This window comes from Acinetobacter sp. Brlt_5 (genome assembly GCF_051949055.1).
Classification (GTDB): Bacteria; Pseudomonadota; Gammaproteobacteria; order Pseudomonadales; family Moraxellaceae; genus Acinetobacter; species Acinetobacter indicus.
On the sequence record NZ_JAYJLP010000007.1, the window covers coordinates 1 to 57671 of the forward strand.

Below are 57671 nucleotides of genomic sequence, written 5' to 3' on the forward strand. Positions count from 1 at the left end.
CCGTTTACAATCTCTACAGACCTGAACACAGGGCAACATACGCTCACTGAACACGGACAGGACTTGGACATTGCAGAGCTTGGCTTGCTCTATGCTAGGTAAGTCTTCACTTGGCAAGATGATATTCCAGTCTTGTTAATAACAATGATCCAGGGAGTTTCAACATGACCAATACTAATCGTCCTGTGACTGAATTTAGCCATAAGACCTCAACAGAATTACCACAAGAACGAAGCCAGGGTTTAAATGTCGACCCGACCGATGTCAACGCACGTCCTGATTTGGACACCAATCGTGTCCCGGATATGAATGAAGCAGGCGATCATCCTGTGGGTACTAGTGTCGGTGTATTAGGGGGTGCGGCAACCGGTGCGGCCGTCGGTGCTGCAGCTGGACCGGTCGGTGCCGTAGTAGGCGGTATTGCCGGTGGTGTAGTGGGTGGATTGGCCGGTAATGAAATTGCCGATGCGATTGATCCGACTGCAGAAGATGTATACTGGCGTGATCAGTACCAGAACCGTCCATATTATAATGAAACCCGCAGTGTCTATGCCGATGTCGACTATGATCGTGATTATCGCGGCGCCTATCGACTGGGCTATGAAAACCGTCCTTTATATGAACAAAATGTCGATTTTGACCGGGCCGAGCCAGAACTGCGTACCAAATGGGAACAGATGAAAGGCGATTCCCGTCTGAACTGGGAAGAAGCAAAATTTGCAGCCAAAGATGCCTGGCAACGTGTCACCCGTTAAAGCATTCAAGACACTATCAGGCCAATAAAAAACATCTCCGCGGAGATGTTTTTTATTGTTCTCGCTTAGTGACTGGTCATTTCCAGCACCAGTTGATTAATTAAATCACCGGCTTCCATGTCACGAATCAGGCCCACGTTGGCACCGGCCCAGAATGCGCCAAATCCCTGTTCGCCTTGCTGGCTGGCTGCGGCATGTAACTGCTTGCCAATATCATAAGTATACGGATAGGTTGGTACCGGCGGACGGTTTGGCGTATCCACCAGACGGTGCCACTGATTGACCAGACCACGTGCCGGACGGCCGGAAATTGAATCGGTAATTTGGGTACAGCTCTGGCTAAATAAAGCCTTGCGATACGCCTCATTGGCATTGGAAGATTTACATTGCACAAAGGCGGTCCCGAGCTGTACCGCGACTGCGCCAAGGTTCATGACACGTTGTGCATGTTGACCATTCATAATTCCACCAGCCGCAACCACCGGAATCTGACAGTGCTGGGTCAGTAAAGTCACTAAATCTACCGTGCGGATACCGCCATCAATAGCGGCATTAAACAGGCCACGATGACCGCCAGCCTCTACGCCTTGGGCAATAATAATATCAATACCCGCCGCTTCAATGGCTTGTGCTTCGGCCAGATTGGTGGCAGAGACCATGGTGATAATTCCGGCCTGTTTTAGCGCCTGAATCTGATGCGCGTGCGGAATACCAAAATGAAAACTCACCGCCTGAGGACGGGTTTCCAGCACCAGATTCAGATAATCATCATTGCTTAAAAAACTAGGATACAGATTTTTGAGCTGGATCGGCAGCGCTACGCCATAATGGACAAAATGCGGACTTAAATAATCCAGCCAGACCTGAGCAGCAGCTTCATCCAGCGGCTCGGGTTGATGACAGAAGAAATTGACCTGAAAAGGGCAGTCGGTCAGGTCCTGGGTTTTTAAAATCTGTTCTCGGGCAGACGCCACTGAACTGGCCCCTAAACCCAGTGAACCCAAGCCGCCCTGGTTGGAAACTTCGGCAGCCAGTTCAGGTGTCGAAACACCGGCCATCGGCGCTAAAAAAATAGGATGTTTAATGCCGAGCTGTTCCAATATAGACATGCGATTTCTCCTTATTCTTCCTACACTTTGCCCAAGCTGAACAAAATTAGCAAATCATAATCATTATTTATTTTTTAAATAATCTGCCGGTTCTTACACAGCAGTTACATTCGTTGCGACAGGCTGGGTCGTGCTAACGCATCGGCTTGCTAGGCGCAACATTTTCGCTTTTTTATAATCAGCTTATCTCCTGATTTCTGCTGAAACGCATGTCTGAACGTATCCGTGAAAAACTGCAAATTTTAGCCGATGCTGCCAAATATGATGTGTCCTGCTCATCGAGTGGCAGTCGGCGCAAAAATAAAGACCAAGGGCTGGGCAATACCGGTAATGGCATCTGTCACAGCTATACCGAAGATGGGCGCTGTGTTTCGCTGCTTAAAATCCTGTTCTCCAATGTTTGCATTTATGACTGTGCCTATTGCGTGTCGCGGCGTTCCAATGATGTGAAACGCGCAGCCTTTACCGTACAGGAAGTGGTCGATCTGACCATAAATTTTTACCGGCGCAATTATATTGAAGGGCTGTTTTTAAGTTCCGGTATTTTTAAATCGGCCGATTACACCATGGAACGAATGCTACAGGTGGTGAAAAAGCTGCGGCTGGAAGAAAACTTTAATGGATATATTCATTTAAAAACCATCCCGGGCGCATCTCAGGAAATTATTACCGAAGCCGGTTTATATGTTGACCGGATGAGTATTAATCTGGAAATGCCGACCGAAGCCGGACTACAGCAGTTTGCCCCGGAAAAAAGTCATGCCGAAGTGCAGAAGGATTTGGGTATTGTCCGCGATCGCCTGATTCAACTGAAAGATGAATCGAAAATCATCAAATCGGTACCGAAGTTTGTTCCGGCCGGACAAACCACGCAGATGGTGGTGGGTGCACATAATGAAACCGACCAAGACATTATTATGATGGCCGATCGGCACTACAAAGAATTCAAGCTAAAACGGGTTTATTTTTCTGGTTATATTCCAATTAATACACAGGAAAAGGCCTTGCCCGCTGTCGGTTCAGCGCCGCCGTTGCTGCGTGAAAACCGGCTCTATCAAAGTGACTGGTTAATGCGTTTTTATGGTTTTGCTGCGCATGAACTGGTGGATGATCAACATCCCAATTTAGACCTGGATGTCGACCCGAAATTGGGCTGGGCACTGCGTCATCCAGAGGCTTTTCCGGTAGATATCAACCGTGCCGACTACCAGTTGATTTTACGGGTGCCGGGTATAGGCGTGCGTTCGGCGCAGAAAATTGTGCAGGCGCGCCGGTTTGGGCACATTCATATAGATCAGCTAAAACGCATGGGCGTGGCCTATAACCGTGCCCAGCATTTTATTCGCTGTGCCGACAGCCCGAAATTTAAAAAAGAGCCGCCAGCGCAGCAGATTCGCCAGCAGATTTTACAGTCGGGGCAATCCAAATATCAGCAGCAGCTCTCGCCACAACTGGGCTTTGCTTTTTAATGGCCACCTACTGCTTTGATGGCACGCTCACCGGCTTGCTTTGCTGTGTGTTTCGGGCATTTCGCTTTCAAGAGTTTGATGTACACATTACCGCCAATCCGCAGTCCCAGCATGGCCTGTTTGATGAGTTTATTGTCGTGTCTTCACAGGATGTGCAGGGGCAGCGGGTCTGGCAGGGCTTGAAACAGAAAATCCAGCCTGGCAGCTTGCGTCAGTTTTATCTGTGCTTTTTGTCGGAGCAGGAACAGGCCTTTCAGCATCTGTTTGATTTTTGCATTTATGTTTTTCAACACGGCCATGCGGTGGATGGTAATTATGGCCATCCGGCGGTGTTGGGCATGGCACAGTGGGCCAAGCAGGTGGGCCGGGAAAAACATCGCATGGAAGCTTTTGTACGCTTTAAAAAATGTCAGGATGGTCTGTTCTTAAGTCTGGTGCGGCCAGATTTTAATGTATTACCGCTGATCGAGCGGCATTTTAAGGCGCGTTACCAAGATCAGCGCTGGCTGATTTATGACGAACAGCGTGATTACGGCATTTATTATGATCTGGATGATGTGCATCAGGTTCAGATGAATGCCCGGCAGCTGGATCTCCAGCTGGACAGTGGCCACAGTCAGGCCTTTAGTATCGAGCTGGATGCTGAAGAATTTTTATATGACCAGCTGTGGAAAGATTATTTTCACAGCGTCAATATTCAGGCACGGCAGAACATGAAGCTGCATATTCAGTATGTACCGAAACGTTACTGGCGCTATATGAATGAAAAGTCGCTCTAACTTTCATCCCGGCCGGTTTCATCAGTATAATGCCCGGGTTGTATCGTGGAAAAGGTAAAAGCATGAAGGGGTATGTAGGGGCTGTTTTGCTCACAATAACAGGTTTGACAGCATGTGAACCACATGAGGCAGAGCAGGTACAGGTCCAGCCTGAACAGTACCAGGTGGCCAGTGCAGAGCAGCTACAGCAGCGCTTTAGTGCCTTAAACCGTCAACTGGAAGCCGATTTTCAGCAGTTTAAGCAGCTGGAAAGTATTGCCTTTGCCCAGCAGTTTCCTTTAGATGCCGATAATCTGATGACCTTGAACCAGCATCTGGTCAGCAGTACCGCCTTAAAGCCGACCAAAGCCGGCTATTGCGATATGATGAATGGCTATTTTGCCGAGATGTATCGTCTCGGACATTATAATCTGGAACTGCTTGATCAGATCCAGCTGCCCCAGGCTCAACAGGAAAATTTAAAGCAGAATTTTGCCAATGCCGACAATTTTTACGATTTTATTTTAAACCGCTATACCAGCTATCGTCAGGTGCAGCAAACCATGAATTATGGCTGTAACCTGAAAGCGGCTTTACAGTAAACACAGCCCTAAGGTAAAAAAACCGCCCGATTTGCTGGGCGGTTTTTTTATAAAGGTGTGACATGGAACAACGAGCCAATCCAGTGTGCGAATAGCATGGCCACCACGCCCCAGACCGTGACCCGCAAGCTGCCTCTGAGCATGGAGGTGCCGGCAAAATAGCTGGACAGGGCACCGAGTAAGGCCAGCGATAAGACACCTACAATCACAATGCTTCGGTCCAGATATTCCACCGGACTAAAGACAATGGTCAGTAAAGGCAACAGCGCCCCTAAAGAAAATGCAATCGCCGAGGATGCCGCCGCCTGTACCGCATTGGCGGCAGTATTTTCATGAATGCCGATTTCATCGCGGGCGTGGGCGGCTAGGGCATCTTTGGCGGTCAGCTGTACCGCCACTTCATGCGCTAGCTCAGGCGTCAGGCCGCGCAAGGTATAAATATGGGTCAGTTCTTTTAGTTCCAGATCGGGGTTTTTACGCAGTTCTCTGGATTCCATGTGCAGATCAGCCTGCTCGATATCTTCCTGGGATTTGACCGAAATATATTCGCCGGCAGCCATGGAACTAGCGCCTGAAATCAGGCCGGCAATACAGGTAATCAGCAGGGTCTGGCTGGAAGCACCACTGGCCGCCATCCCGATCACCAGACTGGTCACTGAGATAATCCCATCATTGGCCCCCAACACCGCAGCCCGTAACCAGCCCGTTCTTAAAATATAATGTTTTTCATGATGATGTGAATAACTCATAGCCCGCCTGATTTCTTATTGTATGCGGCTATCTTAACCCAGAGATGCAAAAAGCCCCAACTTTTGGGGCTTTTTTAACAGCGAGTCAGGAATTAACAGCCGGTCAGCTTTTCCGGTTGTGGGCGTTCTTCCGGGAAGAAGAATGGACGCAGTTTGACCCCAATGCCATTGCCAATAAAGGCAAATACCAGCCACAGCCAGCCATGTAAACTGCCAGAGGCAATACCACTGAAATAGGCGCCAATATTACAGCCATAAGCCAGGCGTGCGCCATAACCTAACAGCAAACCGCCAACAATCGCTGCCATCAGCGAGCGTTTTGGAATATTAAAGTTCGGTGCGAATTTACCGGCCAGACTGGCTGCCAGCAGGGCGCCGAGCATAATCCCGAAGTTCATCATCGAGGTAATATCAAACCATAACGACTCTGTCAGTGCTTTGGCATTGGCTGGTTGCTGCCAGTAGCTCCAGGAGGCTACATCAACACCCACAAAACTGGCCGATTTGGCGGCCCAGACGGCCAGCGCAGAGGTTACGCCCCAAGGACGTCCAGCCAACGCAAGAGTAGCGAAGTTCAGCAGGGTCAGGATGATACCGCCCCACACCAACGGCCACGGGCCACGTAAGAAGCGTTTCCAGCCCTGATACTGTGCAGCCGGTTCAACCTCCAGACTGCCATGACGTTTCTTTTCATACCATACGGTAACCAAGGCAATCAGGGCAAACAGCACAAAGTTCAGCAATAACGCCGGCATCACACCTAAGCTGGTGACCAGTGAAATAGGTGCCAGATGCGGCAGGTTAAACCACCAGTCTAAATGCGTGGTGGCAATCAGTGAGCCTAAGCAGAAGAATACCAGTGTTACCAGCATGCGTGCGCTACCACCACCCACGGTATACAGCGTACCAGAAGCACAGCCGCCGCCGAGCTGCATGCCAATACCAAAAATAAAGGCACCAATCATCACCGACATTGACACTGGGCTAACAAAACCATTGACCGGATTGCCAAACAGTTCACCTGCACCTAAGGCTGGGAAAAACAGCAGTACTGCCAGACCAAGCATGATCATTTGTGCACGCAGACCGCGACCACGACCTTGCTTGATAAACACCCGCCAGCTTGAGGTAAAACCAAAAGAAGCATGGTACAGGGTCATCCCCAGTGCACCACCAATCAGGAATAATAGTGCCTGGTTAATGCCCACCACCTGATAGGCGCCAATACAGCCAATAAACAATAACACCAGCGCGACCCAGATCGAGCGATTCGACCGGTCGGCTTTTGCAGCAATAATAGACATAGACAATAACAGGGAGAGAAATCAGAATCCTGAGTATTTTAGTGGAAATTTAAACTTTTAACCTGACAGAAACAGTCATTTAAGCTATTTTTAATTTGAAATTTCTAATTTCAAATATTAGTAAAATGAATAATAAAAAAGCTCCCGGAAGGGAGCTTTTAGCGAGAAAGTGAATTTTATTGCTGGGCTTCTTCACGCACGTTCGCAGCACCTTGTTCAACAGCACCGGCTGCGGTTGCAGTTGCATCTTTGGTGGCTTCCTTGGTTTCATCCCAAGCCTGACTGGTTGCCGCAGCGGCATTGTCCGCGGCCTGATCTAACTCTGCAGCAGCTTCATCCGTTGCAGCATCCATTTCAGCTGAAGCTTCTTCAGCAGCACCGGAAATATCATGACCTGCCTGTTCAGCAGCATTTTCCAGATGCTCGCCAGTGGTTGCACCTGTTTCAGGCGCCTGATCACGGTTACAGCCCACTAAAGCAACGGTAGCAGCAAGACCTAAAGCAACAAGTAATTTATTCATTGTCATATTCCTTTTAATTCTATTCTCAAGGCAAATATCCACAACAGCAGTGAATATTCAAAAATATAAACCAGTTCCGATCTGGCAATAGATAACAAATTGTTGATTAAATGTAAGAAAATGAAATACAAAAAAAGCCTATAGCGTAGTGCACGCTATAGGCTTGTGGTGTTCTAGAGTTAATTCAGCAGAATTATTGCCCCGAACGGATGATGTAATCAAAGGCAGACAACGATGCTTTCGCGCCTTCACCTGTGGCAATAATAATCTGCTTATATGGGACTGTAGTACAGTCACCAGCAGCAAATACACCTTTGACATTGGTTTCATTACGGTCGTTAATCACAATCTCGCCACGGTTGCTCAGTTCAACTTGGGTGTCTTTCAAGAAATCGGTATTTGGTAACAAACCGATCTGTACAAAGATCCCTGCCAGTTCAACCGTATGCTCTTCATCTGTTGCACGGTCTTTATATTTCAGCGCTGTCACTTGTGAACCATCACCCACGACTTCTGTTGAAAGTGCATTTTTGATGACAGTCGTGTTTGGCAAGCTGTTTAGCTTGTCTTGCAATACCTGGTCGGCACGTAATTTGGTATCAAATTCTACTAAGGTTACATGCTCAACAATACCGGCCAAGTCAATTGCGGCCTCTACACCCGAGTTACCCCCACCAATGACTGCAACACGTTTGCCTTTGAATAAAGGACCATCACAGTGCGGGCAATACGCCACACCACGGGTACGGTATTCTGCTTCACCTGGGACATTCATCTCTCTCCAGCGTGCACCGGTTGAAAGCACCACAGTTTTCGATTCCAGCTTGGCACCGTTTTCCAAGGTCACTTCAACTAAACCGTTGGCTGTTTCATCTGCACCTTTAATGTCAGATACACGTTGTAGGTTCATGATGTCGACACCGTATTCACGTACGTGTGCTTCCATTTCAGCGGCAAATTTTGGACCTTGGGTTTTCTTGATTGAAGTGAAGTTTTCAATGTCCATGGTGTCCATCACCTGACCGCCAAAACGTTCCGCCACGATACCGGTGTTAATGCCTTTACGTGCTGCATAAATCGCTGCAGTGTTCCCGGCAGGTCCACCACCAATCACCAGTACATCGAACGCAGCTTTGGCATTCAGCTTTTCTGCTTCTTTGGCTGCAGAGTTGGTGTCTAATTTGGCAATGATTTCTTCCAGTGTCATACGACCCTGACCGATGTGGTTACCGTCCTGGAATACCATCGGTACCGCCATGATCTTACGTTCTTCCACTTCATCCTGGAAGAATGCACCATCAATCATAGTGGCAGTAGTACCCGGGTTATAGATGGCTATCAGGTTCAATGCCTGCACCACGTCTGGACAGTTATGGCAGCTTAACGATACGAACACATCAAAGTCCGATTGGATGCCCAAGTCTTTAATAGAAGCCAGCACTTCATCAGACACTTTTGGTGCATAGCCCGAAGTTTGTAACAATGCCAGAATCAAAGAGGTGAACTCATGGCCCATTGGCAAACCTGCGAAGAATACACGCGGTTGCTCACCGGCTTTGGCGACACCAAAGCTTGGTGCACGTTTGTTGTTACCATCGAAGCGTGCAGTCACCTGATCAGACAGGGCGGCAATTTCAGTTACCAGTTCTTTGATTTTGTCTGATTTGTCAGAGCTATCTAAAGTGGCCACTAATTCGATTGGACCTTCAAGGCGTTCTAACAAGGCTTTTAATTGGGCTGTGGTATTTTGATCTAACATTGCTAACGTCTCCAGAGGAGTAAAATGTATTTGATAAAGACATGATAGGAGAAAATATTTAATTGGTGAAACGGTTTGTTTTTATCAAAACAATCGGTTTTTTAAATCAAATAATAAAAATCATGTATTTATGCAGAAGTTGCACATAAAAATGTATGGCTTTATCTTCTAAGATGTGGCTTGTCACTGGAATTTTCAAGAATTGACAATAAGAAAATCAAAGATTTGCTATTTGTGACTAAAACTAGGCATTATCCTGAGCAATGGCATTTAAAATTACAAAGGTGAGTATCAAGATGAGTTTAAGCCGAGGCATTTATCAGCATTATAAAGGGCAGTTGTATCAGGTGTTGCATGTGGCCACGCACAGTGAAACCGAGGAAAAGCTGGTGGTCTACCAGTGTTTATATGGTGATTATTCCATTTGGGTTCGACCACTGAGCATGTTTACCGAATCGATCAGTCTGGAAGATGATCGTGAATTACCGCGTTTTAAACTGGTTCAGGAAATGATGTGAGAGGTGAAATTGCTGCACCTCAATTCAAGGTCGCAACGAGACCTTGTTAAAGTGTAAATCGTACTCCAGATATTTTTGCACAAAAGCAGCTTTATCATGACTGCGTAGCAGATTGTTATAGATAAATTCTGGCACAGGATGATAAAGCTCTGCCAACCCATTGTTATAAAATATTTTTAAGTAGCGTGTTGAGGTATTGTATTTGCAGAAGGTTACAGTCAGGACAGTTTCCATTAGCCATTCCTCCTTTATTGTGTTTGGAATCGTTATAGTTTGACCATATGCCAAATGCAGAGCCGGATGTATTACTGATTTGTAAGAATTTTCAACTTTATCCGCGAAAGTCGAGTGTTGTGTGCCAACACTCCCGGTCAAAGCGCAGCGTATGGGGACAATCTGCACCACGGTTGCAGCAACACTAAACATTCACTGCAAAAAACTACACTCAGAAAAATCAGAATCTTCTAAGCTTAGCGGCATCTCTGTAATAAAAACAATCGACTGAGCCATTCTCATGCAACTTTTTCAGTGCAGTTATTGTCAGCATCCGATTTATTTCGACAATACCCAGTGTACCGTGTGCCAGCATCATTTAGGTTTTGATGCGCAATATATGCATATGCTGGCGTTGCAACCGGGTCAGCGGGCAGGGGAATTTGTTGAAGCGGTCACGCAAAAGGCTTACCGTTTTTGCCAGAATCATCAGCATCAGGTCTGTAACTGGATTATTCCGTTTGACAGTCCGGAGCAGTTTTGTCCGGCCTGCCGTTTAAACCGGATTATCCCGGATTTAAACCAGCCGCAATATTACTGCCGCTGGCAAAAAATCGAGTTGGCCAAGCATCGCCTGGTCTATGCCTTGCTGCGCTGGAATTTGCCTTTACTGAGCAAGCTGGAAAGTCCTGAACGTGGGCTGGTGTTCGACTTTAAGGCCAATCCGAATGATGATCGTGCTCCCAAAGTCATGACCGGCCATGCCAGCGGGGTGATTACTTTAAATATTGCCGAAGCCGATGATGTCGAGCGGATGATGGCCAAGCAGAATATGGCCGAAGTGTACCGGACTTTGCTGGGGCATTTCCGGCATGAAATTGGCCATTATTATTGGGATGTTCTGGTGGCGAACAGTGATTATCTGGCACGCTTTCGGCAACTTTTTGGGGATGAGCGCGCCTGTTATCAGCAGGCGGTGAAGGACTATTATCAGCACGGCGCACCAAGCAACTGGATGGATGCCTATATTAGTGCCTATGCCACCATGCATCCGTGGGAAGACTGGGCGGAAAGCTGGGCGCATTATTTACATATTGTTGATGTGCTGGAAACGGCAACTTCTTTTGGCATGAGTATTCATCCGCAAATTGTGCATGAAGAGCAGCATTTTATGTACTTCAAGCAACGTGAAAATCCGTATTTTTTGACCGACTTTAACGAGATTTTTCAGGCCTGGTTGCCAGTGGCTTTTGCAATGAATAGTGTGAATCGGAGTATGGGGCAGGAAGATTTTTATCCCTTTGTGATTAGTCCGAAGGTGATGGAAAAATTACAACTGATTCATCAGGTGATCCATGGTTTGCCGCCAGTTTCGGACAATCCAATTCCTGTAGATGGTTAATGCTTGATCCATCATCAAACCCTCATCTATCATAAAATCATCCCACCTTATAAACGGCGGCATTGTCCTGTTTTATCGCCCTGTACCGTGTTACGTCCACCCACCGGTGGTGTCGCGTTATTTTCACATTCCAGATTGCCATCGACCTGATTACGGCTAATATTCAGCGTACCCCGATTGTTTTTGAGCTGGATATTGCCATTTACACGGTTATTGTGCAGCTGGGTCAGCTTGCCGCGTTCCAGTTGAATATTGCCTTCAATGCGGTTATTGGTCGCCACCAGCTGTGCAAAACGGCCTTTGGATTCCAGATTGCCATCAATATGGCTGTTTCGGAGAATGGCTTTGGCACCATCGGCCAGCATGACATTGCCATCGACCTGCACATTAATTAAGGTGCATTGCTTGCCAACGAAAATATTGTCGGAAATCGAACGATCTTTTAAGCTGCCGCTACACTGCACATCAGCCCAGGCCGGCAGGGACAGGGTGGTGAATAAGGCTGCAATTAATAGGGTTTTCATCGGTCTATCCATAGCGCATTTTTCAGTAGCTTAATCAACGCAGATGAAAATAAAAAGAATCTACAGCAGCTAAAATTGAGTAAAAATGTAAGCGCATCAATAAAAAAACCACGCGATCAAGCGTGGTTTTTTTCAATCAGTTTAATCTAATACAGATTAGATTTTACCAACTAGGTCGATTGAAGGAGCAAGTGTTGCGTCGCCTTCTTTCCATTTTGCTGGGCAAACTTCACCTGGGTGAGCGTGAACGTATTGAGCAGCTTTTACTTTGCGAAGAAGTTCTTGCGCGTCACGGCCGATACCACCCGCGTTGATTTCGATGATCTGGATTTTGCCTTCTGGATCGATGACGAAAGTACCACGATCAGCAAGACCGTCAGCTTCAATTAATACTTCGAAGTTTTTAGACAGTGTCCAAGTTGGGTCGCCAACCATTACGTATTGGATTTTTTTGATTTCTTCTGAAGAATCGTGCCAAGCTTTGTGCGTGAAGTGAGTGTCAGTAGAAACTGCATAGATTTCAACGCCTAATTTTTGGAATTCAGCGTAGTTGTCAGCAAGGTCACCAAGCTCAGTTGGGCAAACGAAAGTGAAGTCAGCTGGGTAGAAGAATACAACTGACCATTTGCCTTTAAGATCAGCTTCAGTTACTTCAACGAATTGACCGTTGTGGTAGGCATTTGCTTTAAATGGTTTAACTTCAGTATTAATTAAGCTCATCATTGTCTCCATGATTGAGGTTTGTTTTGAATTTCAATTAGATTATAGAAATTTGCTTTATTGCTGAAATGGTATTTTTACATTACCACCATCGGAAAAACCGAATTGATGATTGTTTAAGCCATATTCAGGCGGTGTGTATTATTATGTAGCCGAAAAATATGATGACCACATGACAATTAAAAAGTACACCTTTTTCATTCCTCATCAAACATGATGTCAAGCTCGGTAAAATTCAAGGGTAAAGCAAAAATATTTTTTATTTTTAGGCAGACTGCTTGGAAATGTTCGTCATCGTCACAATCTAGAAGCCACCGTACTCAGTTTGCGGTCAGCGGATTCGCTGCAAAAGCAGACAGGCTGGAGGGTCTGTTCGTTCATTTCATGGGCGGATTCTTCCGCTGGCTGTCATTACAGCGTAAAATAGCCGATTGATATTTTTTTATTTAAATTAGGAATCTTGTTCTGTGCAGAGTCATTTAAATGTAGATCAACTCGTTATGGCGCGTGACCGTCATCGTTTAAATCGACTGCGTAAAGGAAAAGATGCAAATGAAAAACAATATTCTGAGCTATTTGAAAAATCCAATCTGAAAGTTCGGGAACGCCTGGGCCGTATTCCAAACATCAAACTGAATCAGGATTTGCCAGTCACCCAATACGCCGACAAGCTGGTTGAGGCAATTCAAAAACATCAGGTGATTATTGTGGCGGGGGAAACCGGTTCGGGGAAAACTACCCAGTTGCCGCAAATTGCCATGCTGGCCGGGCGCGGTTTAACCGGTCTGATTGGTCATACCCAGCCGCGTCGTCTGGCCGCGCGCAGTGTCTCGCAGCGGATTGCCGAAGAAGTCGGTGAAAAACTTGGTGAATCCATTTCCTTTAAAGTCCGTTTTAATGAACAGGGCTCGCAGGATTCGCTTGTCCGCTTAATGACCGATGGTATTTTACTGGCAGAGCTGGCCAATGACCGTTACTTAAGCAAATACGACACCATTATTATTGATGAAGCGCATGAACGTTCCCTGAATATTGACTTCATCATGGGTTATTTAAAGCAGCTGTTGCCACGGCGTAAAGATCTCAAAGTCATCATTACCTCAGCGACTTTGGACGTAAACCGTTTCAGCAATTACTTTAATGGCGCGCCGATTTTTGAAGTCGAAGGGCGCAGCTATCCGGTTGAGGTACGTTACCGTCCCATTTCCGAACTGAGCATTGGCGGCAGTGATGATGATGAGTTTGATGACTTTGAAGAAAACCTGCCGCGTGCAGTGGTGCAGGCGGTGGAAGAATGCTTTGCCGATGCACAGGAAAAAGGTCATCCTGAACATGCCGATATTCTGGTGTTTGCCAGCACCGAGCAGGAAATTCGTGAATTACAGGAAACCTTAATCAAGCATGGCCCGCGCCATACGGAAGTGTTGCCGCTATATGCACGTCTGGCCCTGGCCGAGCAGCAGAAAATCTTTAATCCATCGGGCGGTGGCCGACGGATTATTATTGCTACCAACGTCGCGGAAACGGCGTTAACTGTACCGAATATCCGCTATGTGATTGACAGTGGTTTTGCCCGGATTTCACGTTATAACTATCGTTCACGTGTACAGCGTCTGCCAATTGAAGCAGTTTCGCAAGCCGCAGCCAACCAGCGTAAAGGCCGTTGTGGCCGTATTGCACCGGGTGTCTGTATCCGTCTGTATTCGGAAGAAGATTTCTTAAGCCGTCCGGAATTTACCGAACCGGAAATTAAACGCACCAACTTAGCTTCGGTGATTTTGCAGATGCAAAGTCTGGGCCTCGGTTCGCTGGAAGATTTTGATTTTATCGAGCCCCCAGATCATCGACTGGTCAATGATGGTCGCAAGCTTTTGATTGAGCTTGGCGCAATGACGGAGAAGAAAGTGAATCCGTCTAAAGCGACTGACGAAAATAATAATCTCCCTCTGTCTAAAAGAGGGGTTGGGGGAGATTCCTTAACCAAAATTGGCCAGCAAATGGCAAAAATGCCGATTGATCCACGTCTGGCACGAATGATTCTGGGCGGGGCACATTTTGGTGCCTTAAATGAAATTCTGGTAATTGTGGCGGCACTGGCGGTGCAGGACCCACGGGAACGCCCGGCCGACAAACAGATGCAGGCCGATCAAAAACATGCCTTGTTCCGTGAAGCCGATTCCGATTTCCTGTTTTATCTCAAACTCTGGGATGCCTTGCTGGCCAATCGTGACTTGAGTGAAAACAAGCGCCGCAGTTTTGCCCGTAATCATTTCCTGAGCTGGTTGCGTTTACGTGAATGGAAGAAAACCCATGAGCAGCTGGTCGATCTGGCACAGGGGTTAAAACTGTCTTTCAATGAAAAGAAAGCCAGTTATGAAAATCTGCATCGGGCTTTATTAACCGGACTGTTATCGTTTATTGCCAATAAAACCGATGAACGTAATGTGTTTATGGCAGTGCGTCAGCAAAAAGCGCGGGTTTTCCCGGCCTCAACCTTGCATAAGACCAATACCCCGTGGGTGATGGCTTTTGAGATGGTGGAAACCTCGCAGGTGTATTTGCGGACCCTGGCCAAAATTGAGCCGGAGTGGATTCTGCTGGCGGCGCGTGATCTGTTAAAACATCATTATTTTGAACCGCACTGGTCGAAAAAAGCCGGAGTGGTCAATGCCTATGATCAGATTTCACTGTTTGGTTTAATCATTGAACCGAAACGTCAGGTGAATTATGAAAAGGTCGATCAGCCGGCGGCGCATGAGATTTTCCTGCGCGATGCCTTGACTACCGGTAACCTGGGAATTATGCCGCCGTTCTTAAAGCATAATTTACTCAAACTGGAAGAAGTGGAGCGGGTTGAAGACAAGCTGCGCCGCCGCGATCTGGTGGTAGATGAAGAAACCATCTATCAGTTCTATGCCGCAAAAGTGCCGACAGATGTGGCCAGCCGCCGTTCTTTTGAAGACTGGCGCGCGACCGTCGAGCCGAAAGAGCCACGTTATTTATTTGTTGATGATGATGCCTTGTGGCTGAATGATCGCCCGACCACGCAGCAATTCCCGGATTATCTGCGTAATGGCGAATTGCGTCTGGCGGCCAGCTACCGTTTTGATCCGAGCCATGATGAAGATGGTGCGACGGTAAAAATTCCGGTTCAGGCCCTGCCACAGGTCGATGAAAACATCTGGTCATGGGGGATTCCGGGCTGGCGTGAAGAGCTGATTGAAGCGCTACTGAAAGCCTTGCCGAAAGATAAACGCCGTAACCTGGTGCCAATTCCGGATACCGCGCGCAAACTGAGTGCACGAATTGATGCGACGCATCTGCGTGAGCATATTTTCAGCTTCCTGGCTTTTCAGCTACGCGGCGATCAGATCACTGAAAAAGACTTTAGCTTTGAACGGGTCGATCAGTATTTGCTGCCGTTTATTAAAGTGATTGATGAAAAAGGCCGAGTCATCGAACAGGGCCGTGACCTGAGCGAGCTGAAAGCCCGCTGCCGTACCGAAACCCATAGTCCGGTGAAGCAGCTGAAAGGTGAATTTAAAACCTTCCCGGACAACTTTGTGTTTGAAGCCTCGCAAAAAGTCACTGGCGTGGTGGTCAAGCAGTATCAGGCGCTGGTACCGACCAAAGACTTTGCTGCGCTGGAACAGAAAGATGAATCGGGTGTGGTGATTCAAACCTTTAATGATCAGGCAGAGGCAATTAAACAGCATCGGGCCGGGGTGATTCGCCTGATTCATATGCAGCTGGGCGATTTAATCCGCCAGCTGAAAAAACAGATTTCTAAACCGCTGGCGCTGGCTTATTCTCCGTTGGGCGATAAAGCACAGCTGGAACAGATGCTGGTCTATGCCACCTTGCAGATGTCAATTGATGACTTGCCAGTCAACGCTGAACAGTTCCAAACGCTGCTACTTGAGGTAAAAAAATCATTCCTCAGTCATGGACAGAAAGCGCTGTTCAGCTTTAATGAGATTTATATTCAATGGCAGGATATCCGCCGTAAACTGCTGATGCTGGATGAGTCGGTCTTTGCCAAAAATATGGATGATATTGAAGATCAGCTGGACCTCATGAACCTGGCCGATTTCGTGTATAACAAGCCAGCAGACGTCTGGAGCGAATATCCACGTTATCTGAAAGCGCTGGTGCTGCGTTTGGAACGTTTGCCGAATAACCTGCAACGTGATGATGCCGCCATTGTGCAGATTGACCCGTGGATGGACAAACTGTTCAAGTTTAAAAATGACAGCCGCTTGAAAGAATTGTACTTTATGGTGGAAGAATTGCGCATCTCGTTATTCTCGCAGCCAATGAAGACCAAGATGCCAATTTCGCCAAACCGGCTACAAAAAGTATGGGAAAAGCTGGGAATCGGTTAAGATAGAGAGAATTTCAAAAAGGAGTTTTACATGGGCATTCGCATTACCGGTACGGGCTTATTCCATCCTGAAGATGTCATTACCAATGAAGAGTTAGTTGAAAGTTTAAATGCTTATGTGGAACAGTATAACTCGGCCAATGCTGACAAAATTGCAGCGGGCGAGTTAGAAGCACGCCGTGGCTCAAGTGCAGAATTTATTGAAAAAGCCTCTGGCGTGAAACGTCGCTACGTGTCAGAGAAAACCGGTCTGCTTGATCCAAACCGTTTACGTCCACATTTAAAAGAACGCGCTGATGATGAAATCTCGCTTCAGGCCGAGTGGGGCGTAATTGCAGCCAAACAGGCAATGGAAAATGCCGGTGTCACGGCTGAAGACATTGATGTGGTGATTCTGGCCTGCTCGAATATGCAGCGTGCCTATCCGGCGGTGGCCATTGAAATTCAGACTGCACTCGGGATTCAGGGCTATGCCTATGACATGAACGTGGCCTGTTCAGCAGCAACCTTTGGTTTAAAACAGGCGTATGATGCCATTAAAAGCGGTGCGCGCCGTGTCTTGCTGGTGAATGTCGAAATTACATCGGCACACAATGATTTCCGTTCGCGTGACAGCCACTTTATTTTTGGCGATGTTGCCACTGCGTCAATTATTGAAGACACCGACAGCAAAACCGGTTTTGAAATTGTGGACACTCAGTTATTTACCCAGTTCTCGAACAACATCCGTAACAACTTCGGTTTCCTGAATCTGTCTGAAAATGCCGATATTGATGACAAGCGTTTCCGTCAGGACGGCCGTAAAGTCTTTAAAGAAGTGTGTCCACTGGTTGCGAAAATGATTACCGCGCAGCTGGAGAAAAATGCGATTGCACCAGCCGATGTAAAACGTTTCTGGTTGCATCAGGCCAATGCCAGCATGAACGAACTGATTCTGAAACTGGTGGTTGGTAAAGCGGCTGCGGAAGCAGATCCGGCGTTGGTGCCAATTATTCTTGATGAGTTTGCCAATACTTCATCTGCCGGGGTCATCATTGCCTTGCATCGTACTGCGCATGAAGTGAATGATGGCGAATATGGCGTGTTATGTTCATTTGGTGCCGGCTACTCGGTGGGCTGTATCCTGGTACAAAAACACGTGGTTTAAGGGGCAGAGATTGCAGGTCCAGCATGATGCAAAATGGATCAAGACGCTGAGCGCCTTATCTAAACGCTATTTCACGCCGACCTTTTTAGGCAGTGAATATATTGATGCATCCCGACCTGCCATGTATGTGGGCAATCATTCCCTTTACGGGATTTTTGATGCCCCCGTTATTATTGATTATCTGTTCAATGAACATCAGGTGGCTGTGGTTAGTATTGCCGACCACAGCCATTTTTATTTGCCAATCTGGCGCGATATTGTCAAAAAGTTCGGCGCAGTCGATGGCCAGCGTGAATATGTGCGTGCCTTGATGCAGCAGGGCTATTCGATTCTGGTCTTTCCGGGTGGCGGACGTGAAGTGCTGAAACATCCGGGTGAGCAGTATCAATTGATCTGGAAACAGCGCTACGGCTTTTTACAGTTGGCACAGGAATTTCAGTACGACATTATTCCTTTTGCTGCCTTTGGCCCTGATGATATTTTCGAGTTTGGTTTTGATGCCAGAACCGTGGTGCAGCATCGTCTGTTTCAGAAACTGCTCAAAGTCCCTCAACTGGATAAATTATTACGTCATGGCGATGTGATTCCATCATTACCGAAACACCTGATTCCCAAGCGGGTACCTTTTTATTTTCAGTTTTTGCCACCGGTAGAGGTCGGGCAGAGATTAGGTTCTGAAGATTTGACCACGCTGCGAGAGGAAATCGCTCAGCAAATTTACCAGAGCTTAGCGCAGCTAAAAGCCCGTTCAACTGGGCACTCATCCTCATAATAGCCGGGTTGTGCCTGAGTTTAAGCCCGCATAAGTGATTTTTGATAAAAATAACGAGAAAACTTTATGAAAAATAATGCTTAGGTTAAGATGAACCATCCTTTTATTTGAAGTCTTTTGAACAGCTATGCAACCATTTGTTCTCTATAACTCAGAGCAGCGCAAAAAAGTAGAATTCGTGCCACGCGTCGATGGACAGATCGACATGTATGTCTGCGGTATGACCGTGTATGACTACTGTCATATTGGTCACGCGCGTGTCATGGTTGCATTTGACTACATCATCCGTTTCTTGCGGAGTCAGGGCTGGAAAGTCAAATATGTGCGTAATATTACCGATATTGACGACAAAATTATCAAACGTGCCAATGAAAATGGCGAGAGTATTACCGCTTTAACCGACCGCTTTATTCAGGCCATGAATGAAGATGCAGAAAGCCTTGGCTGTCTGGCTCCGGATGAAGCACCGCGTGCCACTGACTATATCGACCAGATGCAAAACATGATTGGCAATCTGGTTGACAAGGGCACCGCTTATCCGGCTTCAAATGGTGATGTTTATTTCCAGGTTGAAAAATTTGCAAAATATGGCCGTTTATCCGGTCGTAAACTGGAAGATATGCAGGCTGGTGCTTCAGAGCGTGTCGATGTCGAAGTAGAGAAAAAACATCCATTTGACTTTGTGCTCTGGAAACATGCCAAAGAAAATGAACCGGCTTGGCCATCACCGTGGGGCAAAGGTCGTCCGGGCTGGCATATTGAATGTTCGGCGATGTCGACCTGCTGCCTGGGCAATCATTTTGATATTCATGGTGGTGGTTCAGACCTGATGTTCCCGCATCATGAAAATGAAATTGCCCAGTCTGAAGCCTCTACCGGTGAGCAGTATGTTAATTACTGGATGCATGTGGGCTTTATTAATGTCGATGGCGAGAAAATGTCAAAATCGCTCGGCAACTTCTTCACCATTCGGGATGTGATGGAGAAATTCCATCCGGAAGTGATCCGTTATTTCATCGTGTCTTCACACTATCGTAGTCCGGTGAACTTCTCGGATGTAGCACTAAAAGAAGCCAAGACGGCGCTGTCCCGTTTCTATCATTCATTTAAAGCCTATCAGGCCGTGTATGGCGACAAGCTGTTAGAAACGCTAGATGACACATTGGTCGAACGCTTTAATACCGCAATGCGGGATGATTTTAATACCGCGGAAGCGATTGCAGTGCTGTTTGAAGTCAATAAAGAACTGAACCGCGCGGTGAAAGAAGAAAATGCCGAACAGGCAGCAATCTTCTATGCTACCTTGCGTCATCTGACCAATATTCTTGGTTTGGTACAGCACAATGTCGATGAATTCCTGAAGTCAGACATTGGCCAGGATGCACTTGGTTTATCTGAAGAACAGATTGAAGATCTGATTCAACAGCGTAAAGATGCCAAAAAAGACAAAAACTTTGCCCGTGCCGATGAAATCCGTCAGTCTTTGCTCGATCAGGGCGTAGTGCTGGAAGATACCCGTCAAGGTACCGTTTGGCGTCGTGCTGATTAAATCACCACTTGGAAGCATAAAGAGTTGACAGTTGTATGAAACTCTCTATAATGCACTTCCATATTGCGGGAATAGCTCAGTTGGTAGAGCACAACCTTGCCAAGGTTGGGGTCGCGAGTTCGAGTCTCGTTTCCCGCTCCAAAATTTTAAAAGCCTCAGTCAAATGATTGAGGCTTTTTTTATGCGTTTTTATCCAGATATGAAACATTATCCATTATCTACACTCAAACTTAGCTTAACTGCCTGAGCTAAAAAATGAGACTCATGTTCACCATCTTCCTGTGCTGTGGTTTATCAACAACAGGCGGAATCATGAAGAAATCGTGTGAAATCTTATACATTTAAAAACGTGACATTTGCATAGATATGCTAAAATTGCGAAAATTAATTTCTGCTTGAATGAAGACCGTTCAGCCCTGAACGAAGGTTAAAAATTTGAATTCTGAAAACATGTCAAACCCGATTGATTTTCAAGGTGTGGCGCTCAGTACCTTGCGTATAGAAGAACAAGCTCTGCAAACACTGGCCACACAAATTGACGAGCGCTTTAGCCGCGCCTGCGAAATTATTTTGCAATGTAAAGGCCGTGTGGTGATCACCGGTATGGGGAAATCCGGGCATATTGGCCGTAAAATGGCGGCGACTTTTGCCTCGACCGGTACACCTTCATTCTTTATGCATCCGGGCGAAGCAGGACATGGCGATTTAGGCATGCTGGTACGGGGTGATGTGCTGATTGCCATCTCCAATTCTGGCAAAAGTGATGAAATCATGATGCTGATGCCGCTGATCAAACATCTGCAAGTGCCGTTAATTACCATCAGCGGAGATGACAGCGGCCCAATGCCACAAAATGCCGATGTGGCTTTAACTTTAGGGAACATTCAGGAAGCCTGCCCACTGGGTCTGGCACCGACCTCGAGCACCACCGCAACATTGGCCTTAGGGGATGCACTGGCTGTGGCCTTACTTGATGCGCGTGGGTTTACCGCAGATGATTTCGCCCGTTCCCATCCTGCGGGTGCTTTGGGTAAACGCTTGCTGTTGCATGTCAAACACTTAATGCATACCGGCGCCGAGCTGCCAAAAGTCGCGCCAGAAACCCCAATGAACAAAGTGCTGTATGAAATTTCCGACAAGCGTTTGGGGCTGACCACGGTGGTGGATGAACAGGACACCTTATTGGGAATTTTCACTGATGGTGATTTGCGCCGTTTAATCGACAAACAGCAGGGCTTTGATATTCATCTGCCGGTGGCTGAAGTCATGATCAAGCAGCCTGCGACCATTTCTCAGGAAGCCCGTGCGGTTGAAGCACTGGCACAGTTACGCGATAAAAAAATTAATCAATTTGTAGTGGTCAATGATGCACATCAGGTGATTGGTGTGATCAGTATGCATGACCTGATTCAGGCCGGGGTAAATTAAAAAATGGCATCGTATATTTTATTGGAACAGGCACGTCACGTTGAGGCTTTGGTTTTAGATGTCGATGGTATTTTAAGTGATGGCTTTGTTACCTTAACCAATAGCGGTGATGAAATTAAAAACTTTGATATTCGTGATGGTCTGGGCATGAAACTGGTGCAGCAGGCCGGGGTGAAAGTCATCATCATTACCGGGCGTACCAGCCATATTGTTGAAAAACGTATGAATGCCTTGGGTGTGGACCTGATTTATCAGGGCCGTGAAGATAAAGGCGTAGCTTTACGTGAAGCCTGTGCCCAGCTGAATCTGGCACCAGAAGACTGTCTGTATATGGGCGATGACTGGCCAGATTTATCTGCCTTTGCCATTGCCGGGATGAAAGTCACGGTGCCGAATGGTCATGTTGAAGTGCGTCGTCGTGCTGATCTGGTGACTCAGGCGCAGGGTGGCCGCGGTGCGGTACGTGAAATCTGCGATATGATCCTAATGTCAAAAGGCGTATACGAACAGTTACTTGAAAAGTATACCGCGATCCCTCATTAATAAGATATTCCTCTGATTGAGTTGAGTTAAAACCCCACTTATGGATACCCGAGTTTTATATATTACTGCGATTGCAATTGCAGCTGTAAGTGGTGGTTATTACTATTACAGCGGTAAAGGCAATAAACTGGATACCGAGGGTTCCAGAAGTATGACCTATACGGCGGAGCAGATTAACCTGACTCAAACCGATGAACAGGGGAATTTATATGTTCGCGCTCAGGTTGACCGTTTAGAGCAGGATATGCAAAAGCAGACTTCTCAATTACAGAACCTGAATGCGTCCATGTATAAAGACGGGAAAGTTGATGCCACTTTTTATGCCAAGCAGGCACATGGCTATAATGACAATGAAAAAGTAGTGTTATCTGACCAGGTACGTGCCACCAAAATTTTAGCGCAAGGTCAATTAGAACTGCAGACGACAGAATTGACGGGCTATCCGGACAGTCGGGAAATTGAAACCGATAAACAGGTGATGGTGCAGTCTCCACAAGCTGAATTTGTAAGCCAAGGACTGAAAGCCAATTTGAATGATGGTCAATACGAATTTTTTAATATTCGAGGAACATATGAACGTTAATCCGAAGCTTGCAACACCTCGTACTTTCCTGAAGAAAGCCGCGCTTATAGGTTTGGCAGTATTGTCCTCAGCTACAGCCTGGGCCTTGCCTTCAGACCGGAACCAGCCAATTACCCTGGTGGCTGACCGTGCGACATTTAATGAGCGTACCGGTATTACCACCTATACCGGTAATGTGATTATCGAGCAGGGCACAATGCGCTTGCAGGCCAATTCAATTGTGGCCAATCTGAACAGTAAAAAAGAAATCAGCACCATTACCGCCAATGGTAGTCCGGCACAGTTCCAGCAAAAGACTGATCCGAATAAAGGTCTGGCCAAAGGTCAGGCGCAGAAAATTGTCTACAATGCGGAAACCGGTATTATTACTTTGTCGGGCGGGGCATTTTTACAGCAGGATGGGGCCAGTATTCGCGGCAATACCTTGCGTTATAGTATGAACAAAGGCGATATTGAAGCCATTGGTACGCCAAACAACACCGGATCATCTTCAGGTCGCGTACAGATTGTGATTCCACCATCCAGTTCAAAATCATTCCCGGGAGCACGCGATTAATGGATCAGGTCGTACAGCCACAAACTCTGACAATCAAACACCTGGCCAAAAACTACAGTAAGCGCTGGGTGGTGAAAGATGTTTCTTTCTGTATGCAAAGTGGCCAGATTGTTGGACTGCTTGGCCCAAATGGTGCTGGTAAAACCACCAGCTTCTATATGGTGGTTGGCTTGGTACGTATGGACAAGGGGGAAATTCATCTGGATGAACTGGATTTATCTGACCTGGCCATGCATGAACGTGCGCGCAAAGGCATTGGTTACCTGCCACAAGAGGCGTCAATTTTCAGAAAACTGACCATTGCTGAAAATATCATGTCGATTCTGGAAACCCGTAAAGACTTAAACAAGCAGCAGCGTCAGCAGCGTTTAACCGAACTGCTGGCTGATTTTAAAATTACCCATATTAAAGATTCACTGGGCATGAGTGTCTCCGGTGGTGAGCGACGTCGTGCGGAAATTGCCCGTGCTCTGGCTGCCGATCCGAAATTTATGTTGCTGGATGAACCTTTTGCCGGGGTGGACCCGATTTCTGTCGGGGATATTAAAGATATTATTAGCACCCTTAAAGATCGCGGAATTGGTGTATTAATTACTGACCATAACGTGCGCGAAACATTGGCAATTTGTGAGCGTGCTTATATTGTCAGTGAAGGTGCAGTGATTGCCGAAGGAGCCCCACAGGAAATTCTGGAAAATGAAACTGTGAAACAGGTCTACTTGGGCGAAGATTTTAAGGTGTAGTTGGTGAAAAACACATATAATTGTTATTTGTTGTATGTGTTTTATCCTGAAAGCGTTTTATAATTAACAAAAGTATAAAAAACTAGCTTAAAAACATTTACAATTTTAAAAATATTTCAAAATATTAGTTTGAATGACGACAATGATGGGTTGCAAGAGCTTAACAGTTCATAAAAATAAATTATTCAGGCAGACGCTACTGTGGCAGGCTTTATTGCTGAGTGGACTGCTGAGCCAGTCGCTTTATGCTGAAACGACGACTTCAGAACGGCAAACACTTCAACAGAGCGTGGCACGTTTATTTACCCCGCAATCTGACCAGAATTTTACTCGTGTCCGTATTAGTGAACTGAGCCAGTTTCAGCTCGATACACAAAATATTCAGGAAATGCCCCGGGCAGTACCAGCATCATCTGTTTCAGAAACAGCGGCATCAGCCCGATCCTCTGTGCAACAGCCTTTAAGTTTTAATGACACCATTCGGACCGCTGTTCAGCGTCATCCTGAAATTTCCCAGGCCATTTCCACTTTGGCAGCCCAGAATGCCAGTATTGATGTGGCGAAGTCCGGTTATTATCCGCAATTATCTGGTGGTATTTCCACAGCAGACCTGACCAAAGGCGAGCGCGGCCGTCAGCTGCTGAGCCTGAATGCCACGCAAATGCTTTATGATTTTGGCAAGGTCAAAAGCAGTGTCAACTTGGAACAGGCCCGTTTGGCCGCAGAGCAGGCCAATGTGCTGGTCAGTATTGATGATATTGCTTACCAGACTGCCAATGCCATGATTAATATCAAACGCTATCAGGAAATTACCCGTATTGCTGAAGAGCAGATTCAGGGGATTGCCCGCATTGCGGAAATCACCAATTTACGTGCCGAGGCCGGGATTAGTACCCAGGCCGACCCGATTCAGGCCCGTTCCAATCTGGAAGCTGCGGAAGCCAATTTAATTGTGCAGCAAACCCAGCTGCGCCAATTTCAGCAAAAGCTGCGCACCTTGGTCGGGTTTGAGGTTCATCAGCGTAACTGGCAGATTCCAGAGCGGCTGGTGAAAGAGGCGCAATTATATTCAGAGCCGGTTTTTCAGCAGATTCCCGGACTAATGGCTGCTCAGGCTGAAGTTAAAGTGGCCAAATTACGCAAGCAGCAATCACGTTTAAGTGCTTATCCCACTTTAAATGTGAAAGGTTCTATAAGTCAGGCCATCAATGGTCGTAATCCGAATAACAATGAAGATGATGGCCTCTATAATTCGATCATGCTGGAAGCCAATAGCAACTTTTATCAGGGCGGCGCAATTGCGTCACAAACCCGGGCGGCCAGTTATGCAGAAGAAGCGGCCAAGGCACGGGTCAATAGTGTGTATCTAGAGGTGCTGGATGAAACCCGCATGCTGCGTGAAGAAATCCAGAACAAGCAGCGCCAGATGAATATTCTGGTCAAGCGTCAGGCCACCACCATCCAGACCAAAGAGCTGTATCAGGAACAATATAAATTAGGCACGCGCTCAGCTGTCGATTTACTGAATGCCGAACAGGCAATTCATAGTGCCGCCCAGGAAATTGAAAATACGCGTTTTGATATTTATGCCGCCATTGCGCGCTATATCTCCATTACCGGACGGACACGCGATATTTATGATTTAAACCATATATCCATTCAGGGGTTTGAAGTTCAGCCATGAGTACTAAAATAAATTATCAACCGTGGCTTCAAGCAGTGCTGAGCATTGCCAAGCATTACCGGATTGAACCATCCGCAGAACGTATCCGCTTGCAGCTGGACTGGAATCCGAACCAGAATATTGATGATATTTTAAATCTGATTGCCCGTCAGGTGGGCCTAAGTCTGCGCAAAACCGACTTTAGCGCCGAAGTGATCAATCCCTGGCGTTTGCCGGTACTGGTTGAATTCCAGGATGGTCAGGTGGGCGTAATTGACAAGGTCGATGCTGAGGGTAACCTGAGTATTCAGTTCAGTGGTGATCAGGGTTTGTCACAAATGCTGGCCAGCGACACCTTGGCTGAGCATGTGCGGCATGTCTATATCCTGCGTCCGGAAAAATCGGTTCCCGATGCGCGGGTAGATGAATATGTCAAACCCTATGAAGACAACTGGTTCTGGTCAATTGTGCTGCGGGACTGGAAACGTTATATCGATGTAATGTTTGCCTCCCTGATGGCCAATATTCTGGCGCTGGCCACCATCCTGTTTTCGATGAATGTCTATGACCGGGTAATTCCGGCACAATCGGTTCCCACTTTGTGGGTGTTGGCAGGTGGGGTGCTGATTGCGGCCATTTTCGAGTTTAGTTTAAGGGTCGCACGGATTTACCTCTCCGATATTATCGGCAAGCGCGCTGATCTGCGTATTTCAGATCGGGTATATGGACATGCGCTACGGATTAAAAACAGTGAACGCTCTAAATCGACCGGGACCTTTATTTCACAAATTCGTGAACTGGAAGGGGTGCGTGAACTGGTGACGTCGACCACCATTTCTGCAATCGCTGATTTGCCTTTCTTCCTGCTGTTCCTGGGCGTGTTCTGGGTGATTGGCGGGAACCTGTTCTGGGTGATGCTGATTGTGGTACCGCTCATGATTATTCCCGGCATTCTGGCGCAAAAGCCTCTGGCTAAACTGGCCAACGAGGGGATGCGTGAAGGCGCAATCCGCAATGCCATGCTGGTGGAATCGGTACAGGGCATTGAAGACATCAAGTTATTACGCGCCGAAGCCCGCTTCCAGAATCAGTGGAATCATATGAATGAAGTTTCCGCCGATATTGCCATGCGTCAGCGTAAAATTGTCGGTGTCATGACCGCCTGGACCCAGAAAATTCAGGGGCTGACCTTTGCGATTGTGGTGCTGGTGGGCTGTTTTGCGGTGATGGATGGGGAAATGACCACGGGTGCTCTGGTGGCCTGTTCAATTTTATCTTCACGGATGCTGGCGCCAATTTCACAGATTGCCGGCGTGCTGGGCCGTTTGCAACAGGCCAAAGTGGCGAAACAGGGACTGGATGAATTAATGAAAAAACCGGTTGATCAGCCGGAACATAGCCACTTAATTCATCGTCCGGTGTTAAATGGTCATTATGAATTAAGCGGGGTCAGCTTTAAATATGGCGAAGATGATGCCAAACCGACCTTGATGGTGGCTAAGCTCGAAATTAAAGCCGGTGAAAAAATTGCTATTCTGGGCCGGAATGGTGCCGGGAAATCTACCTTGTTGCAGCTTTTTTCCGGCATGCAAACCCCGAATCAGGGCAAAATTAAACTCGATGGCGTAGAACTGGGCCTGATTGATCCTGCTGATGTACGTCGTGATATGGGCCTCTTGAATCAGAATGCGCATCTGTTTTTTGGCACGGTACGGGAAAACCTGACTTTGGGTGCACCATTGGCCAATGATGACGATATTTTGCAGGCACTTCGAATTACCGGTGCGCTGGCCTTTGTGCAGGAAAAGAAAGAAGGGCTGGACCATCTGATTCTGGAAGGTGGTGTGGGGTTCTCTGGCGGCCAGAAACAAGCCTTGCTGCTGGCACGTTTGCTGCTACGTCAGCCGAATATTTTATTGCTGGATGAACCGACGGCTGCAATTGATGATGTCTCCGAGAAACAGCTGATTGATCATTTGAAAATGTGGCTTGGGCACCGGACTTTGGTGGTGGCCACCCATCGCCGTGCAGTGTTAGAGCTGGTGGACCGGATTATTGTGGTCAATGATGGAAAAATTGTGATGGACGGGCCACGAGATCAGATTCTTAATCAGTCTGCATCTCAACCACGTCAGATGGCAGGAGCGAAGTCATGAGTGAACAATTAAGCAAACGTTCAATGCAGGTGACCGAGCTGGAGCCACCTTTACCTAAAGCCAGTCTGTTTATCTGGATTATCTGTATTGGACTGGCAGTTTTGCTACTCTGGGCCTGGCTGTTCAAGCTGGAAGAAGTATCCACCGGCACTGGTAAAGTGGTGCCATCTTCGAAAGAGCAGGTGGTACAGTCTTTAGAAGGCGGGATTCTCACCACCTTGAATGTCCGTGAAGGGGAAATTGTCAATCGGGGTCAGGTGCTGGCCCAGCTGGACCCGACCCGGTTTGCTTCTAATGTGGGTGAATCGGAATCTTTGCTGGTATCTTCCTTGGCCACTTCGGCCCGGTTACGCGCTGAAGTAAATGGCACGCCTCTGGTTTTTCCTGAAGAAGTGCTGAAAGAGCCAAAACTGGTACAGCAGGAAACTGCTTTATACAATTCGCGCCGGGCCAACTTAGAAGAATCGCTGGCCGGTTTACGGCAGGCTCTGGTGCTGGTCGAGCAGGAATTGCGTATGACTGAACCCTTGGTGGCCAAAGGTGCGGCCAGTGAGGTGGAAGTGCTGCGTCTGAAACGCGAGGCCAATGACCTGCGTAACCAGATGAATGATATTCGTAACCAGTATTATGTCAAAGCGCGTGAAGAGCTGTCCAAGTCCAGTACCGATGTACAAACCCAGCAACAGGTGGTACGTGGCAAGTCCGACACCTTGAACCGCACAGTCTTCAAGTCGCCGGTACGGGGTGTGGTCAAGGAAATTGATGTGATGACCATTGGCGGGGTCGTACCGCAAAATGGCAAGTTAATGACCATTGTGCCTTTAGATGAACAGCTGTTAATTGAAGCGCGGATCTCGCCGCGGGATATTGCGTTTATTCGCCCAGATCAGGAGGCACTGGTCAAAATTACCGCCTATGATTATTCGATTTATGGTGGTTTAAAGGGTAAGGTCACGGTGATTTCACCGGATACCATCCGTGATGAAGTCAAGCAGGACCAGTTTTATTACCGGGTCTATATCCGGACTGATACCGATAAACTGACCAATAAATCTGGCCAGCAGTTCAGTATTACCCCCGGAATGGTGGCCACGGTTGATATTAAAACTGGTTCTAAAACCGTACTGGATTATCTGATTAAACCGTTTAACAAGGCCCAGGAAGCATTACGCGAGCGTTAATCGTCAACTCAACATAACCTCCCAGTTTGGGAGGTTTTTTATTGCCAAAATTTGCCTGAAAACACGTTATAATTTCAGAGATTATTGCATTTTAGCTGTGTTATGCCATTTACCATTGCCTCCCTTGTTCGCTTTGAAGAAGATATTAAAAAGAGCCGTTTTGAGGCCATTGCCGTACCGGTAGAAAACGAACAGGCGGTTAAAGATTTTCTGGAAGCCAACAAAGACCTGACCACTACCCATCAATGCTGGGCATGGAAAATTGGCCATCAGGTGCGTTTTAATGATGATGGTGAACCTTCTGGCACTGCCGGCCGACCTATTCTGGCTACCATTGAGGGCAATGAGCTGACCAATGTGCTGGTGCTGGTCAATCGCTGGTATGGCGGGATTAAACTTGGCACCGGTGGCCTAGTGCGTGCCTATGGCGGTTGTGCCGGGCAATGCCTGCTGCTGGCAGAAAAAATTGAACTGATTGAAAAGAAAAAAGTCGAGTTTCAGTGCCAGTTTAATGAATGGGCCATTTTTCAATATGAACTGAATAGCCAGAATATCGAGTTTCAGGAACAGTACGGGGCAGATGGCGTGCAGGTCAATGCCTTATTACAGGTGCATCAGATTGAGCCTTTGGCCTTAAGAATTCAGGACGTTACCCGCGGCCGGGAACAGCTCAAAGTCATGGAGGAGCCAGCAGATGACTGAACATGATCCTTTGCTGAAATATCGGGAACAGCATAAACATCGGCTGAATTATATGCCATGGCTGTACTGGTCGCTGAAACCGAAAAACCGGGTTTGGGCCGAAGCCTGGCAAAAAGACTATCAGGCCTATTTGATGGAGATGGAAACGGTAGAAATTGGCGAGAACTGCTTTATTTCACCGCTGGCTCATATTTTTGCCGAACCGGGACGTAAAATTAGCATCGGGGATAATACTTTTATTGCTGCAGATTGTACCTTGCATGGTCCGCTGCATATTGGCAGTGAAGTGGCGATTAATCATCATAGTATTCTAGATGGTGGTCGGGTCGGCATTAAGATTCACGATCAGGTGCGTATTGCCGCCTATTGCCATTTATATGCCTTTGATCATGGCATGGATTTGGCTCAGCCGATTTACCAGCAGCCGGTGCGTTCGCAGGGCATCGAAATTGAACGCGATGTCTGGCTGGGTGCTCATGTCGGCGTTAAGGATGGTATTAAAATTGGCGCCCATGCGGTTGTCGGCATGCACAGTATGGTCACCAAAGATATTGAAAGCCAGGCCATTGTCGCGGGGAATCCGGCACGTTTGATTCGTTATCGTGATTAATCTCATACATAGCTCTCTATCTTCAAATGTCTGTGTTTTATTTACATTTTGTCATGTCATCCGCTGAGGACTTATGCTAAGTTTTAGATAACAATTAAAACGAAAGCCTGGCAGACAGGCAACAAGAGAGGCGACAATGAAACGAGTAATTGCCTGTATTGATTCTTCACCCTGTATCAATGCACTCGCGGAAGCCGCAGCGTGGATAGCCAAGCAGACCCAGCGGGAATTGGTGCTGTTACAGGTGCTGGACTATTATCCGGCCAGTTATCACTTAGGTGAAATTAGCGGGGTCATTGGTTTTGAAAGCAATGCCATGTTATTGAAGGAACTGGCCGAGCTGGAACAGAAGCAGAGCGACATTGCGCTGGAATATAGCAATAATCTGCTGCGTCATATTTCCGAGATGGTGCAGCAAAAATATAATATCGTGCCGACCCAGATTCAGGAAAAAGGCGATTTTCTTGAACAAAGTTTTAATGTCTTGCAAGAAGATGATATTGCGGTCATCGGCCGGGTTGGGGAGCGTTCCGCCGAACGCAATAAAGCCCTAGGCAGTAACGTCGAAAACTTTATCCGCGGGGCCAATTGTGCCGTTATGACCGTGGGCGAGCAGTTTAAGCCGCCAACCCGTTTTATTTTCGCTTATGAATATTCACCAACCTGCTTAAAAATCATGAAGCGCATCACCCAAAGTGATTTGCTGCGTCTGCTGCAATGTCATTTGCTGTATGTGGGTGATCATCCGGAAATATTAAATGAACCGACCCAGTATTTAAAAGCCGCTGGTTTAGATGTGGTGGTGGAATATCGTTATGGAGATGTGGCGGAGAATATTCTGGATTATCAGCGTGAACATGGTATTCAGCTAATTTTGCTTGGGGCCTTTAGCCACAGCAAAATCCATCAGTTTTTCTTAGGCAGTATTACCACCACCATTTTCCGGAATTCCAATGTGCCGTTACTGGTGGTGAAATAAAGCCCAAATATCTTACACGCATCTGATGAATTACTGTCCAAGGTTATCCGCATTTATTGTGGATAACTATATGGACAGTATATGTAAGTTTATAAAAAATAAAATAAATATTATTTTGTGTGTTTTTTGTTCTGTTTGGGCCTTATTTAACGATGGCCAAGGCAAAGCCATCATGCCCTTTGCTGCCTACCGTTTGTAAGGCAGTTGAGGACAATAAACGTGGATGCTCCTGCATCAGCTTAAACATCTCGCGAATGCCTTCAATGCTGGGCTTGTGATTGTCCGGATTAATGATGTCACCGGCGCGAATTACATTGTCCAGGAAAATTAAGGTGCCGGAGCGTGACAGATTCAGGCTCAGTTCCAGATATTCCGGATAGCTCTGTTTATCGGCATCAATAAAAATAAAGTCAAACGGGGCAGTATCAGCCGGCAGGCTCTTTAAAATATCGGCGGCGCGGCCAACACGCAAATCAATAGTCTGTTTTAACTTTGCCTGATCAATATTTTCCTGCGCCACGGCGGCGTGTGCATCACGGCCTTCAATGGTCAGAATATAGCCATCTTCCGGTAAAGCGCGCGCCAGCCACATGGTGCTATAGGCGGCAAAGGTGCCAAGTTCCAGAATACGTTTACAGCCGTTCATCTGAATTAACATCTGTAACAGCATGCCCTGGTTGGGCGCAACAGCAAGGTGATCCGGATACCCCCGATCATCGGTATGTTTTAAGGTTTGGGTCAGAATCGGATCTTCAGGAATTAAATGTGTTTCGATGTAGTGGTCGAGGTCGGTCCACATTTGTTTCATAGTCGGGGGCACCTTTGTTGCAATGCATGCATTTTAAACTTTTCCCCCTAGAGTGCAATTTTTATCGGGAGAGTTGCAGAATTAATAGACATAAAAAGAGGTGCCGCAGCACCTCCGTATTCAGATCCGGATTTATTCGTAATAGCACATTGACGAATAGCGGCTTAAATCCGGTCCCCAGGTACGATAGCCCTGCGTATCAATATGGATTTGCCCTGAAGCATACAGTCCCAAGCCCATATTCAGGCTTTGACCATACTGGGTCCAGAACTGGCACAGTCTGAACTTGGTATTTTCAATAAAGGCATAATCTTGCGGCTGTGGAAATTCCGGCCCAATCCGGAAATCAATAGCGGAATTATATAAATGCCGTGAGGAACTGGCACCACCGGCGCACTGGTTCAGCGGTAAATCGCGATAGACTGAAGTGACTTCAAAATCGGTCAGGACTTTGGAGGCAACCAGATATTTAAAGACTTTTAAGGTTGGAATCTGATTGCGCCATAATTCGCGGTTGGGCACCATGTATTGCGAGCGGCCACATTTTTGCCAGTCACGTGCGGTGCGCAGTAATTCAAAACTTGGAATAATATTGCCGACGCCTTCAGCATTCAGGAATTTTTCATATTCGCGGACCTGGCGCAGGTTATCGGTCACGGCAATCCAGCTGTTATAGGCATAGGGCACCACTTTTGGTGCGACCTTGCGTTCATAGCTGATTTTTTCTTGTGGGATATAAATCCGTTTTCCATCAGGCGAATGAATCGTTTTCCCTTTCTGCGGTGTGGTTGTACATCCGAGCATGATCAGGGGCACGATGCTGAGCGAGAGCACCGCCTTGAGAAATTGCGTCATTATGCAAATCAAACATTTACTAAAATCCTAAGCATTCTAATCTAAAAGCTTCGGTAAAAATTGAAAATATTGCAATCAAATGTGTGTTTTAGGTATAAAAAAAGATCAGCTTTTGCTGATCTTTTTAAAATTACTTTTCTAAGTATTGTAATTTGTCCGGCTTGCCATTCCATTCTTCACGGTCAGCAGGCTGTTCACCAATTTGCGTGATATTTGGCCATTTTTCTGCCAGTTCAGCATTCAGCTCGATAAATACTTCCTGACCTTCTGGTAGCTCATCTTCCGAGAAAATCGCATTGGCTGGACACTCAGGTTCACACAGTGCGCAGTCGATACATTCATCCGGGTTAATCACCAGGAAGTTTGGACCTTCATAGAAACAATCTACAGGGCATACTTCTACACAGTCTTGATATTTACATTTAATACAGTTTTCAGTGACAACAAATGTCATGGCGACAGCTACCTAAAAATATGGTTCTAATAACTAAGCTGTATTTTAGGCAAAAATGATGTGAACTAACAATTGCTTTTACTGATATTTGATATAGACAGTGCTACTAAATTTGATAAAAGTGCTATAAAACCATCAAAAAAACTTATAAATGAAAAAGACTCTCAAATGAGAGCCTTTCCATATATGAAATTCAAGTCTTGAATCAGGCGTTTAGCTGCTCTTTCAGGGCATACAATTGCTCTAGAGCCTGACGTGGGGTGAGATTATCGACATCCAGTTGGCGTAAGGCTTCGAGGGCCGGTGATGGTTTTTCAACTTCGACAATCCGTTCAATCACTTCAGTTTCTACCACCGGTTCACTGAATAAATCATGCTGGACCGATTTTTGTACCGACTGATGTGACTGCTTTTCCAGTATCTTCAGGCGATTTTGTGCTTCTTTAATCACATTGGCAGGAATACCGGCCAGTTTGGCCACCTGCAAACCATGACTCTGGCTGGCCGGACCCTGCTGGACTTTATGCAGTAAAATCAGGTTGCCATTGAGTTCTTTGGCCGTAACATGATAATTATCAATACCTGATTCTTTGCCCAGCTCGGTCAGCTCGAAATAATGCGTAGCGAACAGGCATAAGCATTTGATCCGTTTGGTTAAATCCAGCACACAGGCCCAGGCCAGGGACAGGCCATCATAGGTACTGGTGCCACGGCCGACTTCATCCATCAGCACCAGTGACTGATTGGTGGCATGATGCAGAATTTGCGAGGTTTCGGTCATTTCCACCATAAAGGTTGATTTACCGGTAGACAGGTCATCGGCCGAACCAATCCGGGTGAAAATCCGGTCAATCGGACCTAGCACCGCAGCTTGAGCCGGCACATAACTGCCACAATAGCCAAGCAGGGCAATTAGTGCGGTCTGGCGCATAAAGGTCGATTTACCGCCCATATTCGGCCCGGTAATAATTGCCATACGATGGTTAAAATCCAGTGTGGTGTCATTTGGGGTAAATGCGGTTTTGCTCAAGGCTTCCACCACTGGATGACGGCCGGCGACAATCTTGACTCCAATTTCCGGTGAGAATTCCGGACGGGTCCAGTTTTTCAGGCGGGCCTGATGGGCAAAGTTGGCCAGCACATCAATCTGGGCAATGGCGCTGCTCATCATCTGCAAATTGCCAATGTCCTGACGCAGCTCATCCAGCAGCATTTCAAACAGCATTTTTTCCCGTGCCAGCGCGCGTGATTCACTCGATAATACTTTGTCTTCAAAACTTTTCAGTTCTGGGGTGATATAACGCTCGGCATTTTTTAAGGTCTGACGCCGAATATAATGCTCCGGTGCCTGTTCAGCCTGCGCACGGGACAGTTCAATATAGTAGCCACTAACGCGGTTATAGCCAATTTTAAGCGTGTTGATGCCAGTACGTTCACGCTCCTGAATTTCCAGATCAATCAGGAACTGGCCGGCATGATCACGGATTTGACGTAACTCATCCAGCTCGCTGTCAAAGCCTTCGGCAATGACATTACCATCACGCAGCAACACCGGTGGCTGTTCCACAATGGCCGCCATTAAACGCTGGTAAAGGCCCTGAAAATCGCCCAGTTCTTCATTCAGCTGTTGTAAATATTTGGATTGGCCGGCACTGACAATCGGCTGCACGGCATGACGTAAATACGGAATCTGGGCACAGGCCTGACGCAGCTGCACCAGATCACGTGGGCGCGCACTGCCTAAAGCGACCCGGCTCAGCACACGTTCAATATCACTAATTTCTTTCAGTACCAGACGAATTGGTGCATCGTGATAACCGGTTAAAATCGCTTCGGTCGCATCCAGCCTTGCATCCAGCAGTGCGGTATCACGTAGCGGTTGCATTAAGGTGCGGCTAAGTAGACGACCACCCATCGCGGTCTGGCAGTCATTAATCAGCTGAAACAGTGAGGTGCCGTGTTCAAATAAAGGTTCAATCAGTTCCAGATTACGCCGGGTCACCGGGTCTAGCGCAATAAAATCGCTACTTTGTTCCAGCTGAATCGAGCGGATATGCGGCAACGCCGTTCTTTGGGTTTCTTTGGCATAGTGAATCAAGGCGGCGGCGGCGGCTTTGGCCAAAGGCAAATGATCAATCCCAAAGCCAGATAGGGTAGCTACGCCTAGCTGGTCACACAGGGTTTTCTGGGCATTATTCAGGTTAAAATCGACATTTGGACGTTTGGTAACCGGGCAATCCAGCTGTTTTTTAACAGACTCGATGATATTCGGATCGACAATATCTTCATCGACCACAATTTCGCTTGGCATGAGACGCGACAGTTCAATCGCCAGCTGTTCCGGTTGATACTCCTGCTGCTGGACCTTGAAAATACCGGCACTTAAATCTAGCAGTGCAATCCCGATCTGGTTCTGCTGTAAACAGAGCGCGACCAGATTGGAAGATTGATAGCTGTTGAGCAGGGCATCGTCGGTAAGTGTGCCGGGGGTAATAATCCGTACTACGCCACGTTCCACCGGGCCTTTGCCAGTTACCTCGCCAATTTGCTCGCAGATCACCACGGTTTCGCCTTTTTTGACTAGTCGCGCCAGATAACCTTCGGCAGAATGATAGGGCACGCCGGCCATCGGAATTGGCTGGCCATTGGCCTTACCGCGATGGGTCAGGGTAATGCCTAACAGTTTGGCCGCCTTGTGCGCATCATCAAAAAATAATTCGTAGAAATCACCCATTCGATAAAACATTAAAGAATGTGGATGTTGCATCTTCACTTTTAAATATTGTTGCATCATCGGGGTATGCGAAGATAAGTCAGCCACAATTTCTTGCATGTTCATGTACATTCAGTTCCTTCAATTAACGCATGGGTGTTGGAATGGCTTTCACCGCGTGGATGTCATTTGGGCCAGCTGGAGCAGATAAAACATCGTGTTTAAATCCTGCACGTCGATGCTGTTGACGACCCAACAAGCGCTTCATCTTAACAAATTTAGCTAGGCGGAAAAAACCGATTCTGGAAAATCTGTGCTGAAACTGAGCAGCTTATGGCGGAGAAAATTAAGCGAGCAATACAGCTGATGAAGATTGCAGCAGAGAAGACCAGGAAATATGGAAAGCAGCGTTGCAGCAATGCGCTCGAAGCAGCAGGAGAGGCACTCTATACTGGGGTAAAGAACAACATGAAGATGAGCCCATGATGCCCAAATTCTATTATCAGGCTTTGCCAGTACAGGTGTATTTTGGTGCGGGGGAAGCCAAGCGCACGCAGGATATTCTCAAGCAGGCCGGTTATCACAAGATTCTGCTGATTGCCACGCCCGGCCAGCAGAAGGCCGCTGAGCAGCTGGCCCGGCAACTTGGTGATTTGACCGTTACGGTTTATGCTCATGCGGTAATGCACGTGCCGGCAGAGGTGGCACGGCAGGCGGTTCAGGCAGCACAAGAATTACAGGTGGATTGCTGTCTGGCTTTGGGTGGCGGTTCGGCTATTGGTTTAGCCAAAGCCATTGCACTGGACACCCATCTGCCAATTGTGGCAATTCCGACCACCTATGCGGGCAGTGAAATGACCCCGGTATATGGTATTACGGAAAATCAGCTGAAAACCACCGGCAAAGCTGCACAGGTGTTACCGAAAATCGTGATTTATGATCCAGCGCTTAACCTGAATCTGCCGGCAGAGATTTCTGCCTGTTCGGGCATGAATGCGATGGCGCATGCGGTGGAGGCCTTGTATGCAGAAAATAAAAATCCGGTGATTAGCCTGATGGCGCTGGAGGCGATTCGCTGTCTGGCCACCGCTTTACCGGAACTGGTACAGCATCCGAACGATATTCAACTGCGTGAACAGGCCAGCTATGGCGCGTGGCTGGCTGGGATTTGTCTGGGTTCGGTCGGTATGGCGATTCACCATAAAATCTGTCATAGCCTAGGGGGCACCTTTAACCTGCCTCATGCGCAAACCCACGCGATTATGCTGGCCTATTCGGTGCACTATAACCGCCATGCCGATGTACAGGCGATGGATCAACTGGCCGCTGCACTGGGTGTTGACAGTCGGGAGGAGCTGGGCCGTTTTATCTATCAATTAAACCAGCGCCTGCAGATTCCTCTGGCTTTAAAAGACTTAGGGTTACCGGAACACGCCCCGGCGGACATTGCCCGGATGATTTGTGATTCGCCGTATTATAATCCGCGTGAATATGACGATGATGAATTAAAGCAGCTGTTGCTGCAGGCTTATGCCGGTTTGCCTCCTGCCACACTTTAATACATAGCAATATGTAGCCATCTTCCAGAGATAAAAAAACCGAAGCGGTTGAAGGCTTCGGTTTTTTATTGGCAGGTTAAGGTTTATATAAACCCAGCTCCTGCAAGTGTAAGCGTAAAATCCGGCGCAGTTCCAACACTGCTTCTGGAGTTTCCTGAATCGAGTGGCCGCCGGTAATAATTTTTTCAGACTGGGCCTGTTTCAGATGCGCACTTTCATAGGCCACAATATCATCGGTGATGAGAGCAGGGTCGTTACTCTGACTGGTATTGCCCATAATACTATGATATTTCAGTCCTTTACGTGGCTGAATATCTTGAGTTAAGGCAATAAATTTGGACTGATGGCTTAAATCGCTCGGGCCATTTTGAATCAGGCCTTTATCCAGCTCATTGACCAGATCTTTCAGGCTCGGATCTTCATTTAACAATGAATCGGTGGCCGCATTTAAAAATGCCCCCGGTAAACGGATAATTTTACGCGCCACTTTGGTAAACCAGCGGTCGGCATATTCGGTGCCGCGGTGCGGAGCGGCCAAGAAAATCGCCCGGTTAAAGTTAGGAATATCCTGCATAATCAGGCGCTGCTGAATCACGGGAATGCGGCGGTATTTGGCCAGTTGCCGGCCACTCATCATCGACAGGGCTTCTTTGGATACATCGGCATCACTGACCAGGAGTCGGGCAATAATCCCGCCCATACTGTGGCCGACCAGCACCGCATCTTTTTTCGCCGCGGCTTTAGGATTGACCTGCTGGAAGGCTTGGGTCAATAGAGCATGAATCTGGAAACGGCTTTCAATAATTGGCATATTGGTCGAATAAAACACCTGCCAGACCTGATAATGCTCGCGTAACACTGGATCACCCATAATATCGTTGGTTAAGCGAATCCAGGCTTCCGGACTACTGGCCAGACCATGCACCAAAACCAGCACTTTTTTATTCGGATTATATGGTTCCAGAAAATATAAATGCGGCATGGTCAGCTTGTCATCACGGTCAATCAGTGACAGATAAGCCGATTTCAGCAGATTATTTTCCGCCAGCCACAGTCCATAAGGCGCAGAAAAATTAGCCGCCAGCGGATAGTTTTTATTGGCAATGCGGGCCTGTTCATATTTATAGGGATCATAGGCGCGCAGGCGAAAATCCTTGTTCAGGATATCCTCTACATTGCCAAACTGCTGCGGTTCAGCCACCAGGGTTGCCGCCAGATAACGGGCCTGATGGATATTCGGATTCTGATTGTTTGGATAACGATGGCTTAAAGGATCAATAATATAACGGGCTTTCTCTGGCTGATCTGCGCGTTGCTCCGGCAGAATGACCAGAAATTCCGAGCCAAAACCATCACGACGGGTAATGGAGCGCAAGCCTGAAAAGTTCAGGTCATAGGTGGCTCTTAACTGCTCGATTTTTTGCTGTTTTAAGGTTGGAAAATAATTGAAGTCAATATGATAGGTACTTTCACCGACCTGAATCTGGCTGGCCACCACATCCGGCTGATAGCGCAGGGTATAGCTGGACACTAGTTTGGCAATGGCCTGATTATAAAAGTCGCGGATTTGTACCTGACGGTTGTCAAAAATCCGGTCTTGTGGCGCCCGTTCGGTTTTGAACATATAGGCATAGCTATAACGGATACTTTTATCCAGCATAAACAGCTGCTGGTCGAGGCATTTTTGATAGTTCTGCTGCTGTAATTGCTGTTTTTCTTCAGACTGATGTTTGCTTAAAATTCCGATTTTACAATTGGAAGAATCGGCCAGTTGCATGGCTTTGGCCAGATAAACTTCGCTGGCAGTGGACAGCAGCTGTTCATCCAGAATTTCCGGAATCTGCTTCAGTTCATCAATACACTGTTTCGGGTTTTCGGTACAGATTTGCGCTTCACGGCCAGTCATGGACAAGACATTGAGGCTGGCCTCGCTCAAGCGGTCACGAGATAAAATACTTTCCCGTTCGTTGGCAATGCTGACATTTAATGCTTGCTGTTTAACACTGACCGTTTGGCAGCCAACGAGAATGGAACTGCTGAGCGCGGTGGCCAGCATCATCTTATACGTCATAGTGGTCATGTGAATTCGCATCGTATTTTATAAGTTTTTTTTAATCATACTGAATTTCTTGGTTTTTTCAATTGACAAAAAAATAGGCCATATAACATGACCTATTTTTTCTTGCACCGGGCTTAAGCCTTCGGTGTCATGATTTGCCAGACATTCCAGCGGCCCTGTTTTTCAATTTCAGTAATTAAACGGTCTGCCACAGCTGCTTCTTGCGGATACTTGATCTTGTAGTTTTTCAAGGTCTGTACCGCATTTTTCTTTTGCTCTAAAGCAATATAGTTGTTGGCAGCAGCCAGATAGGCTTCCTGTACGCCGGCTTTCATGGCTTTATCTAAATAAGAAATTGCTTCACGATGACCGCCACCTTCAGACAGGGCAAAACCAAACCAGAAATTGGCTTCGGCATCTTCCTTGTTAATTTTCAGGATGCGCTGCGCATAAGCCAGAGAACGGGTGGTATAAATTGAACCTAAGTCCAGGTTACGTGCCATTACGCTGGCTTTAAAGGCACGAATCAGCACATCAAAAGAGGCATTTTCCTGTACCGCCAGGCTGTCCAGTTGTTGGGTGACTTCTTTGAGTTTAGCTTCAAAACCGCGGCGTTCCTGACGGTCAGTAAAACGTGGTGGATAGTGACGTGCTTTACCTTCGACCATCTGTAAAAAGTCATCAATTTCGGTGATGTCAATTTCATTTTCACCGGCCAGCACCGCAAACTTCAAGCTGCGCTGGTTGTTGTTGATGGTCGGAATAATCAGACGGTTGGTGTCTAAAGTAATTTTTTTCGATGGATTATCCGGGGCAGTTACTTCCATTTTAGTCACTGGCTGGGCCGCAGCCTGTTGCAGGTTCAGTTCAAATGGAGGAGGTGCATCATAATTAAACGGATTTAAAGCATAAAATGGAGGGGTCAGATCAGGCTCGGTAAACACAATTGGTGCATTGGCTGGGTTTTGTTGTTTTGGTGCAGTGGAACAGGCTGAAACTAAAGTGGTCGCAATCAGAGCAAATGCCAAAGGCTTAAGCGTCATAATATTCATCCGTTAATTTATTTTAAAATGGCTGAGCATGTTCGTCAGTCTAAAAAATCTGTGACGAACATGCAAGAGAAGGCAAGAAGTTTGCTGTTACCGTGTTGTTAAGCTTTGGACTGGCTGCTTTGTGCTTCACATTCACGGCGCACATCTTCAATAATTTTTAATTCTTCAGCACTAAACGGCTGTTCGTTTTGCTGCTGCTTTTTAAAGCTTGGGTCGAGTAAAGACAGACGCTGACATAAGGTATTCATGCGTTTTTCATTGTGCTGAATACGGTCGAGCAAGACCCGCATACCGTCTAGAATCGGATCAGACTGATCCTGGGTAGCCGCATACGGCTGGAAACCGATGCTTTCGGCATAGTCACGGCGGCGTGCTTCGGCTTCATCTTTTGGCTGATCTTTGGTAATAAAACGTGCCGGATTGCCGACCGCAGTGGTATTGGCCGGTACCGCTTTGGTTACCACTGCATTGGAACCGACTTTGGCATTTTTACCCACGGTAAATGGCCCGAGAATTTTCGCGCCAGCACCGACAATTACCCCATCTTCTAAAGTCGGGTGACGTTTGCCTTTGTTCCAGGTGGTCCCCCCAAGGGTCACGCCATGATACAGGGTTACGTCATCGCCAATTTCGGCTGTTTCACCAATCACCACACCCATACCGTGGTCAATAAAAAAACGGCGACCAATTTTCGCACCTGGATGAATTTCAATACCGGTGGCAAAGCGGCTAAATGAAGACAGCAGGCGCGCCGAACCCTTGCAGTCTTTGTTCCAGAGTTCATGTGCAACCCGATGCATGATCAGGGCATGAATGCCGGGATAGGTAGTTAAGACTTCCAAGGTATTGCGTGCAGCAGGATCGCGCGCAAAGACAGCTTGTATATCTTCTTTGAGCTGTTTAAGCATTATCTTGATCCTCGTCCTGTGTCGATGTTGTTGATGATTTTTTCCATGAACCGTTATTCAATGCCTGTACGCGACTAAAAATGCCACGTAATAAGTGATATTCCATACGATCTAATTGTATACGTCCAAAAAGCCGACGCAAGCGCAAAGGTAATAATCTTGGATTTTTCGGATCCATAAATTCAATCTCGGCCAGCATTTTTTCAATATGCGGATAGAACTGTTCCATCTGGGCATGGGTCACTAAAGGTTCATCCCATTCCATTTCGATACCATCAAGAACTTGCATGGTGGCTTTAGGGTCTGGCTGCTGTTCTACCCGGGCCATGGCTGCCATCCGCATTTCATAACAGATAATCTGAATGGCCTGGGCCACGTTTAACACGCCGTAATCGCTATTCACCGGAATGGTGACATGGTAATTGGCCAGGGCCAGTTCTTCATTGGTCAGACCACGATCTTCACGGCCAAAAATCACCGCAATTTCCTGATGCGATGCTGTCACGGCCTGCATGGCTTTTTCCGCAGCCGGGCGGACATCCAGCAGCGGCCAGGGAATGGTGCGGCTGCGTGCACTGGTACCAAACACCAGATGACAGTCCTGAATGGCTTGTTCCAGGGTTTCAACAATTTCAATCTGTTCAATCAGATCGGTGGCACCGGCCGCCAGTGCGTCAATATCCGGATGTGGATAGGTCTTCGGTGCGACCAGTACCAGTTTGGACAGGCCCATGGTTTTCATGGCGCGTAAGGCACTGCCGATATTGGCGGGCAGAGTGGTATTGACCATGACAATACGCACATGGGAGAGATGTGCTGACAAGGCAGCACTGTCGACTTGACTCATACAAGGTCCAGAATAAAGAAAATTTTAAATTAAGAATATTGACCCATTTCGGCCTGATATAAATCGAGCGCATCATCCATGCTCATGTCCGCTGGAGGTGCCGGAACGTGGGCAGGCTTGGGCTCATGCGCCACCGCTTGGGCGGCTTTAGATTTCACCTGATATTCGATATGCAGAGCATCTTTACCAAAATAATCACGTAGCTTGATCAGCAGTTCATCCATTGGCGCGACTTTCCATTGCACGCCTAAATGCAGTTCAGCAGTGGCATAACCATAATCTACATACAGAATCACAGGAATATGCGTGCTCATATCAATATTGGTATACGGCATCAAAATCTGCTGTACATCACGACTCAGCGTTTTACTGTCATGTTCGGCAGATAGCGTAATCTTGATACTGTTAGCCCGTTTCTGACGGATTTCATTCAGGCTAAAGGCTTTGGTCAGACGCCCCATTGGACGGTCAAAACCTTCGCGCTCATAAATTTCGCCTTCAATCACCACCACTTTTTCAACCTGGATGATGTCTTTAAAGCGCTGGAAACGCTCGTGATTGGCTGATACTTCAATTCGTGCGGTGCCATCATCTAAGGTCACCACCACCCGGTTCGGGAAGTTGGCCACATCCAGCACCAGTCCGGCAAAGACTGTGGTGACCCCACGGCGGGTCGGACTCAGTTCATTAATTCGCGCCGGAATAAAGGATTTCAGCTCAGCCCGGTATACATCAATCGGGTGGCCGGTCAGGTACAGGCCTAAAGTATCTTTTTCACCTTTTAAGCGGACTTCATCGGACCACGGTTTAACCGGTTTGGCCGGTTTGCGCTGCACTTCTTCGACTTCACCAAACAGGTCCATAATCCCGGTTTCACGGTTAGAACGGGCCTGTTCTGCAGCTTGCACCGCTTCCGGTAACTGCACCATCAGGCTGGAACGTTCAATGCCTAAACAGTCTAGCGCACCGGCACGAATCAGGGCCTCTAAGGTTCGTTTATTGATTTTTTTCAGGTCAATCCGGTGACAGAAATCAAATAGGTCTTTATATGGTCCTTGCTGGATACGCGAATCAATCACCGATTGCATGGCCTGTTCACCCACGCCTTTAATTGCGCCTAAACCATACACAATGGTTTTGTCATCGGTGGCATGGAAATGATACAGCGACATATTCACCGACGGTGGTAATACTTCCAGACCATTGTGGCGGCAGTCATCAATCAGGAACACCACGTTATCGGTATTCTGCATTTCCGAGGACATGACGGCAGCCAGGAACTCGGCCGGGTAATGGGCTTTGAGCCAGGCGGTCTGGTAGGCTACTAACGCATAGGCAGCGGCGTGTGATTTGTTAAAACCATAGCCGGCGAATTTTTCCATATAGTCGAAAATATGGTTGGCGGTGGCTTCATCAATATCTTTTTGGGCCGCACCTTCAATAAAGATTTTACGCTGCTTGACCATTTCTTCGGGTTTTTTCTTACCCATGGCACGGCGCAGCAAGTCCGCACCACCAAGCGTATAGCCGGCACAGTACTGTGCGGCCTGCATCACCTGTTCCTGATACACCATAATGCCGTAAGTCGGTTCCAGTACACCTTCGAGCAGCGGATGCAGGTATTCAAATTCACCGCCATGCATACGGTGAATAAAGTCCGGAATCAGATCCATTGGACCCGGACGATACAAAGATACGAAAGCAATAATTTCTTCAAATTTACTCGGGCGTGCTTCTTTCAGCATCTTTTTCATGCCCACGGATTCAAACTGGAACACCGCGGTGGTATTGGCATTGGCAAAGACCAAATAGGCATCTTTGTCATCCAGCGGAATATGGGCAATATCCAGCGGGATCTCGGGTTTAACCCGTTTATTAATATTCTGCACCGCATCTTCAATTACGGTCAGGTTACGCAGCCCCAGGAAGTCGAACTTGACCAGACCGGCGGCTTCAACGTCATCTTTATCGTATTGGGCCACCCGGCCGGTGCCATCGGCATCGCACAGTACCGCAGAGAAGTCGGTAATTTTGGTCGGTGCAATGACCACACCACCGGCGTGTTTACCAGTATTTCGGGTAATGCCTTCGAGCTTTAATGCCATTTCCCAGATTTCAGAAGCATCGTCATAGTCGGGGTTGCCCGGATTGGTGACAATATCTTTTAGCTGCGGTTCAGCCGCCAGCGACTCTTCCAGACTCAGCCCCAAAGGTTTGGTCGGAATCATTTTGGAAATACGGTCGGCCAGACCATAAGATTTACCCAAAACCCGGGCCACGTCACGAATCGCGCCTTTAGCGGCCATGGTACCGAAGGTGGCAATCTGCGATACCGCATCACGGCCATAGGTACGGGCCACGTAGTCAATCACGCGGTCACGGCCGGCAATACAGAAGTCGACGTCAAAGTCGGGCATCGAGACACGTTCCGGGTTCAGGAAACGTTCGAACAGCAGTTCATAGCGCAGTGGATCCAGATCGGTAATTTTTAAACTGTACGCCACCAGCGAGCCGGCACCCGAACCACGACCCGGACCGACCGGCACGCCGTTATTCTTCGACCACTGAATGAAGTCCATCACGATCAGAAAGTAACCCGGGAATCCCATCGAGTTAATAATATTAATTTCGTATTCAATCCGCTCATCATACGGTTTGCGGATTTCAGGCCAGTCTTCATCGCGCTGCGCTACCGGATAAAGATGGTTCAGGCGCTCTTCCAGACCTTCCTTGGATAAATGCGCAAAGAAGGTTTCAATGGTATGGCCTTCCGGAATCGGGTAATCCGGCAGGAAGTATTTGCCCAGTTGCAGCGTCACATTACAGCGCTTGGCAATGTGATAGGTGTTTTCAATGGCAGACGGAATGTCGGCAAACAGCTCGGTCATTTCTGCAGCGGTTTTAAAATACTGCACCGGGCTGTAGTTTTTTGGTCGGCGGCTATCGCCCAAAACATAACCATCGGCAATACAGACGCGCGCTTCATGCGCTTCAAAATCTTCACGGCTGATGAAGTGCACATCATTATGTGCCACCACGCCAATATTATATTTTTTCGCCAGCTGTACCGCTTCATAAATGAAGTCTTCTTCATTCGGGCGATTGGTGCGGGTCAGGGCCAGATAAACCCGGTTTCCAAACTTGGCAATCCATTCTTCAAGTAAAGGTTCGGCTTTTTGCGGGTTAGAGGTACAGAGCATTTTACCGACATCGGAGTGAATGCCGAGCAGGGCGATTAAATCGTCATGCTGCTCCAAGACCCAGTCTTTCTGTACGCAGGGAATATCCAGCTGCTGGCCTTCAATAAAACCGCGCGACACGATTTCGGTCAGATTACGCCAGCCATGATTGTTCATGGCCAGTAAGGTCATGCGATGTTCGGCATCATTCAGGCGGATTTCCGAACCCATGATCGGCTTGATGCCTTTGCCCAGACATTTGCCATAGAATTTGACGGCGGCATGCAGGTTGGACAGGTCGGTGATGGCCAGGGCAGGCATTTCTTCACTGGCTGCGGCTTTGACTAAATCAGGTATACGTACGATAGATTCTGTAATCGAAAATTCAGTATGAATACCAAGATGAACAAAGTGCATAAATCAGTCCCTGCAAAAACCCCTGCACATTTTAGCACGGGATTTTGGCTTTCAGTTTGAAATTAAGGGGAAATGGCGAAGTTTTAGATATGTAAACCAACGTAGCGGATTGGTTTCTCATCACTTGAACAGTAATCTGCATGGGCTGAAAACCAGCGTTTTCGGGCTGCTATGAGGGTGATTAACAGCCAAAATAAAACCCTCCGTAGAGGGTGATTAATTTGAGAATGAGTAATCTGTCTCGTTCTGGATAGAGAGGTGAATCCTTATCTGAGTTTAGCCAGCCATTCACCCAGCATCTGCACAATTTGCACCAGAATCAGCAGTACAATGACGGTCAGAATCACCACGCTGGTATCAAAACGCTGGTAACCGTAAGAAATGGCCAGATCACCAATACCACCGGCACCGACGGCACCGGCCATTGCAGTTGCACCAATCAGGCTGATGGTGGCGGTGGTCAGGTTTAGAATCAGCGAGCTACGTGCTTCCGGCAAAATAAACTTGAAAATAATCTGCAGCGGTGTCGCACCCATGGCTTGTGCTGACTCAATAATCCCTTCATTCACTTCCAGCAATGAGGTTTCCACCAGACGGCCAATATATGGACCGACATAAATGGTCAGCGGGACAATGGCAGCCCGGGTGCCAATTGAGGTACCGACCAGAAACTTGGTTAAAGGAATAACGGCAATTAACAGGATAATAAATGGCAGGGAACGTAGCGCATTTACAATCGGGTTCAGGCCATGATAAATCGCGCGGTTCGGTAAAATACCCCCCGGACGGGTGGCGACCAGGGTAATCCCCTGAATAAAGCCCCAGATACAGCCAAACAGCATGGCAAAAAACACCATGTGGAAAGTTTCTTGTAAGGCTGTGACAAACTGGTCCATCGACAGGGCGCTTTTCCAGAACGGCGCGGTCAGGCTGGTGAGCCACTGGACAATTAAATCTCTCATCCTTGTACTCCTGCTTGTTCAACCTGAACCCCATTTTGTTCGAGGAACTGAAGTGCTTGCTGAATAATGGCCGGGTCCCCTAGCAACTGAATAAACATCTGCCCAATCACCGCGCCATTAATTTCAGTCATGTTGGCAAATAAAATATTCAGGCTTAAATCAAACTGTTTAATTACTGCCTGAATCACGGTTTCCTGCGCCGATTTCCCTAAAAATTTCAGGCAGTAAATACTGTGCTGATTCTGGTTTTCCAGATTGTTTAAAATATTCACCGGTAACTGCTGTTGCAGCACGGTTTGAATAAAATTCTTGGTGGTTGGATGCTGCGGCTGGCTAAAAATGTCCAGGGTAGAACCGGTTTCAATCACCTGGCCATGTTCCATAACGGCCACATAATCACAGACTGATTCAATTACATCCATTTCATGGGTGACCATGACAATGGTAATGCCTTGTTCACGATTAATTTTTTTTAGCAGTTCCAGCACCGATTGCGTGGTTTGCGGATCCAGCGCACTGGTGGCTTCATCACAAAGTAAGATTTTAGGATGATTGGCCAGGGCACGGGCAATCCCGACCCGCTGTTTTTGACCGCCAGACAGCTCATCTGGATAGGCATCTTTTTTATGTTTCAGATCAATAAATTCGAGCAGTTCATTCAGGCGTTTTTCACGCTCTGCCGCCGACCAGCCGAGCAGTTTCATCGGCATTTCAATATTGGCCGCTACGGTTTTGGTTTGCAGCAGGTTAAAGTGCTGGAAAATCATGCCGATATTGGCACGTTCCTGACGCAGCGCCTTGGCACTTAAAGCGGTAAAGTCAGTGTTATTGATGATTACCTGACCTTCATTCGGGCGCTCCAGCAAATTAATCAGACGAATGAGGGTACTTTTTCCTGCACCACTATAACCAATAATTCCAAAGATACTGCCATCTGGAATTTGCAGATTGACCTGATCCAGCGCGCGAATGGTCTGGCCTTTAAGCTGATAATGTTTGGAAATATTCTTAAATTCGATCATAGCGTCAAGAAACTGTACAAAAATGAAAAACAGGCAAAGTACACTTTGCCTGTTTGTTAACTCAGCATTATATGCTTAATTGGTTTCAGTTAAATAGCTGACAGGTTTATTTACCGCAACTTTTGTGCCACCGAAGTTTTGATCTACATACTGTTTCACCGCTTCAGTGTGATAAAGCTCACCGACTTTTTTCAGGATCGGGTCATCTTTACGTGCTTCTGCAACTGCCAATACGTTGACGTTCAGCTTGGTGCTCTGGTCAATTGGTTCGTAGAAGATTGAATCTTTCAGTACGTTTAAACCGCCTTCCATCGCTAGGGTATTGCCTAGCACAATGGCATCAACTTCATCTTTAACACGAACTGCAGTCGCCATTTGAATTGGCTTGATGACAATTGCTTTGGCATTTTCAGTAATGTCATTTGGAGTGCCCGTTGCAGGAGAGAAGCCTGCTTTCAGCTTGATCAGACCTGCAGATTGCAATAACAGCAGGGCACGCGCTTCATTGGCTGCATCATTCGGAATAGCAATGGTCGCGCCGTTCTGGAACTCTTCCACTTTTTTCACTTTGCTTGAGTAAATACCCATTGGCTCAAGATAGGTAGTCGAAACCGGCGCAATCTTCTGCTCATTGTTGGCATTGTAAGCCACCAGATAAGCATAAGACTGGAATGCGTTCACATCAATTTCGTTGTTTGCCACAGCGGTGTTCATTGAAACGTAATCGGTGAAGTTTTTCACTTCCAGCTTGATACCCGCCGCTTCAGTTTCAGGCAAAGTCGCAATATAGCGCCAGATGTCAGCATCGGAACCGGTAGATGCCATGGTGACGGTTTGTACAGTTGCAGCATCAGTTTGTGCGGCGTCAGTTGCCGGCGTTTCCTGTTTTGCACAGCCAGCTAAACCAACAGAAAGACCTAGAACCAGGCCAAGGAACTTTTTCATGTGTCCATCCCAAATAAAGTGAAGCAGCCAAGCTGTTACTTTATTGATAATTTTAAGCGCCGGGATTTCACTTGAGCCGAAAGAGGCGAGATTCAAGTCCATCCAGTGCGCGAATTCGTTTAGGCTTTCAGCTATCTGCTGTATTTTTCAATTGACTTTAAAAGCGCTTAAAGCCATGTAATTGAAAACTTTATTTTTAGAAGATAGCGAAAAAATGGTCTACATCATAACAATAAATTGATATACAAAATAGTGTATAGAAACTAGACCTTTAGCCGTATTCTTTCATAAGTAAAGTTCATAAAATAAGAAAAGAATAAATAAATCAATTTACTATTTTGAATTGAAAGGGCTAAATCTATGAAAAAATCTTATAGATGTTTATATAAAAAATTATCCAATCTAAATCGTAAAAATAGATATAGCACAGATGGGGTAGGATGATAGATCTTTATAATGATTATTTCCTTCAATCCTATGACAGTTTTCATCCAGCCTTGAGATTTTTTAATGAGTTTGCAGATAGCTTTGGCGATCAATCTGATAGAGCACATGCATAAGTAAAGGATGATCTGCCGGCACCAGCGGATGCGCAAAGGTTTTGACTTTGCTTAAACCAATTTTTTGCATGACTTTTTCCGAGGGAGCATTGAGCACGGTAGTAAAGGAAACCACGTTGTCCAGCTGTAGCTCACGAAAAGCATAATCCAGTATGGCTTTTGCACCTTCGGTGGCATAACCGTTGTGCCAGTATTGCTTGGCCAGTTGCCAGCCAATTTCAATGCACGGGGCAAAATCATAGTGTTCCAGATGCTGATGTAAGCCAATAAATTTAGTTCGACAGCAAACAGGCCCCAGCCGTGTGTGGCAATAAAACTTTGGATACGTTGCATAAAGGCTCGACTTTGTTGCTCGGTCAAGGGATTGAGGAAATAACGCATGACTTCAGGGTCGGCACACATTTGGATAAATGGGGCAGCGTCGCTGTCTTGCCATTGGCGGAGGATCAGGCGAGGGGTTTGGAGGTGGATTTTCATGTTAAAATGATTAATAAGCTCTTGATACATCATAAATGCATTTATCAAGAAAAGAATGATAATTTCCGTAATGAGATAAGACATGAAATCCCTTCTCTTGCGCTATATATGGCTCAGGGAGAAGGTGAGGCGGAGGGTTGGCTTCATAATGAAAAATTAAAGCACCTCTCCCTAACCCTCTCCTGAGAGGAGAGGGAAAATTTAGAAGCATAAAAAACCCCGCATTCAGCGGGGTTTTTTTACTTAATCAATCTAAGAGAGAATTAAGCATTTTCACGCGCAATCGCACGGTAACCAATATCTTTACGATATTGAACGCCGTCGAAGGTTACTTTTTGGCAAAGTTCTAAAGCTTTTGCTTGTGCTTCACCAATGGTGTTGCCTAGTGCAGTTACGCAAAGTACACGACCACCAGCAGTGACAATCTCACCATTTTCATTGGCTTTTGTACCGGCATGGAACACTTTGGCATCGGTCATTTCGGTGTTTAAACCAGAAATCACATCGCCATTGCTAGACGTTTCTGGGTAGCCTTTAGATGCTAAAACAATACCGACAGTCTTACGCTCATCCCATTCAGCTTCTGCTGGCAAGTTACCTGCAATACCAGCCTCAACCAGATCAACCAAAGATGATTTTAAACGCATCATGATCGGTTGAGTTTCAGGATCACCGAAACGACAGTTAAACTCGATTACCTTTGGTTGACCTTGTTCATCAATCATCAAGCCAGCGTACAAGAAACCGGTGTATACGTGACCATCTGCTTTCATACCGTCAACGGTTGGGCGCATTACTTCTTTCATCACGCGCTCAAATACGTCTGCAGTCACCACAGGCGCAGGAGAGTAGGCACCCATACCGCCTGTGTTTGGACCTTGGTCGCCTTCAAAAATACGTTTATGGTCTTGAGAAGTGGCCATTGGCAAGATGTTGTCGCCATCAATCATACAAATGAATGATGCTTCTTCACCTGCAAGGAATTCTTCGATGACTACGCGAGAACCGGCATCACCAAATTTGTTGCCTGCCAGCATGTCATCAATGGCTGCAAATGCTTCTTCGTTGGTCATCGCCACGATTACGCCTTTACCTGCAGCAAGACCATCCGCCTTAATCACAATCGGCGCACCATTTTTTTCAACAAAGGCTTTGGCTGCATCAACTTCAGTGAATACGTCATAGAATGCAGTTGGAATGTTGTGGCGTTTTAAGAAATGCTTGGCAAATGCTTTAGAGCCTTCAAGCTGCGCTGCAAACTGGGTTGGACCCCAGATTTTTAAACCTGCTTCACGGCAAGCATCCACCACACCATTGACCAGCGGTGCTTCAGGACCAACCACGATTAAATCTACCGCATTGTTTTTTGCAAAGTCGATAATCGCCGCATTGTCTAAAATGCTTAAATTGATGTTTTCACATTTAGCTTCGGTTGCTGTACCTGCGTTGCCTGGTGCAACAAAAACTTTAGCAACTTTTTCATCTTGTGCGATTTTCCATGCCAATGCATGTTCACGACCGCCATTACCCAAAACTAAAATGTTCATTTAAAAAATCCCTCAAAATTGAATCCCTCCCAACCTCCCTTTAAGAAAGGGAGGGGAATCGCGAAAAACACTGTTCTCTTACGCGAAAAGTCCCCCTTTTTACAAAGGGGGATTTAGGGGGATGATTAAATACGACTTCTAATTAATTTAGTTAATTAGTGACGGAAGTGACGCATGCCAGTGAACACCATGGCAATACCAGCTTCGTCAGCTGCTGCAATGGTTTCTTCATCACGCATAGAACCACCCGGCTGGATAATGCATTTGATCCCTGCTTTCGCAGCGTTATCAATACCATCACGGAACGGGAAGAATGCGTCAGATGCCATCACTGCACCTTCAACCACGAGGCCTGCATGTTCAGCTTTAATTGCTGCAATACGCGCAGAGTTTACACGGCTCATTTGGCCTGCGCCCACACCGATGGTTTGACGGTTTTTCGCATACACAATCGCGTTAGACTTCACGTATTTCGCCACTTTCCAGGCAAAGATCATGTCGTCAATTTCTTGCTCGGTTGGAGCACGTTTGGTCACCACTTTAAGATCATCTTTGGTGATCATGCCCAAGTCTTGGTCTTGCACCAGCAAACCACCGTTGACACGTTTGTAGTCCATTTGTGGCGCACGTTCGTCAATTGCTGGTAATTCGCCACAGACCAGTACACGTACGTTTTTCTTCGCGCCAGTCACGTCCAAAACACCTTCAGCAACGCTTGGTGCAATAATCACTTCAACGAATTGACGGTCAACAATGGCTTGTGCAGTTGCAACGTCTAATTCACGGTTGAATGCAATGATGCCACCGAATGCAGATTCAGGATCGGTTGCATAAGCCAAGTCGTAAGCCGCTTGAATGCCGTCTAAAGATACCGCAACACCACATGGGTTGGCGTGTTTTACGATCACACAAGCAGGTTTCGCGAATGATTTCACGCATTCAAGCGCAGCATCAGTGTCGGCGATGTTGTTATAAGAAAGTTCTTTACCTTGCAGCTGTTTAGCTGTTGAAACAGATGCTTCAGTTGCCGCTGGGTCTACATAGAATGCAGCCGATTGATGCGGGTTTTCACCGTAACGTAAATCTTGTGCTTTGTTCAATTGTGTATTGAACGTACGCGCAAATTTGTCTGCTTCGCCTTGTTCTTTACCTACGCGAGCGCCTAAGTAAGATGCGATCATGCCGTCGTATTGTGCAGTATGTTCAAATGCTTTCACTGCCAGGTCAAAACGGGTTGCGTATGACAGGCTGCCTTCAGCTTTAAGCTCGGCAATAACAGTCGCATAGTCAGATGCGTTGACGACGATACCGACAGACGCATGGTTTTTCGCCGCAGCACGAACCATGGTTGGACCACCGATGTCGATGTTTTCAATCGCATCTGGCAGGGTGCAGTCAGGTTTTGCAACCGTTGCTGCAAATGGATAAAGGTTCACTACCACCAAATCGATTGCATCGATGTTGTGTTCTGCCATTACAGCTTCGTCTAGACCGCGACGAGCCAGAATGCCGCCATGAATTTTAGGATGTAAAGTTTTTACACGACCATCCATCATTTCTGGAAAACCGGTGTGCTCTGAAACTTCAACTACAGCGATATTGTTGTCTTTAAGCAACTTATATGTACCGCCTGTAGATAAAATTTCTACCCCAAGAGCCACTAGATTTTGTGCAAATTCAACAATTCCAGTTTTGTCAGAAACAGAGATTAAAGCGCGTTTAATAGTCATGATTTTCGTCACAGTTATCAAAAAACAGATTAAAACATTAGCAAAATGCGGTTAAAAAAAATGCCCACGAAAGCCGCGAGCATTTTATCATTTATTCACTCATTAAACCGTGAGCTTTTAACTTTTTACGTAAAGTACCACGGTTTAAGCCTAGAATCTCGGCAGCACGTGTCTGGTTACCACGTGTATATTCTAGAACTACAGATAAAAGAGGTTTCTCCATTTCTGCTAGCACCATGTCATACACCTGAGAAGGTTGCTCGCCTTGCAATTGAGCAAAGTAATGGCGAACTGCGCGATCAACGTGGATACGAAGAGCGACATCAGATTGTGCAGTAAAAATAGGAGATTTGCTATTCATGCGAATTAATCCGAAAAATCAGATATCACTTGGGTAAAGTGATATATAAATGTGGTCTATAAATAAATGAACCCCGTTTTAGATCCTAAAACGAGAGTTCTAAAACTGGAACATTTAGCTTGCCACAACTCACAGCGCTGGTCGAAAAATAAGCGTAACAATAGATTAATAATTGTTACAGACCAAAAATCGAAACGAAAAAACCTGCTCAATACGCGTTATTGAAAATAAGGCGCATTCTGCGAGTTTCTATTTGTTTTGAATTACTGAGGAGTATGCAGCACTAAGCTTACGTGGCGCGTATCATACCATTGTCTTAGAAAAAGTGAGCAAGAAAACTGCACTTTTTTTACATTTTTTTTTAATTTTTAAGGCTTGATAATTTCTAAATTATAGGTATCAAAGCTTTTTCGGGTCACTGGCAGCTGAATTTCAAACTTGAATGGGGTATTTTTTGGAATCCGCTCAATGCTGGCCAGACTTTTAATTAAATACTCTTTCGGTTCGAGTACATAGGTCGCCACTTCTTCATTATCATCTTTTAAGGTGATTTTCAGTTTTGGCAATACCAAACTCTTGTCATGAAAATTGATCAGCTCGCCGGAGAACAAGGTATGTTCATGGTCATAGCGTTTCACCCGCACACGGTTAATTGAAATCAGGCTGTACTGCTTTTCAAAGGTTTCACAGTTAAACAGCTGGCAGACCCCGTTAAAAGCCACAGTCAGGGCAGGGCTGTTGTTCATAAATTTCGGGTTAAACCATAGAATCTGGAAAATCAGCAAACCGACCAGACTAAAATTGACAATACCCCACAGCGTGTAATAGCCCGCACCATGTTTCTTGCGTTCTTGCTGCAGTTCATTTTCAGACAGATTCATCGAGGGAATACTGGCAATCGGTTCGGTGCTGAAATAATTCAGATTGTTTAAGTAGGTCTTTAAATCAATATTGGAATGTTCAACCTTACGGTCAAAAATATCCAGCAGATGGGTTTCATGTGTGTCGTCAAAAGCCAGACCATGATCGGCCAGAACCGGCGAACTGACCTGTCCACCAGTAAAACCGTTGTATTCGAGCTGGGTTGGCGCAGGCTTTGGCTGCACCAGATGCGAGAGTGCATTAAAGGTAGAGGCACATTTGGGACAGCAAACCATGCCCTGAGCCACTGTAAGCTGTGCAACAGAAACTTTATAGGTGGTTAAACACTCGGGGCACTTGGTCTGCTTTTCACTCATAAGATCTATAGAGGTTGATTAATGCGGCTGGCGCTTCCCGGAAATTCGGCACCAGTTTTCTTCACGTTTTTCGACCTCTAATATATCAAAAAATTCAGAATAAACACTAGAAACTTCAGCAACTTGCTCTTCGATTACACCTGCAAGTGCGAACTCTCCCTCAGATTTGGTTAAAGTTGCGAATTCAGGCGCAAGCATCATTAACGGGCCAGCCAGAATGTTGGCAACCAGTACATCGGCTTTCTGATCTTTTAAGGTTTCATTAAACTCTTCAGGCAGACCGACAAACAGACGATCCAGTACGCCATTCAATTCAGCATTTTGCTGGGTGGCTAAAACCGCTTGTGGGTCAATATCAGTGGCATAGACTTTTTTCGCACCTAAAAGTAGGGCAGCAACACCTAAAATGCCAGAACCGCAACCATAGTCGATGACGATTTTATCTTTAACATCGGTTTTACCTAACCATTGCAGGCACAGGAACGTTGAGGCATGGTTACCGGTACCAAAGGCCAGACCCGGATCCAGTTTAATATTCACGGCATCTGCTTCAGGGGGTTCCAGCCATTCCGGTACAATCCAGAATTTTTCAGCAATCTGGATTGGCTCGTAATAATCCATCCATGAGCGTTCCCAGACCTGATCTTCCAGGAATTCGCTACGCATTGGTGCATCTGGCAGTTGAGTGCGAATGAAAGTTTCCAGCGCAGTAACATCAATTTCTTCGTTTTCGTCCTGTGCATAAATACCGGTCACAATCACCTTGTTCCACAGCGGTGTTTCGCCTGGAAGTGGTTCAAGCAAGTCCTGATTTTCAGCATCATCCAGCGTTACACTCACGGCACCCAGTGAGCTGAGTAATGTTTCAGTAAAGTCGACTTGAGCTTGATCAACAGTAATATGTATTTGTAACCACTTCACAGGAATAACCTAATTTGTTTTTTCAAAAGGATATTGTAGCGGAAGGCAATCGGTTTCGCCTACCAATGTACAAAATAAAAAGGATGCCAGCGCGACATCCTTGGGTGAAAAAAGTGCTTAACTGTTTGCCACCACAGGCTTGGGTTCGGCAATCGGCACAAAGCGGTTTAATAACATGCCGAAGATGGCGGCGAAGATATACATGAAAATAGAATAGACTGCCGCCGGCATGGCCACGGTTGAACTGGCCATAACGGTTAAGGCAATGGTCATGGCAAGCGTGCTGTTATGAATCCCAATTTCAAAGGCACTGGCACGGGCCTGGGCGCTATTAATCCCAAACAGGCGTGGGACGAAGTAACCAATCACCAGACTGGAAATACAGAACAGTGCGGTAGCCAGGCCAATATCACCAATATAATTCAGGATATTGTGTCGCTCCTGCACAATGGCCCCGATGATAATTAAAATCAGAAAGATCACTGCAAAAATCCGTAACGGTTTATTCAGTTTCTCGGTCAGTCGCGGGGCATAATGACGAATTAGCATACCAATAATCACCGGCACAATAATAATCCCGAATACCTGCAAGATTTTACTGAATTGCAGGCCAATGCTTTGGTCAGCCTGTAAAAAGTGGGCAATTGCGAAATTAACGATAATGGGTAAGGTCAGTGCTGCAATCACCGAGTTAATTGCAGTTAAAGTAATGTTGAGCGCTAGATCACCCTTAAATAAATAACTGAACAGGTTGGCGGTACTGCCACCCGGCGAAGCAGCCAGTAGCATCATGCCGACGGCCAGTAATGGCGGCAGCACCAGAATTTTACATAATAAAAAGGCAATCCCGACCAGCAATACCAGCTGGCAAAATAGTGCGACCAGGACTGCTTTGGGGTGTTTGGTAACGCGTGCGAAATCTTTGGGCGTGAGTTCCAGCCCCAGCCCAACCATAATAATGGCCAGCGCCAAGGGCAGCATAATGGTAATAATGCCTGAATCCATATGACCTTCCTGTCAAATTTATCCTTGTGTGAAAAGACAGTTGCTTCATGCAAAATATCTTTTACTGTTTATTCAAATTACTCTATGACTTTCTGTTTTACCGAATTTAACGGCATTCGTCTAGCCAGTAAATGTCCAAAGATCAAGGCAAACATATACATGAAGATGGTGTAAATGGCGGCAGGAATGGCAATCTGGGTGCTTTGTAGTACCGACAGTGCCAAGGTTAAAGACAGCGCGGTGTTATGAATACTCATAAAGAAACCGCAGGAGCGTGCCTGCTGTTCGGGAATGTCCATCAGCTGTGGCAGCACATAACCAGCCACCAGACTGACAAAAGCATACAGGGCGGTGGCCAGTCCAACCTGTTCCATATACTGCGCCAGCTGATAGCGCTCCTGAAAGAGCGCGAAAAAGAACAGGGCAAAAATAAAATATACCGACATGCGTCGAATTGGTTTACTCAGCCGTTTGGCCAGCTCTGGAAAAGAGGAGCGAATGGCCATCCCTAAACAGACTGGTACTAAAATTAGCAGGAAGGTATAGGCAATCCGCTCAATCGGCATGCTGATTTCGGTCTGATCGGCCATGAAATAGCGCATGGCAATACTAATCACAAAAGGCAGGGTTAAAATGGCCATCACCGAATTGAT

50 protein-coding genes, 1 tRNA gene and 1 pseudogene (1 of these 52 running past the window's edge) are annotated in these 57671 nt (G+C 46.7%); 24 read left to right on the forward strand and 28 right to left on the reverse strand.

The features are described 5' to 3' along the window. Positions 1 to 164: 164 nt before the first annotated feature. Complete coding sequence (locus tag VF685_RS06150) at positions 165 to 755, forward strand: hypothetical protein (RefSeq protein WP_005178874.1); 591 nt, start codon at positions 165 to 167, stop codon at positions 753 to 755. A 65-nt stretch (positions 756 to 820) separates the two neighbouring features. Here VF685_RS06150 and VF685_RS06155 read toward each other — a convergent pair whose 3' ends face one another. Continuing rightward, positions 821 to 1864, reverse strand: coding sequence for an NAD(P)H-dependent flavin oxidoreductase (locus tag VF685_RS06155; protein ID WP_127800501.1), 1044 nt, complete (start codon positions 1862 to 1864; stop codon positions 821 to 823). Positions 1865 to 2073: 209 nt separating this feature from the next. Here VF685_RS06155 and VF685_RS06160 point away from each other — a divergent pair, with 209 nt between their 5' ends. The 3 genes from VF685_RS06160 (at position 2074) to VF685_RS06170 (ending at position 4693) form a co-directional block, all read left to right on the forward strand. Further along, a complete protein-coding gene (locus VF685_RS06160) occupies positions 2074 to 3333 on the forward strand; it encodes a putative DNA modification/repair radical SAM protein (protein ID WP_005178869.1) in 1260 nt (419 codons plus the stop codon). Next, on the forward strand, positions 3333 to 4112 hold the full coding sequence (locus VF685_RS06165; protein WP_152342434.1) for a TIGR03915 family putative DNA repair protein: 780 nt from the start codon (positions 3333 to 3335) through the stop codon (positions 4110 to 4112). The genes VF685_RS06160 and VF685_RS06165 overlap by 1 nt, the downstream gene beginning before the upstream one ends. Before the next feature lie 62 nt (positions 4113 to 4174). Continuing rightward, complete coding sequence (locus VF685_RS06170) at positions 4175 to 4693, forward strand: hypothetical protein (RefSeq protein WP_163170235.1); 519 nt, start codon at positions 4175 to 4177, stop codon at positions 4691 to 4693. Between the two features lie 47 nt (positions 4694 to 4740). On the opposite strand, the gene VF685_RS06175 is transcribed toward VF685_RS06170, so the two are convergent. The 4 genes from VF685_RS06175 to ahpF all read right to left on the reverse strand — a co-directional run bounded on the left by VF685_RS06175 (position 4741) and on the right by ahpF (position 9026). Further along, positions 4741 to 5442, reverse strand: a complete 702-nt coding sequence (locus VF685_RS06175; RefSeq protein WP_005178853.1) for a VIT1/CCC1 transporter family protein — start codon at positions 5440 to 5442, stop codon at positions 4741 to 4743. Between the two features lie 92 nt (positions 5443 to 5534). Next, positions 5535 to 6746, reverse strand: a complete 1212-nt coding sequence (locus VF685_RS06180) for a YeeE/YedE family protein (RefSeq protein ID WP_005178851.1) — start codon at positions 6744 to 6746, stop codon at positions 5535 to 5537. 176 nt (positions 6747 to 6922) lie between these two features. Then, on the reverse strand, positions 6923 to 7267 hold the full coding sequence (locus tag VF685_RS06185) for a hypothetical protein (protein ID WP_005178845.1): 345 nt from the start codon (positions 7265 to 7267) through the stop codon (positions 6923 to 6925). 193 nt (positions 7268 to 7460) lie between these two features. Next, on the reverse strand, positions 7461 to 9026 hold the full coding sequence (ahpF, locus tag VF685_RS06190; protein WP_075166909.1) for an alkyl hydroperoxide reductase subunit F: 1566 nt from the start codon (positions 9024 to 9026) through the stop codon (positions 7461 to 7463). A 296-nt stretch (positions 9027 to 9322) separates the two neighbouring features. On the opposite strand from ahpF, the gene VF685_RS06195 reads away from it, so the two are divergent. Then, complete coding sequence (locus VF685_RS06195) at positions 9323 to 9544, forward strand: DUF1653 domain-containing protein (protein ID WP_005178842.1); 222 nt, start codon at positions 9323 to 9325, stop codon at positions 9542 to 9544. Positions 9545 to 9568: 24 nt separating this feature from the next. Here the strand turns inward: VF685_RS06195 and VF685_RS06200 are convergent, their stop codons facing one another. Beyond that, positions 9569 to 9778: a KTSC domain-containing protein gene (locus VF685_RS06200; RefSeq protein WP_005178841.1), complete on the reverse strand. Its 210-nt coding sequence runs from the start codon at positions 9776 to 9778 to the stop codon at positions 9569 to 9571. 280 nt (positions 9779 to 10058) lie between these two features. Here VF685_RS06200 and VF685_RS06205 point away from each other — a divergent pair, with 280 nt between their 5' ends. After that, positions 10059 to 11159, forward strand: a complete 1101-nt coding sequence (locus tag VF685_RS06205) for a zinc-binding metallopeptidase family protein (RefSeq protein WP_005178839.1) — start codon at positions 10059 to 10061, stop codon at positions 11157 to 11159. A gap of 47 nt (positions 11160 to 11206) precedes the next feature. On the opposite strand, the gene VF685_RS06210 is transcribed toward VF685_RS06205, so the two are convergent. Both VF685_RS06210 and ahpC read right to left on the reverse strand, forming a co-directional pair. Continuing rightward, positions 11207 to 11683 (reverse strand): hypothetical protein, encoded by a 477-nt coding sequence (locus VF685_RS06210; RefSeq protein ID WP_005178836.1) that lies wholly within the window; start codon positions 11681 to 11683, stop codon positions 11207 to 11209. Positions 11684 to 11839: 156 nt separating this feature from the next. Beyond that, positions 11840 to 12403, reverse strand: coding sequence for an alkyl hydroperoxide reductase subunit C (gene ahpC, locus VF685_RS06215; RefSeq protein ID WP_005178834.1), 564 nt, complete (start codon positions 12401 to 12403; stop codon positions 11840 to 11842). A gap of 467 nt (positions 12404 to 12870) precedes the next feature. On the opposite strand from ahpC, the gene hrpA reads away from it, so the two are divergent. The 16 genes from hrpA to VF685_RS06295 all read left to right on the forward strand — a co-directional run bounded on the left by hrpA (position 12871) and on the right by VF685_RS06295 (position 31399). Continuing rightward, positions 12871 to 16788 (forward strand): ATP-dependent RNA helicase HrpA, encoded by a 3918-nt coding sequence (hrpA, locus tag VF685_RS06220; RefSeq protein WP_286385010.1) that lies wholly within the window; start codon positions 12871 to 12873, stop codon positions 16786 to 16788. Between the two features lie 30 nt (positions 16789 to 16818). Next, positions 16819 to 17934, forward strand: coding sequence for a beta-ketoacyl-ACP synthase III (locus VF685_RS06225; RefSeq protein WP_016659123.1), 1116 nt, complete (start codon positions 16819 to 16821; stop codon positions 17932 to 17934). Between the two features lie 10 nt (positions 17935 to 17944). Next, on the forward strand, positions 17945 to 18706 hold the full coding sequence (locus tag VF685_RS06230; protein WP_127798774.1) for a lysophospholipid acyltransferase family protein: 762 nt from the start codon (positions 17945 to 17947) through the stop codon (positions 18704 to 18706). A gap of 127 nt (positions 18707 to 18833) precedes the next feature. Then, positions 18834 to 20255, forward strand: coding sequence for a cysteine--tRNA ligase (gene cysS, locus VF685_RS06235; RefSeq protein WP_242911802.1), 1422 nt, complete (start codon positions 18834 to 18836; stop codon positions 20253 to 20255). A 65-nt stretch (positions 20256 to 20320) separates the two neighbouring features. Further along, positions 20321 to 20396, forward strand: a tRNA-Gly gene (locus tag VF685_RS06240). Positions 20397 to 20705: 309 nt separating this feature from the next. Further along, positions 20706 to 21683 (forward strand): KpsF/GutQ family sugar-phosphate isomerase, encoded by a 978-nt coding sequence (locus VF685_RS06245; protein ID WP_005178820.1) that lies wholly within the window; start codon positions 20706 to 20708, stop codon positions 21681 to 21683. Positions 21684 to 21686: 3 nt separating this feature from the next. Beyond that, on the forward strand, positions 21687 to 22226 hold the full coding sequence (locus VF685_RS06250; protein ID WP_005178818.1) for a KdsC family phosphatase: 540 nt from the start codon (positions 21687 to 21689) through the stop codon (positions 22224 to 22226). A gap of 40 nt (positions 22227 to 22266) precedes the next feature. After that, positions 22267 to 22809 carry an LPS export ABC transporter periplasmic protein LptC gene (lptC, locus tag VF685_RS06255; protein ID WP_016659120.1) on the forward strand — a complete coding sequence of 181 codons (543 nt, stop codon included), beginning with the start codon at positions 22267 to 22269 and terminating at the stop codon, positions 22807 to 22809. After that, on the forward strand, positions 22799 to 23365 hold the full coding sequence (gene lptA / locus VF685_RS06260; RefSeq protein ID WP_163170231.1) for a lipopolysaccharide transport periplasmic protein LptA: 567 nt from the start codon (positions 22799 to 22801) through the stop codon (positions 23363 to 23365). The genes lptC and lptA overlap by 11 nt, the downstream gene beginning before the upstream one ends. Then, positions 23365 to 24108, forward strand: coding sequence for an LPS export ABC transporter ATP-binding protein (gene lptB, locus VF685_RS06265; protein WP_440203588.1), 744 nt, complete (start codon positions 23365 to 23367; stop codon positions 24106 to 24108). The genes lptA and lptB overlap by 1 nt, the downstream gene beginning before the upstream one ends. A 142-nt stretch (positions 24109 to 24250) precedes the next feature. Beyond that, the gene (locus VF685_RS06270; protein WP_016659119.1) at positions 24251 to 25792 is read left to right on the forward strand and encodes a TolC family outer membrane protein; all 1542 of its coding nucleotides are present in this window, start codon (positions 24251 to 24253) and stop codon (positions 25790 to 25792) included. Further along, complete coding sequence (locus VF685_RS06275; RefSeq protein WP_163170230.1) at positions 25789 to 27927, forward strand: type I secretion system permease/ATPase; 2139 nt, start codon at positions 25789 to 25791, stop codon at positions 27925 to 27927. The genes VF685_RS06270 and VF685_RS06275 overlap by 4 nt, the downstream gene beginning before the upstream one ends. Continuing rightward, positions 27924 to 29108 (forward strand): HlyD family efflux transporter periplasmic adaptor subunit, encoded by a 1185-nt coding sequence (locus VF685_RS06280; protein WP_005178811.1) that lies wholly within the window; start codon positions 27924 to 27926, stop codon positions 29106 to 29108. The genes VF685_RS06275 and VF685_RS06280 overlap by 4 nt, the downstream gene beginning before the upstream one ends. A 102-nt stretch (positions 29109 to 29210) precedes the next feature. Beyond that, entirely contained in the window at positions 29211 to 29810 is a 600-nt protein-coding gene (locus tag VF685_RS06285) for an IMPACT family protein (protein ID WP_440203589.1), read from the forward strand. Next, entirely contained in the window at positions 29803 to 30420 is a 618-nt protein-coding gene (locus VF685_RS06290; RefSeq protein WP_163170229.1) for an acyltransferase, read from the forward strand. The genes VF685_RS06285 and VF685_RS06290 overlap by 8 nt, the downstream gene beginning before the upstream one ends. Positions 30421 to 30556: 136 nt before the next feature. Further along, positions 30557 to 31399 (forward strand): universal stress protein, encoded by an 843-nt coding sequence (locus VF685_RS06295; RefSeq protein ID WP_005178808.1) that lies wholly within the window; start codon positions 30557 to 30559, stop codon positions 31397 to 31399. A gap of 142 nt (positions 31400 to 31541) precedes the next feature. Here the strand turns inward: VF685_RS06295 and VF685_RS06300 are convergent, their stop codons facing one another. From VF685_RS06300 to mutS, 4 genes are all read right to left on the reverse strand, one after another. Then, a complete protein-coding gene (locus VF685_RS06300) occupies positions 31542 to 32207 on the reverse strand; it encodes an O-methyltransferase (protein WP_005178807.1) in 666 nt (221 codons plus the stop codon). Positions 32208 to 32339: 132 nt separating this feature from the next. Further along, on the reverse strand, positions 32340 to 33062 hold the full coding sequence (locus VF685_RS06305) for a D-Ala-D-Ala carboxypeptidase family metallohydrolase (protein WP_005178806.1): 723 nt from the start codon (positions 33060 to 33062) through the stop codon (positions 32340 to 32342). A 130-nt stretch (positions 33063 to 33192) separates the two neighbouring features. After that, positions 33193 to 33516 carry a ferredoxin FdxA gene (fdxA, locus tag VF685_RS06310; protein ID WP_005178805.1) on the reverse strand — a complete coding sequence of 108 codons (324 nt, stop codon included), beginning with the start codon at positions 33514 to 33516 and terminating at the stop codon, positions 33193 to 33195. 205 nt (positions 33517 to 33721) lie between these two features. Further along, complete coding sequence (gene mutS / locus VF685_RS06315; RefSeq protein ID WP_104471029.1) at positions 33722 to 36355, reverse strand: DNA mismatch repair protein MutS; 2634 nt, start codon at positions 36353 to 36355, stop codon at positions 33722 to 33724. 207 nt (positions 36356 to 36562) lie between these two features. Between mutS and VF685_RS06320 the strand changes: the two genes are divergently transcribed. Both VF685_RS06320 and VF685_RS06325 read left to right on the forward strand, forming a co-directional pair. Continuing rightward, a complete protein-coding gene (locus VF685_RS06320; RefSeq protein ID WP_155756624.1) occupies positions 36563 to 36715 on the forward strand; it encodes a hypothetical protein in 153 nt (50 codons plus the stop codon). Further along, on the forward strand, positions 36715 to 37788 hold the full coding sequence (locus VF685_RS06325; protein WP_163170227.1) for a maleylacetate reductase: 1074 nt from the start codon (positions 36715 to 36717) through the stop codon (positions 37786 to 37788). The genes VF685_RS06320 and VF685_RS06325 overlap by 1 nt, the downstream gene beginning before the upstream one ends. Before the next feature lie 76 nt (positions 37789 to 37864). On the opposite strand, the gene VF685_RS06330 is transcribed toward VF685_RS06325, so the two are convergent. The 16 genes and pseudogenes from VF685_RS06330 to VF685_RS06405 all read right to left on the reverse strand — a co-directional run. Beyond that, positions 37865 to 39868: an esterase/lipase family protein gene (locus tag VF685_RS06330; RefSeq protein ID WP_163145713.1), complete on the reverse strand. Its 2004-nt coding sequence runs from the start codon at positions 39866 to 39868 to the stop codon at positions 37865 to 37867. A 113-nt stretch (positions 39869 to 39981) separates the two neighbouring features. Continuing rightward, on the reverse strand, positions 39982 to 40890 hold the full coding sequence (locus VF685_RS06335; protein WP_005178801.1) for an ABUW_2363 family tetratricopeptide repeat lipoprotein: 909 nt from the start codon (positions 40888 to 40890) through the stop codon (positions 39982 to 39984). A 107-nt stretch (positions 40891 to 40997) separates the two neighbouring features. After that, positions 40998 to 41807 (reverse strand): serine O-acetyltransferase, encoded by an 810-nt coding sequence (gene cysE / locus VF685_RS06340; protein ID WP_005178800.1) that lies wholly within the window; start codon positions 41805 to 41807, stop codon positions 40998 to 41000. Next, on the reverse strand, positions 41800 to 42654 hold the full coding sequence (locus VF685_RS06345) for an RNA methyltransferase (protein ID WP_163170226.1): 855 nt from the start codon (positions 42652 to 42654) through the stop codon (positions 41800 to 41802). The genes cysE and VF685_RS06345 overlap by 8 nt, the downstream gene beginning before the upstream one ends. A 29-nt stretch (positions 42655 to 42683) precedes the next feature. After that, a complete protein-coding gene (dnaE, locus tag VF685_RS06350; protein ID WP_440203590.1) occupies positions 42684 to 46250 on the reverse strand; it encodes a DNA polymerase III subunit alpha in 3567 nt (1188 codons plus the stop codon). A gap of 266 nt (positions 46251 to 46516) precedes the next feature. After that, positions 46517 to 47212, reverse strand: coding sequence for a methionine ABC transporter permease (locus VF685_RS06355; protein WP_286385006.1), 696 nt, complete (start codon positions 47210 to 47212; stop codon positions 46517 to 46519). Continuing rightward, positions 47209 to 48234: a methionine ABC transporter ATP-binding protein gene (locus tag VF685_RS06360; RefSeq protein ID WP_075174374.1), complete on the reverse strand. Its 1026-nt coding sequence runs from the start codon at positions 48232 to 48234 to the stop codon at positions 47209 to 47211. Before VF685_RS06360 ends, VF685_RS06355 begins: the two co-directional genes overlap by 4 nt. A gap of 75 nt (positions 48235 to 48309) precedes the next feature. Next, the gene (locus VF685_RS06365; protein ID WP_075166892.1) at positions 48310 to 49179 is read right to left on the reverse strand and encodes a MetQ/NlpA family ABC transporter substrate-binding protein; all 870 of its coding nucleotides are present in this window, start codon (positions 49177 to 49179) and stop codon (positions 48310 to 48312) included. 507 nt (positions 49180 to 49686) lie between these two features. Then, positions 49687 to 50216 (reverse strand): annotated as a pseudogene (locus VF685_RS06370) (GNAT family N-acetyltransferase). A 263-nt stretch (positions 50217 to 50479) separates the two neighbouring features. Beyond that, positions 50480 to 51763 carry a phosphoribosylamine--glycine ligase gene (gene purD / locus VF685_RS06375; protein WP_016659107.1) on the reverse strand — a complete coding sequence of 428 codons (1284 nt, stop codon included), beginning with the start codon at positions 51761 to 51763 and terminating at the stop codon, positions 50480 to 50482. A gap of 155 nt (positions 51764 to 51918) precedes the next feature. Beyond that, on the reverse strand, positions 51919 to 53493 hold the full coding sequence (purH, locus tag VF685_RS06380; RefSeq protein ID WP_005178775.1) for a bifunctional phosphoribosylaminoimidazolecarboxamide formyltransferase/IMP cyclohydrolase: 1575 nt from the start codon (positions 53491 to 53493) through the stop codon (positions 51919 to 51921). 91 nt (positions 53494 to 53584) lie between these two features. Then, on the reverse strand, positions 53585 to 53854 hold the full coding sequence (gene fis / locus VF685_RS06385) for a DNA-binding transcriptional regulator Fis (protein WP_001086304.1): 270 nt from the start codon (positions 53852 to 53854) through the stop codon (positions 53585 to 53587). 368 nt (positions 53855 to 54222) lie between these two features. Beyond that, complete coding sequence (locus VF685_RS06390) at positions 54223 to 55092, reverse strand: DUF3426 domain-containing protein (protein WP_005178772.1); 870 nt, start codon at positions 55090 to 55092, stop codon at positions 54223 to 54225. Between the two features lie 18 nt (positions 55093 to 55110). Then, positions 55111 to 56013 carry a 50S ribosomal protein L11 methyltransferase gene (gene prmA, locus VF685_RS06395; protein WP_168408508.1) on the reverse strand — a complete coding sequence of 301 codons (903 nt, stop codon included), beginning with the start codon at positions 56011 to 56013 and terminating at the stop codon, positions 55111 to 55113. 117 nt (positions 56014 to 56130) lie between these two features. Next, positions 56131 to 57018, reverse strand: a complete 888-nt coding sequence (locus VF685_RS06400; protein WP_163141761.1) for a bile acid:sodium symporter family protein — start codon at positions 57016 to 57018, stop codon at positions 56131 to 56133. Positions 57019 to 57095: 77 nt separating this feature from the next. Then, a protein-coding gene (locus VF685_RS06405; protein WP_127798754.1) for a bile acid:sodium symporter family protein crosses the window boundary here: on the reverse strand, positions 57096 to 57671 show its 3' portion. It continues 309 nt past the right edge of the window; the window shows 576 of its 885 coding nt (coding positions 310–885); its start codon lies beyond the right edge, outside the window; the stop codon is at positions 57096 to 57098.

What these genes read in the sequence shown, in the direction of transcription:
- purH (WP_005178775.1), bottom strand. Translation starts at nt 53,493, where the DNA reads ATGACTATTAAACGCGCTTTAATCTCTGTTTCTGACAAAACTGGAATT.
- VF685_RS06305 (WP_005178806.1), bottom strand. Translation starts at nt 33,062, where the DNA reads ATGACGCAATTTCTCAAGGCGGTGCTCTCGCTCAGCATCGTGCCCCTG.
- VF685_RS06175 (WP_005178853.1), bottom strand. Translation starts at nt 5,442, where the DNA reads ATGAGTTATTCACATCATCATGAAAAACATTATATTTTAAGAACGGGC.
- lptC (WP_016659120.1), top strand. Translation starts at nt 22,267, where the DNA reads ATGGATACCCGAGTTTTATATATTACTGCGATTGCAATTGCAGCTGTA.
- VF685_RS06360 (WP_075174374.1), bottom strand. Translation starts at nt 48,234, where the DNA reads ATGATCGAATTTAAGAATATTTCCAAACATTATCAGCTTAAAGGCCAG.
- VF685_RS06355 (WP_286385006.1), bottom strand. Translation starts at nt 47,212, where the DNA reads ATGAGAGATTTAATTGTCCAGTGGCTCACCAGCCTGACCGCGCCGTTC.
- VF685_RS06185 (WP_005178845.1), bottom strand. Translation starts at nt 7,267, where the DNA reads ATGAATAAATTACTTGTTGCTTTAGGTCTTGCTGCTACCGTTGCTTTA.
- VF685_RS06400 (WP_163141761.1), bottom strand. Translation starts at nt 57,018, where the DNA reads ATGGATTCAGGCATTATTACCATTATGCTGCCCTTGGCGCTGGCCATT.
- VF685_RS06150 (WP_005178874.1), top strand. Translation starts at nt 165, where the DNA reads ATGACCAATACTAATCGTCCTGTGACTGAATTTAGCCATAAGACCTCA.
- VF685_RS06205 (WP_005178839.1), top strand. Translation starts at nt 10,059, where the DNA reads ATGCAACTTTTTCAGTGCAGTTATTGTCAGCATCCGATTTATTTCGAC.
- VF685_RS06245 (WP_005178820.1), top strand. Translation starts at nt 20,706, where the DNA reads ATGTCAAACCCGATTGATTTTCAAGGTGTGGCGCTCAGTACCTTGCGT.
- VF685_RS06170 (WP_163170235.1), top strand. Translation starts at nt 4,175, where the DNA reads ATGAAGGGGTATGTAGGGGCTGTTTTGCTCACAATAACAGGTTTGACA.
- VF685_RS06330 (WP_163145713.1), bottom strand. Translation starts at nt 39,868, where the DNA reads ATGACCACTATGACGTATAAGATGATGCTGGCCACCGCGCTCAGCAGT.
- VF685_RS06290 (WP_163170229.1), top strand. Translation starts at nt 29,803, where the DNA reads ATGACTGAACATGATCCTTTGCTGAAATATCGGGAACAGCATAAACAT.
- VF685_RS06300 (WP_005178807.1), bottom strand. Translation starts at nt 32,207, where the DNA reads ATGAAACAAATGTGGACCGACCTCGACCACTACATCGAAACACATTTA.
- VF685_RS06210 (WP_005178836.1), bottom strand. Translation starts at nt 11,683, where the DNA reads ATGAAAACCCTATTAATTGCAGCCTTATTCACCACCCTGTCCCTGCCG.
- VF685_RS06295 (WP_005178808.1), top strand. Translation starts at nt 30,557, where the DNA reads ATGAAACGAGTAATTGCCTGTATTGATTCTTCACCCTGTATCAATGCA.
- VF685_RS06225 (WP_016659123.1), top strand. Translation starts at nt 16,819, where the DNA reads ATGGGCATTCGCATTACCGGTACGGGCTTATTCCATCCTGAAGATGTC.
- VF685_RS06345 (WP_163170226.1), bottom strand. Translation starts at nt 42,654, where the DNA reads ATGAGTCAAGTCGACAGTGCTGCCTTGTCAGCACATCTCTCCCATGTG.
- ahpC (WP_005178834.1), bottom strand. Translation starts at nt 12,403, where the DNA reads ATGAGCTTAATTAATACTGAAGTTAAACCATTTAAAGCAAATGCCTAC.
- VF685_RS06180 (WP_005178851.1), bottom strand. Translation starts at nt 6,746, where the DNA reads ATGTCTATTATTGCTGCAAAAGCCGACCGGTCGAATCGCTCGATCTGG.
- VF685_RS06200 (WP_005178841.1), bottom strand. Translation starts at nt 9,778, where the DNA reads ATGGAAACTGTCCTGACTGTAACCTTCTGCAAATACAATACCTCAACA.
- VF685_RS06165 (WP_152342434.1), top strand. Translation starts at nt 3,333, where the DNA reads ATGGCCACCTACTGCTTTGATGGCACGCTCACCGGCTTGCTTTGCTGT.
- VF685_RS06390 (WP_005178772.1), bottom strand. Translation starts at nt 55,092, where the DNA reads ATGAGTGAAAAGCAGACCAAGTGCCCCGAGTGTTTAACCACCTATAAA.
- mutS (WP_104471029.1), bottom strand. Translation starts at nt 36,355, where the DNA reads ATGAACATGCAAGAAATTGTGGCTGACTTATCTTCGCATACCCCGATG.
- VF685_RS06155 (WP_127800501.1), bottom strand. Translation starts at nt 1,864, where the DNA reads ATGTCTATATTGGAACAGCTCGGCATTAAACATCCTATTTTTTTAGCG.
- VF685_RS06275 (WP_163170230.1), top strand. Translation starts at nt 25,789, where the DNA reads ATGAGTACTAAAATAAATTATCAACCGTGGCTTCAAGCAGTGCTGAGC.
- cysE (WP_005178800.1), bottom strand. Translation starts at nt 41,807, where the DNA reads ATGCTTAAACAGCTCAAAGAAGATATACAAGCTGTCTTTGCGCGCGAT.
- cysS (WP_242911802.1), top strand. Translation starts at nt 18,834, where the DNA reads ATGCAACCATTTGTTCTCTATAACTCAGAGCAGCGCAAAAAAGTAGAA.
- dnaE (WP_440203590.1), bottom strand. Translation starts at nt 46,250, where the DNA reads ATGCACTTTGTTCATCTTGGTATTCATACTGAATTTTCGATTACAGAA.
- lptA (WP_163170231.1), top strand. Translation starts at nt 22,799, where the DNA reads ATGAACGTTAATCCGAAGCTTGCAACACCTCGTACTTTCCTGAAGAAA.
- VF685_RS06335 (WP_005178801.1), bottom strand. Translation starts at nt 40,890, where the DNA reads ATGACGCTTAAGCCTTTGGCATTTGCTCTGATTGCGACCACTTTAGTT.
- fis (WP_001086304.1), bottom strand. Translation starts at nt 53,854, where the DNA reads ATGAATAGCAAATCTCCTATTTTTACTGCACAATCTGATGTCGCTCTT.
- VF685_RS06160 (WP_005178869.1), top strand. Translation starts at nt 2,074, where the DNA reads ATGTCTGAACGTATCCGTGAAAAACTGCAAATTTTAGCCGATGCTGCC.
- VF685_RS06285 (WP_440203589.1), top strand. Translation starts at nt 29,211, where the DNA reads ATGCCATTTACCATTGCCTCCCTTGTTCGCTTTGAAGAAGATATTAAA.
- VF685_RS06270 (WP_016659119.1), top strand. Translation starts at nt 24,251, where the DNA reads ATGATGGGTTGCAAGAGCTTAACAGTTCATAAAAATAAATTATTCAGG.
- lptB (WP_440203588.1), top strand. Translation starts at nt 23,365, where the DNA reads ATGGATCAGGTCGTACAGCCACAAACTCTGACAATCAAACACCTGGCC.
- VF685_RS06365 (WP_075166892.1), bottom strand. Translation starts at nt 49,179, where the DNA reads ATGAAAAAGTTCCTTGGCCTGGTTCTAGGTCTTTCTGTTGGTTTAGCT.
- purD (WP_016659107.1), bottom strand. Translation starts at nt 51,763, where the DNA reads ATGAACATTTTAGTTTTGGGTAATGGCGGTCGTGAACATGCATTGGCA.
- VF685_RS06195 (WP_005178842.1), top strand. Translation starts at nt 9,323, where the DNA reads ATGAGTTTAAGCCGAGGCATTTATCAGCATTATAAAGGGCAGTTGTAT.
- VF685_RS06325 (WP_163170227.1), top strand. Translation starts at nt 36,715, where the DNA reads ATGCCCAAATTCTATTATCAGGCTTTGCCAGTACAGGTGTATTTTGGT.
- VF685_RS06250 (WP_005178818.1), top strand. Translation starts at nt 21,687, where the DNA reads ATGGCATCGTATATTTTATTGGAACAGGCACGTCACGTTGAGGCTTTG.
- VF685_RS06320 (WP_155756624.1), top strand. Translation starts at nt 36,563, where the DNA reads ATGGCGGAGAAAATTAAGCGAGCAATACAGCTGATGAAGATTGCAGCA.
- ahpF (WP_075166909.1), bottom strand. Translation starts at nt 9,026, where the DNA reads ATGTTAGATCAAAATACCACAGCCCAATTAAAAGCCTTGTTAGAACGC.
- fdxA (WP_005178805.1), bottom strand. Translation starts at nt 33,516, where the DNA reads ATGACATTTGTTGTCACTGAAAACTGTATTAAATGTAAATATCAAGAC.
- VF685_RS06280 (WP_005178811.1), top strand. Translation starts at nt 27,924, where the DNA reads ATGAGTGAACAATTAAGCAAACGTTCAATGCAGGTGACCGAGCTGGAG.